This is a genomic window from Embleya sp. NPDC055664 (genome assembly GCF_053618075.1).
On the sequence record NZ_JBSHGZ010000020.1, the window covers coordinates 45697 to 103367 of the forward strand.

General features: G+C 71.3%; 50 protein-coding genes (1 of these 50 running past the window's edge). 16 read left to right on the forward strand and 34 right to left on the reverse strand.

All coding sequences use genetic code 11. The annotated features are described in order from the left end of the window. Positions 1-139 precede the first annotated feature (139 nt). Positions 140-1390 carry a threonine--tRNA ligase gene (gene thrS, locus ACWGR4_RS28075; RefSeq protein WP_452131131.1) on the reverse strand — a complete coding sequence of 417 codons (1251 nt, stop codon included), beginning with the start codon at positions 1388-1390 and terminating at the stop codon, positions 140-142. Between the two features lie 170 nt (positions 1391-1560). On the opposite strand from thrS, the gene ACWGR4_RS28080 reads away from it, so the two are divergent. Together ACWGR4_RS28080 and ACWGR4_RS28085 are read left to right on the forward strand one after the other, a co-directional pair. Beyond that, positions 1561-2151 (forward strand): HAD family hydrolase, encoded by a 591-nt coding sequence (locus ACWGR4_RS28080; RefSeq protein WP_452131100.1) that lies wholly within the window; start codon positions 1561-1563, stop codon positions 2149-2151. Between the two features lie 166 nt (positions 2152-2317). Next, positions 2318-4258, forward strand: coding sequence for a LamG-like jellyroll fold domain-containing protein (locus ACWGR4_RS28085; RefSeq protein WP_452131101.1), 1941 nt, complete (start codon positions 2318-2320; stop codon positions 4256-4258). 18 nt (positions 4259-4276) lie between these two features. On the opposite strand, the gene ACWGR4_RS28090 is transcribed toward ACWGR4_RS28085, so the two are convergent. Continuing rightward, positions 4277-4666, reverse strand: a complete 390-nt coding sequence (locus ACWGR4_RS28090) for a DUF1801 domain-containing protein (RefSeq protein ID WP_452131102.1) — start codon at positions 4664-4666, stop codon at positions 4277-4279. Positions 4667-5286: 620 nt separating this feature from the next. Here ACWGR4_RS28090 and ACWGR4_RS28095 point away from each other — a divergent pair. Next, positions 5287-6981: a helix-turn-helix domain-containing protein gene (locus ACWGR4_RS28095; RefSeq protein ID WP_452131103.1), complete on the forward strand. Its 1695-nt coding sequence runs from the start codon at positions 5287-5289 to the stop codon at positions 6979-6981. Between the two features lie 14 nt (positions 6982-6995). Here the strand turns inward: ACWGR4_RS28095 and ACWGR4_RS28100 are convergent, their stop codons facing one another. The 19 genes from ACWGR4_RS28100 to ACWGR4_RS28190 form a co-directional block, all read right to left on the reverse strand. After that, positions 6996-7916 carry a hypothetical protein gene (locus ACWGR4_RS28100; RefSeq protein ID WP_452131104.1) on the reverse strand — a complete coding sequence of 307 codons (921 nt, stop codon included), beginning with the start codon at positions 7914-7916 and terminating at the stop codon, positions 6996-6998. Next, positions 7909-9510: a hypothetical protein gene (locus ACWGR4_RS28105; RefSeq protein WP_452131105.1), complete on the reverse strand. Its 1602-nt coding sequence runs from the start codon at positions 9508-9510 to the stop codon at positions 7909-7911. Before ACWGR4_RS28105 ends, ACWGR4_RS28100 begins: the two co-directional genes overlap by 8 nt. Further along, the gene (locus tag ACWGR4_RS28110; RefSeq protein WP_452131106.1) at positions 9507-11783 is read right to left on the reverse strand and encodes a transglutaminase family protein; all 2277 of its coding nucleotides are present in this window, start codon (positions 11781-11783) and stop codon (positions 9507-9509) included. Before ACWGR4_RS28110 ends, ACWGR4_RS28105 begins: the two co-directional genes overlap by 4 nt. Further along, positions 11780-12961, reverse strand: coding sequence for a DUF58 domain-containing protein (locus ACWGR4_RS28115; protein ID WP_452131132.1), 1182 nt, complete (start codon positions 12959-12961; stop codon positions 11780-11782). The genes ACWGR4_RS28110 and ACWGR4_RS28115 overlap by 4 nt, the downstream gene beginning before the upstream one ends. Continuing rightward, positions 12961-13995: an AAA family ATPase gene (locus ACWGR4_RS28120; protein ID WP_380012111.1), complete on the reverse strand. Its 1035-nt coding sequence runs from the start codon at positions 13993-13995 to the stop codon at positions 12961-12963. Before ACWGR4_RS28120 ends, ACWGR4_RS28115 begins: the two co-directional genes overlap by 1 nt. Positions 13996-14080: 85 nt before the next feature. Continuing rightward, positions 14081-16723 carry a fibronectin type III domain-containing protein gene (locus tag ACWGR4_RS28125; RefSeq protein ID WP_452131107.1) on the reverse strand — a complete coding sequence of 881 codons (2643 nt, stop codon included), beginning with the start codon at positions 16721-16723 and terminating at the stop codon, positions 14081-14083. A 159-nt stretch (positions 16724-16882) separates the two neighbouring features. After that, a complete protein-coding gene (locus tag ACWGR4_RS28130) occupies positions 16883-18358 on the reverse strand; it encodes a hypothetical protein (protein WP_452134257.1) in 1476 nt (491 codons plus the stop codon). Between the two features lie 234 nt (positions 18359-18592). After that, positions 18593-19255 (reverse strand): hypothetical protein, encoded by a 663-nt coding sequence (locus tag ACWGR4_RS28135; RefSeq protein WP_452131109.1) that lies wholly within the window; start codon positions 19253-19255, stop codon positions 18593-18595. Position 19256: 1 nt separating this feature from the next. Further along, a complete protein-coding gene (locus ACWGR4_RS28140; RefSeq protein ID WP_452131110.1) occupies positions 19257-20420 on the reverse strand; it encodes an NlpC/P60 family protein in 1164 nt (387 codons plus the stop codon). A 44-nt stretch (positions 20421-20464) separates the two neighbouring features. Continuing rightward, the gene (locus tag ACWGR4_RS28145) at positions 20465-20644 is read right to left on the reverse strand and encodes a hypothetical protein (protein ID WP_452131111.1); all 180 of its coding nucleotides are present in this window, start codon (positions 20642-20644) and stop codon (positions 20465-20467) included. 22 nt (positions 20645-20666) lie between these two features. Beyond that, on the reverse strand, positions 20667-21206 hold the full coding sequence (locus ACWGR4_RS28150; protein ID WP_452131112.1) for a DUF4913 domain-containing protein: 540 nt from the start codon (positions 21204-21206) through the stop codon (positions 20667-20669). Then, positions 21203-22957, reverse strand: coding sequence for a type IV secretory system conjugative DNA transfer family protein (locus ACWGR4_RS28155; protein WP_452131113.1), 1755 nt, complete (start codon positions 22955-22957; stop codon positions 21203-21205). The genes ACWGR4_RS28150 and ACWGR4_RS28155 overlap by 4 nt, the downstream gene beginning before the upstream one ends. A 49-nt stretch (positions 22958-23006) precedes the next feature. Next, positions 23007-23894, reverse strand: a complete 888-nt coding sequence (locus ACWGR4_RS28160) for a hypothetical protein (RefSeq protein WP_452131114.1) — start codon at positions 23892-23894, stop codon at positions 23007-23009. A 1-nt stretch (position 23895) separates the two neighbouring features. Next, complete coding sequence (locus tag ACWGR4_RS28165) at positions 23896-25476, reverse strand: ATP/GTP-binding protein (RefSeq protein WP_452131115.1); 1581 nt, start codon at positions 25474-25476, stop codon at positions 23896-23898. 52 nt (positions 25477-25528) lie between these two features. Beyond that, positions 25529-27028: an SCO6880 family protein gene (locus ACWGR4_RS28170; RefSeq protein ID WP_452131116.1), complete on the reverse strand. Its 1500-nt coding sequence runs from the start codon at positions 27026-27028 to the stop codon at positions 25529-25531. Continuing rightward, a complete protein-coding gene (locus tag ACWGR4_RS28175; protein WP_452131117.1) occupies positions 27028-28623 on the reverse strand; it encodes a hypothetical protein in 1596 nt (531 codons plus the stop codon). The genes ACWGR4_RS28170 and ACWGR4_RS28175 overlap by 1 nt, the downstream gene beginning before the upstream one ends. A gap of 115 nt (positions 28624-28738) precedes the next feature. Beyond that, positions 28739-29542 (reverse strand): hypothetical protein, encoded by an 804-nt coding sequence (locus tag ACWGR4_RS28180; RefSeq protein WP_452131118.1) that lies wholly within the window; start codon positions 29540-29542, stop codon positions 28739-28741. A 57-nt stretch (positions 29543-29599) separates the two neighbouring features. Continuing rightward, positions 29600-29929 carry a hypothetical protein gene (locus tag ACWGR4_RS28185; RefSeq protein ID WP_452131119.1) on the reverse strand — a complete coding sequence of 110 codons (330 nt, stop codon included), beginning with the start codon at positions 29927-29929 and terminating at the stop codon, positions 29600-29602. Positions 29930-29935: 6 nt separating this feature from the next. Further along, positions 29936-30556, reverse strand: coding sequence for a DUF6668 family protein (locus ACWGR4_RS28190; protein ID WP_452131120.1), 621 nt, complete (start codon positions 30554-30556; stop codon positions 29936-29938). A gap of 453 nt (positions 30557-31009) precedes the next feature. On the opposite strand from ACWGR4_RS28190, the gene ACWGR4_RS28195 reads away from it, so the two are divergent. Further along, a complete protein-coding gene (locus ACWGR4_RS28195; protein ID WP_452131121.1) occupies positions 31010-32299 on the forward strand; it encodes a hypothetical protein in 1290 nt (429 codons plus the stop codon). A 229-nt stretch (positions 32300-32528) separates the two neighbouring features. Further along, entirely contained in the window at positions 32529-33485 is a 957-nt protein-coding gene (locus ACWGR4_RS28200; RefSeq protein WP_452131122.1) for a hypothetical protein, read from the forward strand. A 35-nt stretch (positions 33486-33520) separates the two neighbouring features. Here the strand turns inward: ACWGR4_RS28200 and ACWGR4_RS28205 are convergent, their stop codons facing one another. Genes ACWGR4_RS28205 through ACWGR4_RS28220 form a run of 4 tightly spaced genes read right to left on the reverse strand, consistent with a single transcriptional unit; the run spans position 33521 to position 36654 of the window. Then, on the reverse strand, positions 33521-34381 hold the full coding sequence (locus ACWGR4_RS28205; RefSeq protein ID WP_452131123.1) for a class I SAM-dependent methyltransferase: 861 nt from the start codon (positions 34379-34381) through the stop codon (positions 33521-33523). A 32-nt stretch (positions 34382-34413) separates the two neighbouring features. Beyond that, complete coding sequence (locus tag ACWGR4_RS28210; protein WP_380012162.1) at positions 34414-34758, reverse strand: VOC family protein; 345 nt, start codon at positions 34756-34758, stop codon at positions 34414-34416. Between the two features lies 1 nt (position 34759). After that, complete coding sequence (locus tag ACWGR4_RS28215; RefSeq protein WP_380012165.1) at positions 34760-34939, reverse strand: ribbon-helix-helix protein, CopG family; 180 nt, start codon at positions 34937-34939, stop codon at positions 34760-34762. 26 nt (positions 34940-34965) lie between these two features. Continuing rightward, a complete protein-coding gene (locus ACWGR4_RS28220; protein ID WP_452131124.1) occupies positions 34966-36654 on the reverse strand; it encodes a CocE/NonD family hydrolase in 1689 nt (562 codons plus the stop codon). 120 nt (positions 36655-36774) lie between these two features. Here ACWGR4_RS28220 and ACWGR4_RS28225 point away from each other — a divergent pair, with 120 nt between their 5' ends. Further along, a complete protein-coding gene (locus tag ACWGR4_RS28225) occupies positions 36775-37524 on the forward strand; it encodes a TetR/AcrR family transcriptional regulator C-terminal domain-containing protein (RefSeq protein WP_452131125.1) in 750 nt (249 codons plus the stop codon). Positions 37525-37534: 10 nt separating this feature from the next. Here the strand turns inward: ACWGR4_RS28225 and ACWGR4_RS28230 are convergent, their stop codons facing one another. Continuing rightward, positions 37535-38509 carry an EamA family transporter gene (locus ACWGR4_RS28230; RefSeq protein ID WP_452131126.1) on the reverse strand — a complete coding sequence of 325 codons (975 nt, stop codon included), beginning with the start codon at positions 38507-38509 and terminating at the stop codon, positions 37535-37537. Between the two features lie 106 nt (positions 38510-38615). On the opposite strand from ACWGR4_RS28230, the gene ACWGR4_RS28235 reads away from it, so the two are divergent. Then, on the forward strand, positions 38616-39512 hold the full coding sequence (locus ACWGR4_RS28235) for a LysR family transcriptional regulator (RefSeq protein WP_452131127.1): 897 nt from the start codon (positions 38616-38618) through the stop codon (positions 39510-39512). 53 nt (positions 39513-39565) lie between these two features. On the opposite strand, the gene ACWGR4_RS28240 is transcribed toward ACWGR4_RS28235, so the two are convergent. Continuing rightward, positions 39566-40471: a LysR family transcriptional regulator gene (locus ACWGR4_RS28240; protein ID WP_452131128.1), complete on the reverse strand. Its 906-nt coding sequence runs from the start codon at positions 40469-40471 to the stop codon at positions 39566-39568. Positions 40472-40543: 72 nt separating this feature from the next. Between ACWGR4_RS28240 and ACWGR4_RS28245 the strand changes: the two genes are divergently transcribed. Continuing rightward, positions 40544-41470: a 4-hydroxy-tetrahydrodipicolinate synthase family protein gene (locus tag ACWGR4_RS28245; RefSeq protein ID WP_452131129.1), complete on the forward strand. Its 927-nt coding sequence runs from the start codon at positions 40544-40546 to the stop codon at positions 41468-41470. Positions 41471-41480: 10 nt separating this feature from the next. Here ACWGR4_RS28245 and ACWGR4_RS28250 read toward each other — a convergent pair whose 3' ends face one another. Further along, positions 41481-42947 (reverse strand): serine hydrolase domain-containing protein, encoded by a 1467-nt coding sequence (locus ACWGR4_RS28250; RefSeq protein WP_452134258.1) that lies wholly within the window; start codon positions 42945-42947, stop codon positions 41481-41483. Positions 42948-43199: 252 nt separating this feature from the next. Here ACWGR4_RS28250 and ACWGR4_RS28255 point away from each other — a divergent pair, with 252 nt between their 5' ends. Together ACWGR4_RS28255 and ACWGR4_RS28260 are read left to right on the forward strand one after the other, a co-directional pair. Beyond that, positions 43200-44045 carry a M55 family metallopeptidase gene (locus ACWGR4_RS28255; RefSeq protein ID WP_380012189.1) on the forward strand — a complete coding sequence of 282 codons (846 nt, stop codon included), beginning with the start codon at positions 43200-43202 and terminating at the stop codon, positions 44043-44045. A 232-nt stretch (positions 44046-44277) separates the two neighbouring features. Continuing rightward, positions 44278-45837 (forward strand): carboxylesterase/lipase family protein, encoded by a 1560-nt coding sequence (locus ACWGR4_RS28260; RefSeq protein ID WP_452134136.1) that lies wholly within the window; start codon positions 44278-44280, stop codon positions 45835-45837. 93 nt (positions 45838-45930) lie between these two features. Here the strand turns inward: ACWGR4_RS28260 and ACWGR4_RS28265 are convergent, their stop codons facing one another. After that, the gene (locus tag ACWGR4_RS28265; RefSeq protein WP_452130900.1) at positions 45931-46770 is read right to left on the reverse strand and encodes a hypothetical protein; all 840 of its coding nucleotides are present in this window, start codon (positions 46768-46770) and stop codon (positions 45931-45933) included. A 319-nt stretch (positions 46771-47089) separates the two neighbouring features. Then, positions 47090-47593, reverse strand: coding sequence for a thiol peroxidase (gene tpx, locus ACWGR4_RS28270; RefSeq protein ID WP_380012198.1), 504 nt, complete (start codon positions 47591-47593; stop codon positions 47090-47092). 404 nt (positions 47594-47997) lie between these two features. On the opposite strand from tpx, the gene ACWGR4_RS28275 reads away from it, so the two are divergent. Beyond that, positions 47998-49221 (forward strand): serine hydrolase domain-containing protein, encoded by a 1224-nt coding sequence (locus tag ACWGR4_RS28275; protein WP_452130899.1) that lies wholly within the window; start codon positions 47998-48000, stop codon positions 49219-49221. A gap of 263 nt (positions 49222-49484) precedes the next feature. Here the strand turns inward: ACWGR4_RS28275 and ACWGR4_RS28280 are convergent, their stop codons facing one another. Both ACWGR4_RS28280 and ACWGR4_RS28285 read right to left on the reverse strand, forming a co-directional pair. Further along, the gene (locus ACWGR4_RS28280) at positions 49485-50090 is read right to left on the reverse strand and encodes a hypothetical protein (protein WP_452130898.1); all 606 of its coding nucleotides are present in this window, start codon (positions 50088-50090) and stop codon (positions 49485-49487) included. Positions 50091-50276: 186 nt separating this feature from the next. After that, positions 50277-51203 (reverse strand): LysR family transcriptional regulator, encoded by a 927-nt coding sequence (locus tag ACWGR4_RS28285; protein ID WP_452130897.1) that lies wholly within the window; start codon positions 51201-51203, stop codon positions 50277-50279. Positions 51204-51324: 121 nt separating this feature from the next. On the opposite strand from ACWGR4_RS28285, the gene ACWGR4_RS28290 reads away from it, so the two are divergent. The 4 genes from ACWGR4_RS28290 to ACWGR4_RS28305 all read left to right on the forward strand — a co-directional run bounded on the left by ACWGR4_RS28290 (position 51325) and on the right by ACWGR4_RS28305 (position 54678). Next, a complete protein-coding gene (locus tag ACWGR4_RS28290) occupies positions 51325-52086 on the forward strand; it encodes an SDR family oxidoreductase (protein ID WP_452130896.1) in 762 nt (253 codons plus the stop codon). 76 nt (positions 52087-52162) lie between these two features. Continuing rightward, entirely contained in the window at positions 52163-53020 is an 858-nt protein-coding gene (locus ACWGR4_RS28295; RefSeq protein ID WP_452130895.1) for a phosphotransferase family protein, read from the forward strand. A gap of 60 nt (positions 53021-53080) precedes the next feature. Then, positions 53081-53305: a hypothetical protein gene (locus ACWGR4_RS28300; RefSeq protein WP_452130894.1), complete on the forward strand. Its 225-nt coding sequence runs from the start codon at positions 53081-53083 to the stop codon at positions 53303-53305. A gap of 173 nt (positions 53306-53478) precedes the next feature. Continuing rightward, the gene (locus tag ACWGR4_RS28305) at positions 53479-54678 is read left to right on the forward strand and encodes a cytochrome P450 (RefSeq protein WP_452130893.1); all 1200 of its coding nucleotides are present in this window, start codon (positions 53479-53481) and stop codon (positions 54676-54678) included. Here ACWGR4_RS28305 and ACWGR4_RS28310 read toward each other — a convergent pair. Then, positions 54668-55867: an MFS transporter gene (locus ACWGR4_RS28310; RefSeq protein ID WP_452130892.1), complete on the reverse strand. Its 1200-nt coding sequence runs from the start codon at positions 55865-55867 to the stop codon at positions 54668-54670. The two genes, ACWGR4_RS28305 and ACWGR4_RS28310, sit on opposite strands and share 11 nt — an antisense overlap. A gap of 152 nt (positions 55868-56019) precedes the next feature. Between ACWGR4_RS28310 and ACWGR4_RS28315 the strand changes: the two genes are divergently transcribed. After that, positions 56020-57006: an ArsR family transcriptional regulator gene (locus ACWGR4_RS28315; RefSeq protein WP_452130891.1), complete on the forward strand. Its 987-nt coding sequence runs from the start codon at positions 56020-56022 to the stop codon at positions 57004-57006. 30 nt (positions 57007-57036) lie between these two features. Here the strand turns inward: ACWGR4_RS28315 and ACWGR4_RS28320 are convergent, their stop codons facing one another. After that, positions 57037-57671, reverse strand: partial view of a pyridoxal phosphate-dependent aminotransferase gene (locus ACWGR4_RS28320; RefSeq protein WP_452130890.1) — the 3' portion only. Its footprint extends 625 nt past the window's final position; only the last 635 of its 1260 coding nucleotides appear in the window; its start codon lies off the right edge, out of view; it ends in the stop codon at positions 57037-57039.

Consider the following 57671-nt stretch of genomic DNA (forward strand, 5'->3'; position numbering starts at 1 on the left):
GGGTGGCCGCGGGGGGGGGGGGTGTATCCACCCCCCCCCCCCCCCCCGGGGGCGCGTCCGGGGCCGGGGGGCGGGGGGGGGGGGGCCCGGGGGGGGGGGGGGGCCCCCGCCGCCCCCCCCCCCCCGACTCGCGTCGGTCCTACACCTCGGCGTGCTTGTCCTCCCACAGTTCGCCCGCGTGCGCCGCGACGAGGGCGGCGATCCGGGCGAGTACGTCGTCCGCCGGTCGCGCGTCGAGCCGGCGGCCGTCGCGCAGGCGCAGCGCGACGTGGTCGGCGGCGGCCTCGCGGGCGCCGATCACGGCCTGGTACGGGACCAGTCGCGCCTCCCGGATCCGGGCGCCGAGGCTGCCTCGTTCCGGGCCCGCGACCTCGGCCCGCAGTCCGAGGTCGGCGCAGCGGCGGGCCACATCCTCGGCGCCCGGCCACTCGGCCTCGGTGATCGGCAGGACCACCACCTGGGTCGGCGCGAGCCAGGCGGGGAACGCCCCGCCGTGCTGCTCGATCAGGTGTGCCACGGCTCGTTCCACGCTGCCGATGATGCTGCGGTGGATCATCACCGGCCGATGCCGGGCCCCGTCGGCGCCGATGTAGTGCAGGTCGAACCGCTCGGGCTGATGGAAGTCGACCTGGACGGTGGACAGGGTGGACTCCCGGCCGGCCGTGTCGGTGACCTGGATGTCGATCTTGGGACCGTAGAACGCGGCCTCCCCCTCCGCCGCCTCGTACGGCAGGCCGGAGCGGTCGAGCACGTCCCGCAACAACGCGGTGGCCCGACTCCACTTCTCCGGCGCGGCGACGTACTTCCCACCCGGACCCGGGAGGGAGAGCCGGTAGCGGCTCGCCTCGATGCCGAGCGCCCCGTACGCCCGGCGGATCATCTCCAGCGCCGCCCGCGCCTCGTCGGCGACCTGATCGAGGGCGCAGAAGATGTGCGCGTCGTTGAGCTGGATCGCCCGCACCCGGGTCAGCCCGCCCAAGACGCCGGACAACTCGGAGCGATACATCCCGCCCAACTCGGCCATCCGCAACGGAAGTTCGCGGTAGCTGTGGGCGCGGGAGCGATAGATGACCGCATGGTGCGGACACAGGCTCGGCCGCAGCACCACCTGCTCGCCGCCGAGGTCCATCGGCGGGAACATGTCCTCGCTGTAGTGCGACCAGTGGCCCGAGATCTCGTACAACTCCCGCTTGCCGAGCACCGGCGAGTAGACGTGCCGGTAGCCTGCCCGGCGCTCCGCGCCCCGGATGTACTCCTCGAGGGTGTGCCGCACGGTGGCGCCGTCGGGCAGCCAGTAGGGCAGTCCCGCGCCGATCAGCGGGTCGGTGTCGAACAGGTCCAACTCGCGGCCGAGCCTGCGGTGGTCGTACATGGGGGTCTCCTCGCTGATGTGGGGCGAGTGACCACAAGCCGAAGCCCCGGGGCACTCGCCCCGGGGCTTCTTGACCAAGACATCCGTCAGCGCGCCGGGACACTCTCCGGCGTCGTCGTCATCATGGCAGCGCGCTTCATGCGGGCAACCGTAGCAGAGGGGCGATCGGCCGGGTATACGGTGAGTCGATGATCATTTCCCTGCCGCCCGGTGAGTTTCGCGCGTACCTGTTCGACTGCGACGGAACCATCGCCGACTCCATGCCGCTGCACTATCTGGCCTGGAAGCAGGCCCTCGACGAGTGGGACTGCGCGTTCCCCGAGGACCTGTTCTATGCCTGGGGCGGCCGAACGGTGACGGACATCATCGCCTCGCTCAACGCGGACCAGGGTCTGGCCATGCCGGTCGAGGCGGTCGCCCGCCGGCGCGAACTGCTCTTTCGGGAGTATCTGCCGCAGCTGACCCCCGTACCGGGGATACTCGCGCACATCGACGACGCGTGCGGGCGGATACCGACCGCCGTGGTCTCCGGCAGCACCCGCGACTCGGTCACCTCGTCGCTGGACACCCTGGGCCTGCTCGACCGGTTCGACGTGCTGGTGTGCGCCGAGGACTACACGCGGGCCAAGCCCGACCCCGAGGGGTTCCTCCGCGCCGCCGCGCACCTGGGCGTCGCCCCGGCGGACTGCCTGGTCTTCGAGGACACCGAGATGGGGATCCAGGCGGCCACCGCCGCGGGCATGGCGTCGGTGCGGGTGCCGCAGAGCCGTCGGGGGTGAATCCGCTCCCGGGTGAGGGCGCGGACACGGCGGGTGGAGCATTGCCGCGTGCCGGCGGCGAATTCACCCGGTCGTCGGCCGTTGTTGGCGGTGTGGATGATCTTCGTGGGTTTTCCAACCAATACCGTGCGCATGCCCCAACCCCGCCTGCGCCCGGAGAAGCACCATGTGCGAGCAGCACGACGACGATTGCCCCCAGCCCGTCACGCCCCTGTCCGGGCCCGCCCGGCGGGCGTTCCTGCGCTCCGCGGCGCTGGCCGGAGCCGGTGCCGCCGCGGTGGGGGCGGTCGGCATCTCCCCGGCCGCCGCGGCCGGGGCGGACGGCGGCGCCGAGGGCGCGGCGGCCGACGCGCCGGTGGACGCCCAGGGCATGCCGGCATGGCGTCCGGACCGCGACAGTCGGCGATTCACGCTGGTGGTGATGCCGGACACGCAGTACATGTTCGACGAGCCGAGCATCACCACCGCGCCGATCGAGGCGTCCTTCCGGTACATCCTGGAGCACGCGCGCGAGGACAACATCGTCTTCATGGCGCACCTGGGCGACCTCACCCAGAACGGCCGCAAGCCCGAATTCGACGGCATCGGCCGGGCGTTCGAGGTGCTCGACCGCAAGGGCGTGGCCTACAGCGTGCTGGCGGGCAACCACGACATCGATTCCAACACCGACGACCGGCGCGGTCGGTCCGCGTACCTGGACACGTTCGGCCCGCAACGCTTCCGCGGCAAACGCTCGTTCGGCGGGGCCACCCCGGACGGCTACAACACCTACCACCTGTTCCAGGCCGGGGGACGGGAATGGCTCGTCCTCGCCCTGGACTGGCGGCCCTCGCCCGCGAGCATCGCGTGGGCGCGCAAGGTGATGGCGGACCACCCGCATTCGCCGGTGATCCTGACCAGCCACGAACTGGTCTCCGCCGACGTCCCGGGCCGGGAGGCGGAATTCTCCGACCACGGCCGCCGGTTGTGGGACGAGCTGATCAAGGGCAACGACCAGATCTTCCTCACCCTCAACGGCCACTACTGGCCGGCCGGCCGCAGCACGCGTCGCAACGACGCCGGCAACGAGGTACACCTGCACATCACCAACTACCAGAACCGCTACTTCGGCGGCGCCGCGATGATCCGGCTTTACCACTTCGACCTGGACCGCGACACCATCGACGTGGAGACGCTGTCCCCGTGGATCCTCGGTCGCAACAGCCGCGACCTCAACGAACTCGAGCGCCGCGAGATGGAGTTGACCGGACCCGACGACTACTTCTCGGTGCCGGTCGACTTCGACAAGCGCTTCGCGCGCTTCGCGCCGATCCCCCAGCGCCCGGCCCGTCCGGCCGCCCGCATGGTGGTGCCCGGCACGGTCGCCTACTGGCGCTTCGACGGTTCGCACCGGGACGGCGCGCCCGTGCCCGGCGGGCAGCGCGTCAAGGACCTGTCGGGGCGCGGCAACGACCTGACCCTGATTCCGGCGCCGGGCGCCGCGGCCGGGTCGGTGAGCTGGTCCGGGCAGTACCACCCGGACCAGCCCGGACACGGCAGCGTCCGGCTCGCGGGCGGCAAGTCCCCGCTGCGCGGCGGCCACTTCCAGACCGCGAACGACGCGCCGCTGAACCGGGCGACGTTCCGCTCCGGATACACCGTCGAGGCGTTCTTCAAGCTGCCGGCCGACTGGGACGGCGGCAAGGACGCGTGGTCGGCGCTGCTGAGCCGCTGGGGGATGAGCGGTGAGGCGCGCAAGCCGCAGGGCGACCCGCAGGAGCCGGTGGTCACGCTGAGCCTGTCGGGCGGACGCGAACTCCAGTGGTGCGTCTACCCGCTCGACGGCGACGGCTCGGCCACCAACTGGGGCCACGAACTGGCCCTGGACACCTGGTGGCACGTCGCCGTCGTGAACGACTCCCGGCAGAGCACGATGTACATCGACGGCTGCCCCGTGGTGCGCAACCCGACGGCCCGCGCGAACGGCCTGACCACGCTCAACCTCCCCTGGATGCTGGGCGGCTACGCGTACGACGGCAAGCTCGACCAGACCGTCAACGCCTGGATGGGCGACGTCCGCATCGTCGATCGCGCGCTGCGCCCGGACGCCTTCATGATCGGTCGCTAGCCGGCTCGGTTGCGGCGGTCATTGCTTGAGCTTGCGCCAACCGCCCGCGCGGTTGTTGGCGATGATCTGCTCGAACATCGCCTTGAGGGCGGGGCCGTTGATGGTCTCGCCCTCGCGGACGGCCACCGTGCGGGCGGTCTTGTTGTCGTGGCCGCCGGTGATGATCCCCTCGGGGTCGGGGACGATGGCGCCGTCGTACAGGAACACGTTGACGTGGTCCTTGGCCGCGAGCAGTGCGCAGATGTTGCCCTGGAGGACGAAGTAGGGCCGGACGGTGCGCTTGATGGTCTCTACCACCTCGTCGTCGGCGGCGTGCACCAGGTCCCGGACCTCGCGACAAATGGCCTGTTGCCATTCGGGCAGCGCCTCGATGTAGGTGTCGACCCGCGGGTCGGTGACGTACGTCATGGCCCGTAACGGTAGCCGAAGCACCGCGCCCACGCATTCGCGACCGGCGCTCGGCCCTGGAATTCCACGCCGCATCCGACGCGGTACCGTGTGTGATTGGGAATTCTCCACGGCAGGCGCCGGCACGCCGTCCTCGCCGGTGCGAGACATTTCGAAATAGTCACGTTATATTTGCTGTGGGCAAATCCCGCGCGCCCGAGCCGAACGAATGGCGGGCCGGATTCGATGCCCGGGTGACGATGCCCCGGAAACCCGTCGTCCGAAGCGATGTTACCCAAAGGTATACCGAACTCTGGTAACCCGCTCGGCCTTATCGAGATTTCCCCTCCGGTCAAAAATCCTGGGCAATGCGCTTTACACGGCGCGGAGGCCCGCAGGGCCGCGAAAACGCAATGATCCCGGCCGGGCCGGCAGGCGTGACGGGTAGACGGGGACCGCGGCGGAACACGCTTCGGGTGCGTTCACGGCGCACTGTCCCGTACTTCCCGGCGAACCACCCGACCCACGTCCACACCGCGACGGGCCGGATGAACGGGGGCCGGTATGAGCGAGCAGGACAGGATTCTCCCGCGGGAGGCTTCGACGGGTACGCCCGCCGACACGCGGTGCGGGCGGCGGTCATGAGCGCGACGTACGCGGAGACGAGCCGCGTCGAACACGCGCGTGCGACCGGTCACCCCGGATTCGACGAGAGCCGTTTCGAGCACCCCGGCCCGCTCGCCGGGGCGCGCACCGACGCGTACGCGAACCCGTTCCACCCGGACGCCGACGACGAGCACGCGAGCGATCGGCGTGTGCGCGACCTGCTCACCGCGCAGCGCCTGGCGGCCGGCCCGAACGGCACCCGCGACCTGCTGCGCTGGCTCGCCCACCGCACCGGCACCCACATGCGCATCGTGGACCACGAAGGGGCCGTCCACCACGAGGCGTTCGGGCAAGCCGCGCATCCCGCCGGCCGCGACGCCGGATCACGAGCCGGCACCGGGCCCGCGATCCCGCTGGGGGTCGGCGGCGAGCGCGACGCATTCCAGGGCACACTGCAACTCGTCGACCCGGGCCGGGTCGGGCAACGGACGCAGGTCCTGCTCGCCGACACCGTGCCCGTGCTCGGCTGGGCCTGGAACGCGGAGCGCGCGACGGCCGAGCGTCGTCGGAGCGCCGAGGCGGACGCGCGCAGTCGCCAGGCGGTGCTGCGACTGCTGAGCACCGGTCACACCTCGACGGCCCGGGACGTCGCGCTGGCCATGGGTTCCCCGCTGCCCGACGTGATGGCCGTGCTCGTGGTCCGGTTCCCGGAAGAGCGCCGTCGCGGCATCGAACGTGCGGCGCACCGCCTGTCCGGCGACGGCGTGCGATGGGCGCCGGACCTGACGCACGCCGACCGCCTGGTGTTCCTGGTGCCCGCGTACGGATCGCCGGCCGGGTCCCGCGAGCGTGGCGCCGCCGCGGCGGAACGACCCGAGGCGGCCCACCGGGTGGCCGGTCGGTTGAGCCGGGAGTTCGTCGACGTCCTGGTCGGGGTCAGCGACGCGGTCGCCCTCGAACACACCTCGGTGGCCTACGAGCAGGCCGCGCGCGCGGTGTCGCGGGCGCCGGCGGGAGTGGATCGAGTGGTCGGGTTCGAGGAACACGCGACGCCGGACGAGTTGATCGGCCTCGACGGGGTGGCCTGGGCCCGGCGGCGACTCGCGCCGCTGCGGGCGTATCGACCCGCCCGACGCGCCGACCCGGGCGCCGACGAACTGGCCACCACCCTGGAGACCTGGCTGCGCCTGGGTGGCCGTGCCTCACGCCGACTGCACCTGCACCGCAACACGTTGATCGCACGGTTGAAGACCGTGGCCGCGCTCCTGGACACGAACCTGGACTCGTTGGCCGTTCGGGCCGAACTGTCCCTGGCATTGCGGATCCTGGCGCTGCGCGGTGCGAGCGACCGGGACGGCGGCGTCGGAACCGGCGCGGAGGAGAGCGGGACGGTCACCGAAGCGGTGACGGTCGAGCATCTGCTGGCGTTGCCTCGGGTCCGGGCCTGGGCCGAGGATCTGGTCCGCCCGCTCGGTTCGGACGCGGGCTCCCACGATCTGCGAACCCTGCGGACCTGGCTCGACCTCGACGCCCGGATCGAGCCGACCGCCGCGGCGCTGGCGATCTCCGGGCCGGGCGTGCGCAAGCGCCTGGTCCGGATCGAGGAACGCCTGGGCGCGGGCCTGATCGGTTGCCCCGCCACCCAGATCGACCTGTGGCTCGCCCTGCGGGCGGTGGCGCACGCGGCGACCACCGCCCACCCCGACCACGACCCCGCGACGCGTTCCTGAGCCGACGCGGGCCGTCAGGCCCGCGTCACCCGGTCGAGAGCCGCCCGCGACCGACACCAGCGGGCGTTCTCGGCCAACCGCTCCCGCCAGCCGCCGGGATCCACCAGGCTCGGGTCGAACAGGGCGATGGCCTCGTCGTAGAGCCGGGCCGCCAAGTCGGCTTGGTCGGCCAACAGAGCCAGGTAGGCGTGCAGTTCCCGGGTGGCCACGGCCGCGCCGATGTCCCCCGAGGCCGCGGCCGCCCTCGCCATGGTCTTGGCGACGATCAGGGCCCGGTCCGGCTCGCCCTGGTCGAGCGCCCGGGCGATCACCCCGAGAGCGCGTTGCTGCTCGGGCGTCGGCGTGGGCATGTACGACGACTCCCCCGCGTCCCGACGACCGCCCTCGTCCGGCCATGCCTCCTGGGCCTCTTTCGCGGCCGGGACCGGCGGCACGTCGCCATGTCCCACCGGCGCCGGCGGCGGGGTGGACACCGCGGGTGTCGGCGCCGGCGGCGGGTCCACCGGCGACCGCGACGGCTCCGCGCCGCCGGACAGGCCCGGGAACGCGGGTGGTTCGTACTCCGGTGCCCGCGGTGGGGCGGGCCGGACCCCGGGAGCCGAAGCCGCCCCCGCGCGCGGCGCCGTACCGGTTCGTCCGCGTCGCAGGCCCAACCCGCGGCGAGCCGGTTTGACGGGCACCGGTTCCCCGGCCTGGACGACATTCCCTGCCGAGTCGACGATCAACGGGAAGGTCGTGCCGTCCGGCTCGACGGCCTGGACCCGCACCGCGCGACCGAGTACTCCGGCGGTTTCCGCGGCGACCGCCAACGCCACATCCCTCGGGTTGCGGCCGGGGTCCACCGGGACCGGGACCCCGCCGATCTCCACGGTGTCGTTCGGGCCCAATTCGATCAGGATCACGGGCCATGCGGGGACTGCGGTGTGCTCACCCATGGGAGCCTCCCGATTGGTTCGGTGTGGCGGAGCCTCCGGTCGTCGGGCCGCCGGACCTCGTCGGCGCCGGTCGGGGGCAGACCGGGTCCGAGCGGGACATCATCATGCTCGGTTCGCCGCTGACGAGTGTGGTGACCACGACGCACGAGTTCACGCCGACCTCGGGGCCGGCCAACACCGCGGTCAACTCCCCGGCGCGCGGCACCTCGGTCTTTTGCACGGCACCGTCACGGCTTTGCGCGACGACGAGATACCCGACGATGAGATCGGTGCGCTCCGGGACCTTCCAGGAGACCAACAGGCGCCCCTCGAACGACTTGACGGACACGGCCTGGGGTCGGTACGGCGCGGCCGCGTCCGGCGCCATCATGGTGGCCGGTGCCGGCGGTGCGGTCGGCGCCGCCGCGACAGGCTTCTCCTGCCGGGCCGCCAGGACGATGATGCCGACCGAGGCGATCACGAGCACGACCAGGCCCGCGAGCACGAACACGACCCAGCGCGGACGGCGCTTGGGCGCGGGAAACCACTCGTGGGGCTCGGTCGAAGCCTGTTGGAAGTCCCATCCGAACGCCTCGGTCGATTCCGGTTCCGGCTCCGGTCCCGGCTCCGCTCCCGGCCCCGGATCCGGCTCCGGCTCCGAAATCGGGAGCGTGAGCGGCGACTTGACGTCGGATCGAGATCCGGGCCCGCCGTCGTCGCTCGGCTCCGGAGTCGTCGACCAGGCTCCGGCGGGCATCGGTCGGTGCTCGGCGGCGGGATCCAACGCCCGCGACAACGGCGCGTACGTCTCGCCCGTGTCCGCGGCGGACCACTGCGACTGCGGTACGTCACCCGCCGATTCCGGTGCGCTCGCCGGAGGTGCGGTCGGCCGCGGGGGAGGAGCGGGGATCGGCTCGGCGACGTCTGCGACGGGCTTCGCCGGCGGGAACCACGCGGGGCCCGCCTCGACTTCGTGGGTCGGCGCGGCGAACTCCCGTGATTCCGCAGCGACATCGCCGGCGACCGGGGCCACCTGCTCGGGTACCGCCTCGCCGCCGCCGACCTCCGGCACCGCCCGCTCTCGCGCCGCGTCGACGCCGTGGGAGGCGGGCACGGGCTCGGGTTCGGACGCGGGCTGTTCGGGCGTCGTCTCGTCGTTGTCGGGTGCGGGCGCCGCCTGTTCCGGCGCCGCCGGGGTGTCCTCGGGCGCCGGCACGGCCTGTTCCCGCGCCGCCGGGGTCTCCTCGGGCGCAGGCACGGGCTGTTCGGGCGTCGTCTCGTCGTTGTCGGGCACCGGCGCCGCCTGTTCCCGCGCCGCCGGGGCGTCGCCCGGCGCAGGTGCCACCGGTGACGCTCCCGACTCGACCGCGCCGATCGCCGCGATGAACTGCGTGCGCCCCGCGTCGGGCACCACGGCCGGCGGCACGAAGACTCCCGTCGGACCCGATTCGACCTCCGCGGGCACCTCCTCCTGCGGCGGTGCGGACGCCTGGTCGCGGACCAGGCCCCACCACCTCGGCTCGTGCAGGGTCGGCCCGCCGCTCGACGGGTCACTCCCGGTCGGGTCCGCGGGGTCCGAGGCGCCGAGTCGGTCGATGGTCACGTCAGAACTCACTCTCGTCCTTTGTCGGGCGATCGAAATACCAGTGCCACCGAACGCGGGCGCATCCTGCGGTAGGCCCGGACGTGCGGGCGAGGCCGGCCGTCGATCCGGCGCACGGCGCCCGCCACGATCGCCCGATCCCGCCACGCGGCATCCGCGTCCGCCTGTTCGATCCTGCGATCCCCATAGGCGATGTCGTTGACCAGGGAGGCCAGTTCGGGCAATCGGGCGCCCGCCTCCGGGGGCAGGCGGCTCGCGCCGTAGTCGGCGATCTCGCCGACCGTGAGCGACCCGCTCGTACGCAACCCCGCCCCCACCAGGTCGTCGTTGATCTGTCGCCAGGCACCGATGACCTGCTCACGAGGCTCGCCCCGGCGACGTCGGCGCCGGGCCAGCACGGGGCCGAGTCCGGCCGCGGCCAGATACCCGACGACGCCCGTACCCACGCCCGCCGCGACGAACAGCCACCACCGGGTCCCGGCCCGATGCGCGGTGCTGCGGGGCGCGGTGTCGGGCGCGGGGCCCGAGCGCGCCTGCCCGGCGATCTCCCGGTCCTTCTCCGCACGGGTGACCGGTTTGGCCGGCGCACTGGTCGCGGGCGCCTTCTGCTCGGGAGCCTGCTTGCGAGTGCCCGAGTCGGTGGCCTGTCCGGGCGTGGGGAAGAACGGCACCCAGCCGACCCCCTCGAATTCGACCTCCGGCCACGCGACGATGTCACCGCTGCGCACCTCCCGGACACCGTTCGCGCCCTCGCGTCCGGCCGAGAAGCCCACGACCACCCGGCTGGGCAGATTGAGCGTGCGTGCCATCACCGCGAAGGCGGTGGCGAATTGCTCCGACGTACCCTCCTTGGTGGTCTCCAGGAAGAACTGGAGGTTGCGATACGAGTGGCCGGGCACCGCGGAGATGTCGTAACGGTGATTGGCGCGCAGCCACTGGGCCAGGCGCAGTGCCTGCTGGTAGGGGAAGGTGCTGCCCGAGGTGGCGACGGTGGCCTTGGCCCGCAACGATTCCAGGGCCGGGATCGGCCGTCCCATCGCATCGCTCTCGGGCAGGGCCGTGTTCGCGGGATCCTGTGCCGCGGGCAGGAACTGGAGGCGATCCGGATCCAGTGCGGGGACGCGCGCATCGATCCGGTAGCGCGTGCCCGAGCGCAGGCCCGAGCCGCTCGCGATCACCCCGCTGTCCGGATCGACCCGCAACTCCAGCCCCGGTGCGTCCACTTCGGTGGGCCGATCGGTGCCCGGCAGCCAGATGTCGCCGAGGTCGCGCACGGTCACGGTGTTGACCACCGTGGACAGCACGGGTGGTCGCCCGTCGGGCGACTCGGGGACGCGGCCGGCGGTGACGCGCAGATTCCGCACCGGATACCAACTCGACCCGTCGTAACGATCGAGCACCGTCAGCCGCCAGTAACGATCGGGCGCACTGGGCCCGTCGACGCTGAACATCGGCTGGTCGGGGGACATCAGCCACGCGGAGATGCGATCGAGCGGGCTGATGCCCGTCAGCCGCTCCGGCTGCGGCAGCGCGACCAGGTCGCGCAGATCGGGCGGGCGCCTGGTGCGGGTGCCGGGCAGGTCGGGGCCGAGCAGGGCCGCGACACACGACAGGGCGATCACGATCGGTACACCGACCAGAGCCGTGCCCAGTGGTGGCAGCCGTTCCGGCGCCCGGATCAACAGCAGCAGTCCGATCGCGCCGATCATGGCGACCACGACCGGAAGATTGGAACCGGGGCCGCCGACGCCCAGGATGACGGGAACGATCAGCGCGAGCAGCGCGGGTAGCGCGGGCAGCGACACGGTGGCCGTACGCAGCGCGAGTTCGGCGCCCGCGAGGGCCGCGACCCAAACGCATGCGGAGACCAGGACGAGCAGTTCCCCGTCGGCGGGCGCGGGCAGCACGGTGGTCAGGATCGACTTGGGCGCGTCGACGACGGCAGTGGCGATGTCGCGCATGCCCGCGGGAGTGGGAATCACGTGCCCCACCGCGAGGTCGCGAAAGAGCGACGCGGAGACGACCAGCATCCAAGCCAGCGCGGACAACACGAGCGAGGGCCACAACGGCCGGGTCGCCCGGGCCTTCTCCGCGTCCGTCACGAATCGTTTGGGGCCGCCGGAGCAGGCCAGGACCACGAGGGGCGGCACGATCGCGGACAGGGTCGCCGTGAGCAACACCTCGCTCGTGCCGAACACCCGGCGGAACGCGAACCCCACACACAGCGCGGCGGACGTGGTCGCGACCAGCGACCACCCGCGACGACGAATACCCGGCCCGCTCATCGCACCGCCTCGCGGTGCCACGCGCGCGCGAGTTCCTCGAGGTCGGTGACCAGCAGCCTGGTCACCTGCGCGGGCAGCGGCAGCGCGGCCGGTGTCGGGCCGCCGGGGGCGGCCACCCGGATCACCACGGCCCGGTCGAAACGACGCGTCACCCGCCCCAGGCCCTCCAGTTCGGCGGCCGAGTCGACGCCGGTGACCACCACGAGCGTGTCGCTGTCGCGACCGCGCTCCAGGATCTCGAACGTGTCGCGCAGGGAGTGTGCGGCGTCGGCTTCGACCAACGCGAACAGATCAAGGAGGCGTCCGGAACCGGCTTGGCGATCCTGCGCGCCCGTGAGCGGCCCGGCGCCGGTGAACACGTGCAGGGGAAAGTTCTTTCCGGCCACCGCGGCGGCCACCGACGCGGCCACCTCGACCGCGACCTCGAACGTCTCCGCCGACGTCGACCACGGCGGCCGGCCGGCGTACGACCCGATGCGGGTGTCCAATACGACCGTGGTCGCCGGCAGGCTCACGTCGATCATGCGCCGCACCATCATGACCCCGGTACGCGCCGTCGAACGCCAGTGCACGCGCCGCAGATCGTCGCCGAGGGTGTACTCGCGCAACGAGTGGAAGGTCAGCGTGCCGTCCTCGGCCGTGTCGGACGTGGGTCCTTCCAGGTGATGGGTGCGGCCGGCCGGCAACACCGGCAGCGCGACGGTGCGCGGTCGCACCAACAGGGTCTCCACCGCGCCGTGTTCGCGCGCGCGTCGGCTCAGGCCGAGCGGATCGCCGCGCACCAACGACATGGGGCCGACCGAGACCCGGCCGCGGACATGGGTGGGCAGCGGGTAGCGGGCGCCGACCTCGGCCCCCGGGGGCACCGCCGGCAGCGTGGCCGGATACACCGGCTCACCCGCGACATGGTCCTCCGCACGCAGCCCGCGCAGCGGCCGGGTACCGGTGTTGACCAGTACGACGACCGCGTGGGCGGCGTCGCCGCGCGCGACCTTGGTGGGCACGACGGTACGCCGGGCCCGTACCGACGGACGCGGTGCCGTCCACGCCAGCGCGAGGGCGACCGCGGCCAACGCGGCGACCCCCAACACCCGGGCCTCGCCGTACCCGAGCCCCCACCCCGCCCCGCACAGGACCGCGCCGACCGCCAGCATTCCGCGACCGCCGGTGGAGAGCATCAAGCGTGACCCTTCGCAGCGGTCGGCTGCGGCGCCGGCACCCGGTCGAGGATCTCGTCGAGCACGTCGGCGGCCGTGACACCGCCGAGTTCGGCGTCCGGGGCGAGCAGCAGGCGGTGGGTCAGGATCGGTCGGGCCAGCGCTTTGACGTCCTCGGGAAGGATGTGGTTGCGCTCCTGCGACGCGGCCCGCACCCGCGCGGCCCGGACCAGGGCGACGCTGCCGCGCGGACCGGCGCCGAGCCGGGTGTGCGCGTTCTCGCGCGTGGCCCGGGCCAGCCGCACGGCGTAGTCGACGACCGGCTGCGCCGCGCCGACCCGGTGCCGGGCCACCTGGACGAACTCCTGGATGTGTCGCGCCGTCGCGATCACGGGCAGGCCCTCGATGGTCGCCCCGCCACCCGCGCCGGAGGCGACCGCGATCTCCGAGGCGAGGTCGGGATAGCCGACGGTGACGCGCATGAGGAAGCGGTCGAGCTGGGCTTCGGGCAACGGATAGGTCCCGGACATGTCCACCGGGTTCTGCGTCGCGATGACGATGAACGGGCGCGGGACCTCGTGGGTGGTCCCGTCGACGGTGATCCGGCCCTCCTCCATCACCTCGAGCATCGCCGACTGGGTCTTGGGCGAGGCGCGGTTGATCTCGTCGCCGATCACCACGTGGGCGAAGACCGGTCCGGGAAGGAATTCGAAGGTGTTCGTGGTCTGGCGGAACATCGACACACCGGTGATGTCGGACGGCAACAGGTCCGGGGTGAACTGGATGCGATGCCAGGACGCGTCGATGGACGCGGAGATCGCCCGGGCCAGCGTGGTCTTGCCGGTGCCGGGCACGTCCTCGACGAGCAGGTGGCCCTCGGCGAACAGGGCGATCAGGGCGAGGTCCACGACATCGCGCTTGCCGACGACGACACGTTCGATGTTGTCTCCGAGCGCGCGAAAGCACTCTCGGAACAGCCGCAGGGCGTCGCCGGCGTGGAACTGGGGGGCCTCGGCAGGCTGGTTGCCGTTCGCCGGGGTGGCGAGCTGGGTCACGGTGCTCCAGTTGGGTGGAACGGCGGGCGACGGGCGTAAGAGCCCGCCGCCCGCGAGTGATCACACGATGGGTGAAGCCGGGGTGTTACTCGCACTCCCAGAGCGGAGGCGAGAACTTGCCGTTGTCTGAATTGGGGGTTCGCACGTACAGGTCGCTGACGTAGCCCGAGATGGACTTGTAGTCGACCCGGTCCCACACGGCGCTGTGCACGTTGGTGGCCGTGCGGGTCACGTTCTGGCCCATGGTCTGGCAATGCACCGTGATGCTGCCGGTGTAGTTGGGGCCGATCTCACCCCTGCGGGTGGCGGCGTCGATGCGTGGCCCGGCGTGAATGCCGATGCCGATCGAGTTGTTCCGGTTGGGACCGACGTTGTAAGTCCGCGCCGGCGGCGTCAGGTCGATCGTCGTGGTGGCGGAGCCGCTGCCGGCCGCGTTCTTCGCGGTGATCGTGACGGCGTACTTTTGGCTGTTCTTGAGGCCCTTGGCGACGTAGGAGGTCCCGGAGACGGCGTACGTGTTCGCGCCGATCTTCACCTGGTAGGTGGTCTGGGGGTCGGTGCCCTTGGCGAGCGTCCACTTCAGCGTCGCGCCGTGCCCGCCGGTTGCCACGGCGACGCTCACGTTCTCCGGCTTGGGCGGCTTGACACACGGCTGAATGGGTTGGGACCAACCGGAGTTCATCGTCTTTTGGCCGGCGAACTCGGCAGTGACGAAGAACTTGTACTCCTTGCCGCACTCGCCTCCGGAGACGGTGAACTTCATCGTGCCGCCGGGAGCGACGGCGTCGGGGGTGACGCTGAGACCGGCGGTCACGTTGCCCAGCGTGTACCGGGTGGGCTTGGCGCCTTCCGAGGGACTGAAGGTCAGGGTGATCTTGCCCTGGCTCGACGTGGCCTTGGGGGTGCCGGGCGCCTTCATCTCGGGCGGCGTGGTCGGCGGGGTGGTGGAGGGCGGGGTCGTGCCGGTCGGACTCGTGCCACCGGTCGCACTCGTGGTGGCGGTCGGCTGGGTCGTGCCCGGTGCGGACGAGGACGCGGACGCGGAGGCCGTACCCGGGGCGGTGGGCGTCCCGGCCGTCTTCGTCGGCTGCGGCTTGGGAGTCTCGACCGGGTCGGCCGGCGTGGTCTTGCTCGGCAGCGGCACCGGCAGCTGCGGAGTGTCGTCCGTGGGCGGCTTGGGATCGGGCTTGGGCTTCGGGTCGTGCGTGGGCTTCGTGTCGTGCGTGGGCGGCGGCGGGAAGGGATCGTCGCTGGGCACGTCCTGTGGCGGCGCCTCGCCGCCGCCCGGCAACTGCTGGTCCTCGGCGGGCGGTTGTGAGGACGGCGGAGTCGAGGGCGGAGCGGAGGTGGCGCCGGCGCCCGGCGGCTTGGTCATGGTGGGAGTGGCCTGGTCGCCCGGGACACCGTCGGCGCCGGGTTCGCCGTCCTTGCCGATCCGATGGATGCGTCCCTGGACGTCGACGACCGCCGCCTCGGCACTGTTTTGGTCGTTGACCCAGAGGAGGCCGTTGCTGACGTACGTCTCCAGCGTGCCCTTGGCGCCGGTGACCTTGATCGGCTCCTCGAACCTGGCCTGGACCGTGTTGTAGACGAGCAGCGCGCCCGTGTCGAAGTCCGGCACGTAGACCTTGGCGCCGAGCACCGACGGGCTTCCGTAGGTGTGTTTCTGCGTCTGTATCGGAGCCGCCTGGATGGAACCGCTGTTGACGTCGAGAAGGGCCAACGAGCCGGTGTCGGAGGCCAGGAAGGGCACGACCGCGCCCTCACTGATGCCGGGCACCAGGAACCTGTCGGGCGCTCCCTTGGTCAGGTCGGTCGGCAGCTTGAAGGTGCTCGCGACGCTCGTCTGGGTGAGCGTCATGGCCTTGCCGGCGGTCACGTCGGTGACCACCACCCGGTCGGCGCCGGACTTGCGCCCGCCCTCGTTGCCCGGCGGCGCGGCCTTGACGAGGGTCAACAGCAGCGGATGTCCGGGCTCGGCGACCTTGATCGGCGCGCCTCGGTCGGAGCCTCGGATCGGCACCACCTCACCGGTGGCCGACAGCGGTACCCACAGCGTGCCGTCGGAGTCCGCCTGACTCTTGCCCAGCGGGATGCGCCCTCCCTGGGCGTCCTCGAACACGATCGGCGGTCCGATCGTGGCGAACGAGCCGAGTGCGTTGGCGGCGTCGGTGGTCGGCCGCGGGTCGATGCGCTGCACCTCCCCCTTGCCGGGGCTGATCCGCCACGCGTTCCCGCCCCCGGTGGCGATGTCCTGGTTGGGGGTTCCGTCCGGCGAGGTCTGGGCGACGGTGAGTTGGCGGGGGTCGATCTGGTTGAGCTGCCCGGTCTTCTTGTTCAGCACCAGGACGGTCTTGCCGTCCGTACTCACCTGCAAGGTGGTGGGGTCCTGGCCGCCGGGCAGGGTGATCCGGGCGTCGACCCGTCCGGTCAGGCCGTTCACGTGCACGACGAGGTTCTTGGAGCCGCTGGGCAGCCACGCGCCCACGTCCGAGAGGTCGGAGTCGGCTCCGGCCGCGCCGATACCGACCACGACCGAGGCGGCGATGACCGAGACGGCCGCGCCGATCGCCACGATCGCGGTCGGACGGTTGCGGTCCAGGCGCAGGCGGGACAGCCCGGGGATGCGGGACAGGCGGCTTTCACGCGGCGGGGGGGACTGCGGCTCGGGATCGGGTTCCCGAGCCGACGACGGGGTCGGCGAGTCGGGCGCGGGGCGCTGGGACATGGGGCTTCTCCCTGGAACACGGACCGGTCCACGATCCTTGGGTATCGAGTACACGGCCGGGGTCGGCCGACGTGGACGTCGACGTTTGCTTCGGATGCTGTGACGGAAGTGCCGGCCGGCCCCTGGCGGGACCGGCCACTGGAGCGGTGAGCGACGGACTCACTTCGCGGGCGGGGCGCTCGCGGGCGAGGCCTTGGCCGCCGGATACATCGCAATCGCGGCCGATGACGTGGTGTCCTCCTCGCGTTGGACGGAGAGCGTGAACAACCCCGTGCCCGACGCCGTGAGCAGGTCCGGGACGGCGGTTTGCGCGGGAAGCGGATCGATCCGGCGCGTGGCCAGATCCACGACCGCCGGCTCCTTGGCGGGTTCCGCCTCGTCCTCGGCGCGCGGGGCCTGTCCGTCCGCGAGCAACGAGCCGAACGCGATGCCGTCGTCACCGACCGCGCCGAGCGCGACGCCCCGGCGGTCGTGGTCGCCGGCCAGGCACGAGAGAGTGCGTGCGGACAGGTCGAGTGCCAGCGAACCCGCGACGACGTAGCGCCCGTTGGGGGCGGCGGCGAAGGACGATCGCAGCTTTTGTGGGTCGAGGTCGCCCCCGCCCGGTGCGGGGCACGGGCCGACGAACAGGAGCGCGCCCGACCCGGGATCGTGCGCGGCGTACAGGGTCGGCTTGCCGGCCTCGCCGGCCCAGGCGATCACCATCGCGCCCGGCAGGGTGCCGAGGAGCGTTCCGCGCGTGCGTCCCTCGGGACCGATCTCGGAACTGCTCCAGCCGCCGACGAGACCGAATCGGCTCAGCGGCCGAGCCGGTATCTCCGCGGTCAGTACGCCCCCGGCGACGGTGGACACGGGCACGTCCCGCACGGTGCAGCCGTCGCCGTCGGCCTCGTCGCACACGGTCGATCGACGCCGGTTCCCCGCGGGAACGGTGCTGCTCGCACCCGTCGTCGGATTCCACAGGGTGGCGGGACCCGCCTCGATGATGCCTTCCGAAGCGTCCTCCACCCGGTTGCCCTGGAAGAGCACGCCGCCGTCGCCGATCGAGACGGTGACGGCGCCGAAGTCGCCGGGGGTCTCGCGTTCGAGATGTTGGGTCGACGAAACGGCGTTGCCCGACGAGGAGACCGGGAACGTGTCCACCACGGTGAGTCGGCGCGAGCGTACGAGACCTTCGCCGGGAACCACGCCGAAGCGCACCAGGACCGCGACCTCGCCCACCGCGGTGTTCACCACCCGAAGCAGCGGAGCCCGTCCGACCTGCAACCTCTTCAAGGGGGCGGACGACCAGACCACGGTGCCCTTGTCCGCGCCGCGGGCGATCACGACGGTCCCGTTCGGCTTCCCGCCGGCGGTTGTCGTGGGGGCGGGTGCCTGGCTCGCCGAGGATTCCGGCCGGGCCGGGAACTCGTCGCTCCCGGCGAACACGTCGAGCAGGTAACCGGTCCGGGGCGCGACCGTATAGACGCGGTTGGTCTCCTCGTTGCGCCAACCCTTTTTGCCGTCGAAGGTCGGCGGCACCGACAAGGTGGCCGCGCCGACCGCCGCCGGAGCCACGGGGTTGTGTACCTCGGGTTTTGGTTGCTCACCGCCGAACGACGTGCAGCCGGTTGCCGCGCCCAGGGTCACAAGCATCGCGGCGAGCGTCGACAGCGCCCGGCGGCGTCTGCGGACACGCCGAGAGGCCAAGGTGTACTCCTGCGCTGTGCTCGATGTCCGAGATCGGCGTCTGGACGCCGTCGAATTCCCTGATGACGCTAGGCCGTCGCCAGGGGGCCGACAACCATTCCAACCCTCGACTGGGCAAGCCGATACCGTCATCGGGCGACGGCTGTGCACTGCCTCACCGGGATCGTCGGTTTCGACCGGTCAGTCGACGGCTCGTACCGATGAGACCTTCCACGGCTGTGCGGCCGAAGCGCGCTCCAGCGAGACGAAGACGGTCATGGTGGTGGCCGAACCCTTCCAGCCGTCCCGCCCGTTGGGCGTGATGGTCAGGGTGAACGCGTGGAAGGCCGTGGTCTCGGTGTCGCCCGGCTTGCCCAGGTCGTCGGCCGACGCGGTCGTCACCGTGGTGACGGACTTGTGCTCGGCCCAGGCGAGCCACACTCCGCCGGGGCCCGCCACCTGCGGACTCAGCCGCAGGCTCTCCGCGTACTTCGGGGTCAGGAACGGCGCGGCACGTTGCGCGGCGTCCCACTGCGTCGCGTCGAGTTCGGTGTCCACCGTCCACATCGTGACCACGGCGGCCTGTGCCACGGCGATCGCGCTCGTGCCGTCGACCCCGGCCGGTGCCGGCAGCGACGCGGAGGGCGTGCCGGTACGACCCACGAGCGCCGGCAACGGAGAGGTGGAGACGGAGGGTTGCGGGTAGGTCGCGGGCGCGCTCGCCGTCCCGCCGGGTCCTCGGGTGGGAGCCGAGGGCCGCCCCGAGGAGTGGGCGTCCTCCCGGTCCCCGCCTCCACCGAGGCCGCATCCGGCGAGCGTGGCGGCCAGCGTCAGCGTCGTCAGCAACGCGGCGGGTCCGCGCATCTCAGGCCTGCGCCGTGGTGGCGACGGAATAGCGCTGGACCGTCCAGGTGTCGGACCTGGAGAATTGGGAGAAGGGGTCCTCCCTGATGATGGTGCCGGTTTTGTACGCATTGATCGTCGTCGAGTTCCCGACGTACAGGGCGGTGTGGTGGGTGGCAGAGGTGCCGACACCGCCGCCCGAACTGGTGAAGAAGATGACGTCCCCCGGTTGCATCTTGGCTTCCTCGGACTTGCTCGGAGGGCCGACCGAGGAGAGGATCCGCTGCCCCACGCCGGACTGGGGACCCGTGGTACGCGGCAGCTTCAACGCCCCGCCGGACGCCTGGTAGAAGACGAATCGCACGAAGCCGGAGCAGTCGAATCCCACGATCCCGGCGCCCTGCGCGAATCCCTCGCTGGGGCCGGTGAAGGTGCCGCCTCCCCAGGAATACGGATACTTGCCGATCGTCTGCCTCGCGACATTGACGGCGCGTCCCGCGAGCGTCTTGTTGTCGCCCGTGTACACGGCGTTCTTCACCTGCGGCGCCGAGTACTTGCTCATGATGTTCTTGATCCCGGGGACGTATCCCTGGGTCTCGTTCCACGGCGGAATTCCCCGGTAGTAACAGACGGCACCGGGGCCCGCGTTGTAGGACGCGAGCATCAGATCGAACACATCGCCGCGCGTTTCACCGGCCTTCGGCCCCGCGTTGGTGTAGACCCTGCCGTGCATGGTCATCGTGCACGTCTTGTACTGCCCCGCCTGGATCTTCCGGACCTCGCCCGCGAGATAGCAGTCGTAGCGCTCCTGAGCCATGATGTTGGCCCGGGGATCCGTCTGGGGATAGCCGCCACCCCAGGTCGCCCACGTCGAGGGGATGAACTGGCTCAGCCCGACGGCGCCCGCCGGACTCACGATGTTCGGCCGCCAACTGCTTTCCTGATCGATCTGCGCGGCGACGACCGTGGGAGTCACCTCGGGGCACACGTTTCCGGTCTGCGCGACGAACGATCTGAACGCGGCCGGAACGGCGTTGACGTTGAAGGCCATGTTCAGGAAACCCTTGGCCATGTTGAGCGGGTTCGTGACGGCGGCGATGAGAGTCGCCATCAGGACGACGAAGGCCACGAAGCTCCCCGAGAAAAGGCCCAGGATCAGCCCGGTCTTCCTCTTCTTCTTGCTCATCGCCCTTTCCCCGCCCCTTGTGTGTTGTTCGACGAACGGCCCGGCTATTTCCCGGTCGCGATTCCCTTGGTCAACTTGGCGGCCGTGGACAGGCCCGGGACGTAGTCACCGAGGCGCAACGCCGAACCCACCACGTCCATCGTCTGCTCCGCCCTGCCCATCGTTTCGCCGATGACGTTGTAGACGGATTTCAGGATGTCTTCGACGCCGGTCTCGTCGGCCATGACGGCCCTCCTCTCTCGTGGCTCAGAAGCCGATGTTCTTGTTCAGGACCTTGTCCTTGGGATATCCGGTCCGCAGTTCCCGCGGCTCCTCGTGCTCGTCGCGACGCTGCATGTCCTCGAAGAGCGATTCCTCGACCCGGAATCCGGGGTGGTCGAGCAATCCGGGCGGAACGGGCGTCAGGGGCAGGGCCGGCAACGGGCTGCTGCTGTGGCCGTCCCTGGGATCGCACACGGCGAACGGCCCGATGTCGGGATCCATGAGCACACGAAGGTGCGGGTCGGCATGGTGGGTCCACCAGATCGAGCTGCCCAACGCCGCGTCCCGGCGCAGGTATTCGAAGGCCCGCCACAGGCTCGTCAGTCGGGCGACGGCCTCCGGATGAGCCCACCAACTGGGGCACCACACGGCCAGCGACCGGTTGAGCCGGCGTCGGAGCAGCGGCGCCAGATACTCGGTGACGAACACCTCCACCGAGGAGAAGAACATCTTCTCGGGCTGCGCCGCCGCCTCGTTCGCGTCGTCTCGGCCCACGGGCGGTTCGGATTCGCCGGGATCGTTCATGAAACCTTCTTGAGGGCCACGGGCGAGTTCTGGGCACCCGGATCGAATTCGGCTATCGACGCGCGAATCTCGTCGGCGTATGGGGTCTCCCACCACGGGACCGTGCGGATCAACGCCGGTTTCGCTCCGCTGAACTGCACGAAGGCGCGACCGCGAGGCATGGACGCCAGGTCGGGCACATCGAGTACGGGCTCGGTGCGGGAGCCCTTGGTGACGTTGCTTTCGAAGAAATCGGTCGACTTGCGGGAGTAACTCCTGGTGCCCGGCTCGAAGATGCCGGAGGCGGCCGAGAGGTCGCCGAGGAACTTGGTGTCCAGGACGCCGCCCCCGTAGACGCGCACGTTGGCCGCGCCCCATAGTTTCGCCATTCCGACGTCGCCCCACGCCGCGGCGCCCTGTGCCCAGGACTGGAGCATGGTCATCATCACGATGCCGCGCGAACCGAAGTGCGAGTACTTGTCCGGCAACGCCTTCCACGGGCAGACGTTCGCGGCCTCGTCGAGCACGAAGAGCATCGGGATCGGCAACCGGCCGCCCGGACAGTCGCGTCCGGTGTTCTCGGCCTCCTCGGCGATGGCCGCGGTGAAGGCCATCACCAGCGGAGCGGCCATCTTGTTCGTCTCTTCCGAGAGCATGTAGAGCGTGTCCCCGCCGCGCACGAACGCCTTGTAGTCGAACGCCGGCCGGTTGGGGTTGTCGCCCGGCTCGATCCACGCGGTCACCGTCGGTGCGACGAGGAAGGACATGATCTGGGCCGCCGTGCCATAGACACCGGCCCGCTGGCGATCCGGCGCGGTGATCACCGAATCCACCGCGTCCGCCGAGGCGGGGTGTCCGCCGTCGCGCAGGATGCGTTCGGGAGTGTCGTCGGTGGGGCGGGTGAGCCAGGTGAACACCTGGGTGATGGTCTTGCCGCTGATCGACGCCGCGAGCAGCAGGTGCGCGATCAGGTCCTCCGCCGCGGGCTCGAAGTAGGCGTCGCTGCGTGCGTGTCCGGGTCGGTTGATGCCCGAGAAGCGGCTCGCCATCTTGACCGCGAGCGTGATGCTGCCTCCCACGTAGGACAGCGGATCCCAGTACCACGTGGGTTTGGCGCCGGCCTGGTTCTGCGGGTCGAACACCCAGACCTTGCCGCGCCGGGCCCGCGAAGCCCGGGTCGCGTCGACGATGTCGCGCTTGTTCGAGGTGACGACCACCGCACCGGGCGCCGCGACGATGTTGGGAATCGCCCGCGACGTGGTCTTTCCGGTACGCGGCCCCCAGATGTCCACGTGCATGTCCTCCCACGAACCCCAGACATCGAGGCCCTGGCGCACGGTCTTGCCGATGTACAGGCCGGGCACCTCGGCCTGGGACACGCCGAACTGGTCCGCCTTGCGCCGCACACCCTTGGTCGTGGACGCGCCGAGTTCGCGCGGGGTGGCCAGGTAGGGAATGGCCCGATCGATGACGAGCAGGCCACGGCGATAGACCACCACGAGATAGGTCGCGCCGGCGGTCACGGCGGCCATGAGCAGGCACAGGACGACGGTGATCACGGTGGCACCGGTGCCCGGCCAGGTGTACTTGTCCAGCACCAGGCCCAGCAGGATGATCGGCGGGGGCGGCGGCGCGAGGTCGGTCTCGGCCCTGGTGAGCGTGGCGCCCACCCACATCGCCCCGGTGACCGCCATGAGCACGCCCATGACGGCGAGGATCATGTACATGTCGCTGTAGGGATTGGGGCCGCGCTTGTTATTGGTGGCGCTCACGTCACGAGGCTCCTCTCGATGATCGGCGATGCCCGCCGTGGGGGAAACGTCATGCGATGATCACGAATTGAACGATCGAGGAGGCGCTGCCGACGATCAGGGTTCCGACGAATACGTAGATGGTTCCGTGGGCCATCTCCGTGCCGGAGCGGCGGGCGCCGACGAATTGGAAGAGCAGCCAGAAAGAGCTGAAGAAGCAGCCCACCAGACAGGCCCAACTGACCCACCCCGCACCCTCCATCAGCGGTCCCGAGACCTCGGGGGGAGCCGAGTAGTCGGAGGCGTCGTAGGCGTTCTTGTCACCTCGGCCCGGGGGTTTGTAGCCGTCCGTGAACCAGGGATTGTCCTGCAGGCAATACGACTGTTTCTCGACCTCGAGGATCGGCTTGCCGGTGGCCGGGTTCTTCCACAGGCACGGATGAGTGTTGAGATCCTGGTACTTGGACTGTCTGATGTCGGCGCAACCCGCCCGGTTGTCCTTCGGGATCGCGTCGCACGGATTCTCCTCGATCCGTCCGGGATCGGGGTGCCCGTTCTTCTTGTGTTTGCCCTCCAGGAGCCAGTGGTCCAGAAAACTGGCGTCTCCCGCCTTGCACCACGGAGGCTTGAGGTTGTGCAGGGCGTTGAAGGGATCGCCGTCCGGAATGTTTTGATAGTGGACGTCGCTACTGCTCCCGTTGCAGCCGTCGGCGTCATTGGACATGTCGAAGGCGATCTGCCCCGGGCAATAGATGCGGAACAAGACCCCCTGGAGATCCTTGGGGACCTGTAGGCAGATCGTCGGACTGCCGGGGGTGTTCGGATAGTCGGTGGCCCGGGCGGGCGGACCGCTCCACACGAGCACCGAGGCCACCGCGAGGAGGACCAGGACCAACCGGCCCACGACCGCGCCGAGCCTCGCCCCGGCATCGGGGCCACGCAGCTTTCGACCGGCCATGTCACGTGGTCCATTTGCGGTTGGTGTCGTTGATCCGCAACTCGGAGGGTGTGAGCTCGACCTGGACCGGGATTCCGGGCCGGCCGCCCACCTTGATCATGAATTTCCCTCGCCCGGGAGGGGCCGAGTCGGTTCCCAGCTCGCTGTCCCAGGAGGGAGGGGTGGACCAGTCGGTGATGATCTGCTGCTCCGACTCGGTCATGCTCACGACCTCGGTCAACTGCGGCATCTCCGCGGCCGGCAGCCCACCGCAGATCACCATGCCGGCGCGCTCGACGAAGCCCTTGGCCTTCATCCGGTCCTCTTCGGCGGGCAGCGCCAACAGGTCGGACATGGTGTGCGTGATCATCGCCATGCCGACACCGCGCTGGCGGTTGAGGCGGGTCAGCGCGTCGACCCGGTCCACCAGACCCCGTCCGGCGCGCAGCACACGCCACAGTTCGTCGAGGATGACGAAGTAGTGCCGCTGCGGCTCCAGTCCGGCGTCGGCCAGGGCCTGAGCCACCGAGATCGCGCCGAAGCCGTAGCTCCAGCAGGCGAGCAGGGCGGCGGCCTGGAGTTGACCTTCGGAGTCGTCGATGCTGCTGACGTCGAAGCAGACCGGACGGTCGTGGTGCATGGCCTCGGTGGTGGGGTGCGCAAACAACTCGCCCAGCCGGCCGCCGCCGAGGAGACCGACCAGCGACGCCTCCAGGTCCTCGGTGATGTCCCGATAGCGGGCGATGTCGCCGCGGTCGAGTGCCACCGCGCGGACGGCCTCGGGTGCGTCCTGCAACAGCCGCACGAGATCCTTCATCACCGGTATGCCGTCGTGGCGGTCGTTGAGGACCGTCAACGCGGTGTTGAGGATGCTCTCCTCACGGTCGGTCGGCGGTCGTCCGCGCAACACGGTGACCAGGGACGCCACAGCGTTCAACCGCCGGCCGTGCGCCTCCGCAAGCAGCGCCTGCCGGGCCTTGAGCGGCAGACGCGCGGCGGCGTCGGTCACTTCCCCGGGGTCGAGCACGTTGAGATAGCCGCGTCCGCGTCCCAGCGAGATGACCTGTCCGTCCAGGGCCTGGATCAGGTCCACGTAGTCCGGCTTGAGATCGCCGAACACGACCGGATTGACGCCGTACCCGGCCAGCCCCAGGGCTTGTCGACGCACGATCGTGGACTTGCCGAGACCGGGCTTGCCCAGCACGAACTCACTGGGGTTGAGCAGGAGGTTGGCTCGGGTGAACCAACTGATCGGGTCACAACACACCGTCGCGCCACCGGCCAGGGACCGGCCCAGGGGCACCCCGACACCGGGCGTGCCCGAACCGGCCCCGAACGGCCACAGACCGCAGACCTGCACGGTCGTACCCCGCCATTCCGGCGGGGTCTCGACATACCCGGGCGTGCCCTGTCCCCAGCCGCGGTAGCCGCGCGGTCCGGGGCGGCGGATCATCGGCCGCGGCTCCGCGTCGGCGCTCGTGTTCGCCTGCTTTTTCGGCTTCCGCCCCCAGCGCCCCCGGGGTTCGGCGGGCGCCGACGACGACGGAGCCGACACCGACTGGTCGAAGGTGGGGCCACCACCGAGCGAGGTGTCACTCGTCAACGGGCTCAACTCCCTTGGTTCTCGAACTGCGTGTGCCGGGGACCGGGCCTGCTCACATCGCTTCGCGCAGGGTCTGCGGAATCTTGAGGTGATTGGGCAGGACCAGACCCAGGGGGAGCGCGGCCGCGAACGCGGACGCCTGGGAGCCGTAGACCCGGCGGACCAGAATCCGGGACGAGGCGGTGAGGTTGTCCACCGCGGACGCCGCGAGCTGGATGTCCGCGGCCTCGTTGACGGTCGCGGTGATCAGCATCGCGAACCGGACCAGGCCCGCACCGGTCGCCTCCTCGCGAGCGGCCTGTTCGGCCGCCTGCACCGCGATCGAGTCACGGGCGTTGCCGAGCTTGGACTGCTTGGCCTTGAACATGGCGTCCTTGCGGTCGCGTTCGACCAACCGGGCCGAGGTCGCGGGGTCGTGCGGCCGATACAACAGCGTCACACGCTTGCGCATGATGTCCGGATGCGGTGACACCAGGCGGGTCAGGACACTGGAGTACACCTCGCCACGAGGCGCCTCCGACATCGCCCAGGTGACCGAGAAGGCGCTGTCGTGCCGGTAGTGGCCCCAGCTTTCCTCGGTGGCCGTCGGACCGGCGTCGTCCCAGCGCAGATCGCTCTTCGGGTCGGAACGAGCCTGGTCGATGAACGTGGCGACGCTCGGGTCGTAGGCGACCCGGACGAGTTCGGTCAGCTCCCGACCGGTCATCGGCCGGGCCGGGCCGGCCCCGGTCATCTGCAGGCTGCTGCACAGGCCGGGCAGGCGCATGCCCAGGTCGACCGCCATGTCCTCGGCGGAGCGCTTGGCGCGGGCGCCGCGCGCGGCCCCGGAGTAGGTCAGTGCGACGCGGGTCGACATCTGCGCCGATCCCGTTCCATAGGCCTCACGGACCTCTTCCAACACCTGCTTGGCGAGCGAGGGCGCACCGTCGCTCATGTTGAACTCGATTTCCTTGCGCAGCCGTTCGCCCGTGTCCGGGGCCGCCTCGATGGTGACCGAGGCCGCGACCAGGCCGGGCTCATGGCCGATCTGCGACAACCAGTGGCCCCAGTACGCGACCCAGATGTCCACCTGCTCGGGGTCCACGAGGGAGGCGCCGTCGGCACTGCACGTGAGCACGACGGTGTGGTGGTTGGTCGCGGGGATCGTGACGATCGCGAACGGCCGGCCGTAGGCGTCGTGCGCGTCGTAGAGCTTGGATCCGGCGGCCAGCCCGGGAAGCTTGCAGGTACCGAGAAGGATCCGGCCGAGCGGCCCCGAGCGGTACAGGTGGGCTCCCTGCGTCTTGCCGGCGCTCCAGGAGACCCGGGCCACGGCCCACTGGAGGCCGTTGCGCCCGTGTTTGTCCCGCAAGACCATCGGCACCAGCGACAGGGCGATGAGCACGCCCACGATGATCGCGCCGACGAAGGAGACCATCATGACGAGGATGACCAGCAGCAGACCGGCGATGCCGGCCGCGGTCCCGATGAAGCCCAGGCGACCGAGGCCGGGGGAGATCGGCCGTTGCCAGTTCCCGTAGGTACGGACGTCCTGGTTGGTGATGTTGCTCATCAGTTGCCCCCTTGGGATCGGTGCCGCACCAGGTTCGATGCCGCTCCGACGCTTCTCGCGCCCACCGTGAGGACGGCACCGGCCGCGCCGATGTTGGCCGCGTTGGAGCCGGCCGCCGGGCCGGTCATGGCGAAGACGACCCGGACGGTCGCCGGACCGACCAGCGTGACGAGGGCGAGTACGAACAGGCCCCGGAATTGATCGTTGTAGTCCAGCGCCTCATAGCCCGGCGGTGCCCAGAGTCGGGCGCCGGCGACGAAGATGATCACGGAGGCGGGCTTGACGAAGATGAAGGCCACCAGGTACGAGATGTGCCGCCGGAACAGGTTCAGGCCGGCCGCTGTCGAGGTGGCCGCCGCGGTCAGCGGCAGGGTCCCGGTCAGCACGATCACGAAGAACAATCGGGCCGTCATGTAGAAGTACTGGACCATGTTGGACGCGATGATGATCAACGCGGCCAGGAGGAAGAGCACGAACGAGTCGAAGCCCTCCAGGCTTTGGGCGAACCGGTCCGCGGCTCCCTGAAGCGCCTTCTGCGAGGTGGTCGTGCCGTCGGCCTCCGGACTGAGTCCGCGCACGATGATCCAGTCCGTGAACGCCTGGCAGGCTCTGACCGCCACGTTCACCAGGAAGATCGCACTGCCGGTGACCATGACGAGGGTGAGCGTGCCCTTGATGACGTCCTTCACCGAACTCACGTCGCGGGTGTACGCGAGCTTGAATCCGGCGAAGATGACGCACGCGAGCGCCAGGAAGTACGTGAACGGATTCGTGTGTCGAGTCAGGAAGTCGGTGGTGTTCCGGCTGCACGGAACCGGTTTCGTGCGGTCGGTCTGCTTCTCGCTGGTCGGGTCGCAGTCGGTGTGATCGTCGCTGATCAGCGGATCCGGCGCGGTCACCCACCACAGGAGGGTCAACCGGACGGCGACCTTGCTCTGCTCACGAATGAACGTGATGGGCTTGGAGAGGAAGTTGTCGTCCTCGGTCTTGCGTTGCGAGTTCTGGGTGACGACGTTCGCGTCGGGACAGGTCGACACCTTGGACCCCGCGTCGCAGGTCGGAAGGTCACCCGCCGCGGGCTTGGCGTACTCGCGCCAGACATCGTGTTCCTGGATGCACAGCGCCCGAGACTTCTCCGGCGCGCGCGAGCACGGATGCTTCTTCGCCGTCAGATCCGCGCGGACGTCGACGCAGACGACATTGTGTTTTTCGCCGCCGCCGCCCCAACTGCCGTCCATGATGGCGCACGGACTCAGTGCCTTCTCCGCGCCCTCCAACATGAACGACTCGTTCTGCTCCCGAGTCAAGGTGCTGGGTACGTTCTGGGGCCCGGCCGCGGCCAAGGCCTTGCCGGTCAGGTTGAGCTTGTCGGAGCGCCACTTCGACAACGCGAAGTCCATGGTGTTGCGATCGCCACCCAGGAGCTGGAAGACGCTCCATTGGCCGTGCTCGTCCTCGGGCTTGGTCTTGTCGTCGCTCGGACAGTAGAACGACCAGGCGGACCCCGCCGCGTTCTCCGGGAACCACACACACGTCTTGTCGTACTTATCCACCGCGCTGCTGGGATGCTCGCTCTGCAGAGCGAAGAAGGACATGAGCAGACCGGCCACGATGGCCACGCGGACCGCGAGGAACCGACCGCGTCGTGTTTTGTGGGCAGCGCGTGGGGAGTTGCCCCGCGCGCGCCGTCGTATGTGCCGAATCACGTGGCTACGAGCCCCCCCAGGGAACGAATCCCTCAAGTGAGATCAGATCCCGGCCGGTGGGCGAATCGCCGCCGTCGGGCTGAAGCTCCAGCTTCCAGTCGCCGTCCTTCCAGACGACCGTGTGCACGAACGCCTGAAGTGATCCGTCGGGACGGCGACGGGCGATTTCCACGGACGCGGACAGGGAGCTGTAATTGACGAACTTGAATCCCGCGATCTGCGACATGCTGCCGGGTTCGGGCATACGGGGGCTGCCGTAGACCAGTTCCTTCTCGATCCGGGGAAGCGAGTAGGCGTCCGCCCCCGGTCCCGGCAGCACCTGTTGGGTGACCACGGTGAGCCAGTTCTCGGCCAATGCGTAGCGGGTGCTGATCTGTGCGATGGCCACCAGGGCGCCGGTGGGCGTCTGGGCATAACAATGCGCCACGTCGCCCTGGGTGATCATCGGCCCCGCGATCGACGACGCGGGGACGGAGACGGTACGAAACGACTGCCAGGTGATATTGGCCGGCGCCTGCACCGGACGCGAAACCTCGGCGGCCGGAATGAACGGGCAACCCTTCGGTGCGGGCGTGCCGCCTTCCCGCACCGGTCCGAGGGTCACCGGGGCGACTCCGGGCACGGCGGGGGGCTGCGATGCGGTTGCCCGAGGCTTTCCATCGTTTCCCGCGACGGCGAGATAGACGGCACTGAGGATGACGAACAGAATGACAAGCGCGGATGCGATGAAGCCGGGCTGGGCGAAGCGACTTCCCTCATCGTCGTCGTATCCACTCGATGCCGACTTTTCCTTTCTCAACCAGGCCATGCGCTTTACTCCGGATCGGGCCGCGAATCACTGTGCGAAGGTCTTCGATTCCGTGGCTCAGGTGATGTAGTTGAAGATGGTGGCCAGACTTCCGGAGACGATCACCGTGAGCATTGCCATGCCGAGCCCGACGAAGGACGCCTGTCCGCCGTCCTTGTGCGCCTTCCAAATCATGCCGGTGCACACCAGGGCGACCAGGAACGAGAAAGCGAGAATGCCGTACGAGACCAGGCCCGCGACCTTGGCGATGCCGTCCGTGAGCTTGCCGGGGGGCGAATAGTTCTTCGGCGTCGGCATGTTCTTGCCCGGCGGGTCCGGCGGTGGGGTCTTGTCCATCACCCAGACGTGCAGATCATGAACCGAATTCAGCAGGGTGGATTTCACCACGTGGCCTCATTTTCTCGCAACGACGTGACTTAAATCGCCGGCCAACCTGGCCAGTGATTTCGGGAGTTGGGCGACCGGAGGGGTCTCGCCGAATCTCCAGGGTTCTATCCACGGGATGGCCCAGGTGCGGGGAAAGGCCCCCGCGACGAGCTTCACCAGGTCACGCAATGGCTTCGGCAGTGTGCCGGGTGCGTCGGCGACCGCCACGAGTCCCAGCAACCGCACCTGCGGCACCGCCCCCGAAGCCCACTGGCGGGCGGCGGTCTGGGCCGCGCGCAGACCCGGGACATTGGTCCGCGCGACGAGGAGGACCGACGCGAAGGTGCCGTCCACGGGGACCGGCCAGTGCCGATGCGCGTCGCGACCGGCGGGGAAGGTGGCGTCGAGCATGCCGACGCCCGCGCCGCCGTGACAGCCCAGCCACCACCACGGCGCCTGCTCGTTCGGGTGCAGGTGCCGGATCGGCAAACCGCCGTCCTGCGGGGGGAGCACCGCTCCGGGATGGGGTCGGGTCGGCATCATCGTCGCCGGCGGCGGGGAGGGCCGCGGGTCGTCGATCTCGGGCGTTTCGGTGCCGGCGGCGACGGTGGCGGTAATCCACGGATTGGTTACCGTCGGTTTGCTCATCGCACCTCCAGCCTCGAACTCTTCGGATCGGCTTGCCGTCGAATGCCGATCCCACACGACTCGAACGTGCCTGCCGTCCCGGACGGCCGCACGCAGATGTACGCCACTGCACCTTGGATGGGTGATATCTCCGGCGGGTCGGTTTTTCGCCCCTGTCCGCATCCGAGGACCGGCTCGGTCGGGCCGAATTCTCTCGGCAAGAGTACAAGAGCGCGAGCGGAGGCTGATTCGATTTCTCGGTTACAGATTGCACTGGCAAAGCGAGGAATCGGCGAATTCGAGTTTCGATGTGCACAGTGAATCTCCACGACTGCGGGAAAATGGGATAAGGCCGGTTCCGGCTGCGCAACCCCAAAATCGTCCGAAAACGGGCAAAAAGGCATCTTGCACTCATCCGGGTTCCTGCTTGCGAATGGCTTGTTGGCGACCGCGATTGGATCTACATTCCCGGGCATGAGACCGAGAGCACTCACGGCCTGTTCGGCCGCCGTCGCGCTCGCGGTGGCGCCGGCGATCGCGCCGGAAGGTTCACGACTGGGACCGACGGCGCACGGCGCCGGGCACAGCACACTGCGTGGCTACGAACCGACCGGGATCGCGGTCGCCGGTGGACCGGATCCGGCCCGCGCCGCGGCCCTGGCTCCCGGAAACTACCTGGACGAGTTGACGGACAAGGAGGTCGGGTACTACTCCGTGGACGTGCCCGCCGGCTACACCGCCTATGTCTCGGGCACCACCGTCAGCAAGGTCAAGGGCATCGAGGCCCTGGACGTGAAGCAACTGGGCGAGCGCGGCAACAGCTTCTGCAAGACGGACACCGGGCTCGATCAAAACCTGGCCAAGGTCGTCACGGCATCCGTACGGTGGACGGCGTCCGGCGAGGGCGGCAACGGCTGCGCGCGACCCGGGCGCCAGGTCTTCTCGGTGACCCGCCGCGGAACCGGACCCCCGGTGCCGCTCGAACTCCAGGTCATGCTCGAACCCCAGGTCCTGGACCAGGGCCCGCCCGAGGGGAACATCGCGCAGTACACCGAACCCGGCGGCCCCGATCGACCCGTGGGCGGCGGTGGTTCGTTCGCTTCGGCGGCGATCCTGCCCGGCTCCGGCCACTACACCGACACCGTCACCCCGGGCGAATGGGTCTTCTACCGGGTCCGTCTCGACTGGGGCCAGAGCCTCTCCTTCCAGACCCGGGTCGGCGGCGGGAGGAAGATCGTCGGAGTGCAGACCCACTTCTACAATCCGGTCCGCGAGCAGTTGGCCCAGGATGCGTCGGGTGTCCAAGACACCGAGCACATCTTCAGCAAGGGAGTCGCCCCCTTCGCCACCCGTCCGGTGCGCTTCCTCAATCGCAGCGACCGGCAACAAGAGGTCGCCGACATGCTCCCCGGCTGGTACTACATCGCCGTGGCCGCCCAGGGCGAAGGGGAGTCGCGGTCGTTGGCGGTCGACGTGTCGGTGGCCGGCACCAAGGAATCCGGGCCGGCGTACGCGCAAAGCGCGCAGCCCCTCGATTCCGCGCGCGAGCCGAAGCCGCCGGCGAGCGGGACACCGTCCACGAAGAGCCCGGCCTCGAAGAGCCCGAGTGGCCCCGAACGCGACCTTGGGCACTCGTCCGCGCAAAACGACGAATCCGGGGCCTTCGGCGGCCCGCTGCTCTGGGCGGGACTGCCCGCCGCGCTCCTGCTCGGGGCCGGCCTGACGGTGCTGTTCCTGCGCCGACGGGGGGCGCGCCGAACCTGAACCCCGGGACGCGGATGTCGTCGGTCGCAACCACCGCCCCGACGCCGGGTGTTCCCGGTCGCGCCGTCGCACGGGCGGGGTCCGGGAGCGCCGGCACGTGTGTTCCCGTGCCCCGGGGGTGGACGTTCCTCGATTCCCGCCCGCTCCTCCTGACCGAGGGTCGGGATGACGCATAGGATCCTTGCCCATGTCAGCTTGGGGTCGTTTCACGTCGCCGCGATCGGCGCCGGTGCCTGTGTTCGTGTCGGACGCCGCGCTCGACGACGCCGAGGTCCGCGCGGTCGCGCAGGGCCTTGCGCGCAACGGCGATTTCACGCCGGCCGCCGCGTTATTGGAGCGGGTGGGGCGGGACTGGGCACGGCGGGTGGTCGCCGTGACCGCGTTGGGCGAGGCGGCCGCGCTGCACCCCGAATGGGTGTGGAAGTGGCGCGCGGAGCGCCCCGAATCGGCGGACCCGCTGGTGGTGATGGCCGCTGCCATGGTGCGGGCGGCCTGGAACGCGCGCGCCGCGAAGCAGGCGAGCCTCACCGGCGGGCGGCAATTCGCCGACTTCCGGGAGTTGTTGGCCGACGCCGACCGCGCCTGTCTGCTCGCGACCGAGGCCGCCGGCGAGGATCCCACCCCGTGGGTCTCGTGGTTGTGGGTCTGCCGCGGACTCGGCGTCGCGCGCGATGTGTTCGACACCCGATGGGCGGCGTTGCGCGAGCGCGATCCACACCACCGCGCCGGGCACGACGCGGCATTGCAGTACCTGTGCGAGAAATGGTGCGGATCGCACGACGAGATGTACACGTTCGCCCGCGCGGCCGCGGCCGCGGCGCCCGACGGTTCGCCCCTGGTGATCCTCGTGGTGGAGGCGCACATCGAGTACGCGCTGCACACGCACGGCAGCGGGGACGCCGCCGCGGACGACACGGCCTTCTGGCTCGCCGAGTCCCGGCAGCGCGACCTGGACACCGCGCTGGACCGCTACCCGGTCGACGGCTCGCCGCGCCCGCCGAGCGCGCTGTCCGATCACAGCGCGCTCGGCTACGCGTTGGCCAAGTCGCAGCGCTGGTCCGAACTCGCGATGCGGTTCGACGCCACCGACCACCACGGTTTCCATCTCCCGTGGAGCTACGGCGGCGGCCGAACCTTCTTCGAGCGTTCGCACACCGAGGCCACCCGAGGCTGCCCGCGCCGCTGAGCGGACCGTCCGCATTCGCGAACGCGGGCGCCCGGTCAGGTGGTCGCCACGAGCAATTCTTCGCCGCTGGAGGTCCGCAGTCCGTCCGGGCGGTGCGCGAAGTAGCGCTCGTTGAGCTCGGCCGCCGACACGTGTCGGGCGGTGGCGAAACCGACCTCGCGGGCCGACTCCGGGAGTTCCTCCGGTGGGTAGAAGCTGACGAACGGCGTCCCGGCAGCTTTTGCCCCCTCGATCGCGATCCGGAACGCGGCGCGATGTTCGTCGGAGTCGAGGAGCTCCGGCGGCAATTGGAACGTCATGGCCAGCGTGGAGCCGGGGGCCAGCGTCGCGAGTCGGCGCAGCGTGTCGGCGTTGGCCTGCTTGGTCAGGTACAGGGCGACGCCCGTCGAGGCCACCACGGTCGGCCGGGTCGGATCGAATCCGGCGGCGGTCAACTCGTCCCACCACGAGGCGCCCGACTCGAAGTCGACCGGCACCAGGTGCAGTCGGTCCGGGACGCCGTAGCCGAGTTCGTCCAGTCGCCGGCGCTTCCACGCCTGGGGACCGGGTTGGTCGACCTCGAACACCCGCAGCCGGGCCGCGACTTCCGGTCGGCGCTGGACGAAGGTGTCCAATCCGGCGCCGAGGACGAGATATTGCTCTGCTCCGCGCTCGACCTGTTCGATCACCAGGTCGTCGATGAAGCGGGCCCGGGCCACGATCGCGGCCCGGAACCAGCGGGTCAGGTCCGGATCCATGTCCGGCCGGTTGCGCCAGTCCGGGTCGGGATCGGCGATGCGCAGGCCGATGTCGTCCTCGAAGACGTGCGGCGCCGGATCCAGGCGCAGGTGCAGGGCCCGCCACAGGGCCACCCGCAACGCCGTGTCGTCCGGCGTCGCGATGCGTTCGTCGGCCATGGGTCACTCCGTTCGGTCGACGTCGGGGGTGTTCACTGTCGGGCCGGCGCCGACAGGGTCCACTCCCGCCCGTCGGGGTCGCGGACGGTCATCTCCCTGGTCCCGTAATGGGTGTCCTCGAACGGGGTGACCACCTCGACCCCGTCGGCGGGCCGGAACGTGTCCTCGTCGGGCACCCGCAGGACCAGCCGCATCCCGGGCTCGCGGGTCTCGGGCACCTCGGCGATGAATACGAACGGCCCGTCGCCGTTGCGCAGTCGGCCGGAGTTGTGCCCGGTCGAGAACTCCAACTCGTAGCCCAGTCCCTGGAAGAACTTGGCGGCCTTGCCCCAGTTGTGCGTCTCCAGGAACACGGCCTCGATGCCCTCGGTCGTCATGTCAGCTCTCCTTTTCGGACGATGGCTCTCGTTCACCCGGGGTGTCGTCGAGGTAGGCGCGCAACGCGGCGGCGACCAGCGCCGACAGCGACAGCTCCGACTCGATGGCACGGTGTTTGACCTGCTTGATCAGTGAGATCGGCAGATACACGTTGAACTGCTTCACATCCTCGTCACCCACGAGAGAAATGCTAGCACGCTAGCAATCTATCCGTCGGCTCGGCTTCGGGTCGGTACGACGGGCAGGACGAGGGCCGATCCCGGATGGAATTCCACACTCGTGGGCACGATCTCCCGTGCGGTGTGGGCGGGTTCCCCCGATCCGGTGTTGCGGGCGAAGCGCGGGTGGGCGCCGCCGCTCAGCTGGAGGCGGATGCGATGGCCCGGCCCGAAGCGGTACGCGGTGGCGCTCATCGCGACGGTGACCCGCGCCGGGGCGGAGCCGTTCGGGGTCAGCCGGAGGATGCCGTCGCACACGTTCGTGGACCGCCCGCGTTCGTCCACGTCGCACAGGCGGGCGAAGACGTCGATGTGGTCGGTGCCGGTGGCCGCGTACAGGTCCGCCGACACCGGACCGCAGACCTCCAGCGGTTCGGTCAACGGCGGTGTGGTGAACGTCAGCACATCGTCGCGGGCCTCCAACGCGGTGTTGTCCCGGGGTCCGGCCTTGGGCGAGAGGGTCGCGCCGCCGACGGAGGGCGTCGGGTCGGCGGGGTCGTAGCGCAGCACCGCGGGCGCCGTGGCCGCGGCGGCCTCGCGACTCAGCGTGCCGTCGGCCGCGATGTACCGGCGCTGCGCCGCCGCCTCGGCCGGCGGCCAGGCCGGCAGGTCGCGCCACTCGTCGGCGCCGCCGACGTGTATCCGCACCGGGGCCTCGCGCAGCGCCGACCGATCGCCGTCCAGATGCGCCCGCAGCCAGGCCAGGCTGTCCCCGAAGACCGACGGCCACCCCTGTTGCAACATCGAGGTGTGCGTCCACGGCCCGACGAGCAGCCCCGTCTCGCACCCGGCCCGCCGCAGTCGGCGGTGCTGCTCCAGGTTCTGCTCGAACATGACGTCGTGCCGGCCGGCGATCAGCAGCGTCGGTACGGACAGCCTCTCGGCGGCGCGGCCCGCGTCCGCGCCGGTCCAGTGCGGGTCGGCGGGGTCGGGGTGGGCGAGCGCGTCCTCCAGGAACGGCACCCGCTCGCCGAGCCCGAGGGCGCAGGCGTCCGGCAGGGGGAGTGTGCGGGCGACTCGGCGCTGTGTGCGGTGCAGCCGGAGGGCGGCCTTGGCGAAGTGCCGGTTGCCCCGGTGCTGGTGCACGAAGCCCGCGGTGCTCGCGAGCGCGTTCTCCAGGTGGAAGACGCCGCCGGCGTAAAAGTACGCGTGCGGATCATGCAGACCGGCGTGGATCACCATCGCACGCAGCTCCGGCGGCGGGTCCAGCGCCGTCGCCCACTGCGTGTAGCCGAGGTGGCTCGGCCCGATCGTGCCCAACACGCCTGTGAACCAAGGCTGTTCACGCAGCCACGCGACGGTCGCCGACCCGTCGGCGGCCTCGTTGTGCCACAGCGCGAAGGTGCCGTCGGATCCGCCGGTGCCTCGGCAGCTCTGCAGGACCACGTGGAATCCGTGCTCGGCGAAGGCGAGACCGTACATCGGCGCCCACGGGAACCCGCGCCCGTACGCCGAGCGCAGCAGCAGGGTGGGGAAGTCGCCGGGAGTGGCCGGGAAGTAGTGGTCGGCCACCAGCACACCGCCGTCGGCGGCGGGGATGCGCAGGCCCCCCTCGTACCGGACCCGGTGTGGGGCGGCGGGCATGCCGCGCATCGTGCGCCGCATCGCCCGCACCAGGCGTGGGGGCTTTCGCGGTGGGCGGTCGGAGGACGTCGGGTGGGCGGTGGTGCTCGTCATGGTGCTCTCGCCTTCCGCACGGGCCGGCCCGTGGTCGGGGATCCTATTTCCCGTACTAAGTACGAGAATAACGCATGCTTGGATGGACACCCCTGGCACCCACCTGCGAAAGGAGCCGTCGTGGCCGGTCCGGAGGCCGATCGCAGCGGCGGCGTGGACCCCGAGGCGTTGTGGCTGGAGCGGCCGCAACCGCGTCGGGGCCGCCCGCCGGCGCACAGCCGCGCCGAGGTCACCGCCGCGGCCGTCGCGATCGCCGACGCCGACGGCCTCGCCGCGGTGACCATGCGCGGCGTCGCGGCGCGCGTCGGCGTCGGGGTGATGTCGCTGTACTCCTACGTGCCCAACAAGGAGACCCTGCTGGAGCTGATGATCGACCGGGTGGCCGGCGACCAGCCCACCCCGCCCGCGCCGACGGGGGCCTGGATCGCGGATCTGCGCGTCATGGCGCATGCCCAACGCGATCTGATGCTTCGTCATCCATGGTTGCCGGCGGCCCTGCAGGAGCAGCAGACGCTCGGCCCCAACACGCTCGCCTTCACGGAACACGCGCTCGCCGTGCTCGAACCGGCCGGGTTCGACGGGCAGGGCGCGCTCGAAGTGTTCAGCCTGGTGACGGGGTTCGTGGCGAGCCACGTCGGCTACGAGGTCGCCCGGGATCGTGCCGCGGTGCGCGCCGGGCGGACCACTCGCGAACTGGCCGAGGCCCAGGGCCGCTACCTGCGCGCGGTCGTCACGAGCCCGGACCATCCGCGCCTGGCCCGGATCCTGGCGGAACCGGCCCGGTCCGCCGATCCGGACGCGACGTTCGACCGACTCCTGGGACACCTCCTGGACGGACTGGCCGCGACGCGCGCCGCGCGCGAGGGGTAGCGGGCCGCCGCTATCCGGCCACGCGCGCCTGCGGGTCGGGAAGCGGGTCGGGAAGCGGGTCGCTCGGGCGGGCGGGTTCCGGAGCGGCGGTTCGGGCGCCGGTGCGGGTGGCGCCGATGCCGGCGAGAACCACGAAGATCACGCCGGCCGCCGGGACCGCACCGGGTATCTGGTCGAGGACCACCAGGCCCATCAGGAGCGCGATCGCCGGTTCCAGGCTCATCAGCGTGCCGAACGCGGAAGTGGTCAGCCGACGCAGCGCGAGGAATTCGAGGCTGAACGGCAGTACGGCGCTGAGCGCGGCCAACCCCAGCATGATCAGCACCAGGTGCCAGGTCACCCGACCCAGGTCGGTCGGTGCGGCGGCGAGGAGGGCGACGAGTCCGGCCACGGGCATCGAGACGGCCAGTCCGCTCAGGCCGGTGACCCGGTCGCCGACGTGTTGGGTCAGCAGGATGTACGCCGCCCAGCAGGCCGCGGCGGCCAGCGCGAAGGCCAGGCCGAGCGGATCGATGCCGGCGTGCCAGGGTTCGGTGAGCAGCACGACGCCGACTCCGGCCAGGGCGGTCCAGCGCCGCCGCCCGCCGCCCGCGCCGTACAGGGACACGGCCAGCGGGCCGAGGAATTCCAGCGCGCTCGCGGTGCCGAGCGGCAGGCGCGCGACGGCGAGCATGAAGAACACCATCAGGCACCCGCTCACCACGCCGAGCATGGTGCACGCCCACAGGTCCCGACCGCCGAAGTCGCGCCTCCGCGGCCGGACCAGGACCAGCAGCAGCACCCCGGCCCACGCGAGTCGCAGGGCGACCGTGCCGAGCGCGCCGAGGTCGTCGATCAGCGGCACGGAAAGGGCCAGTCCGAGCTGCACGGTGGACATCGCGGCGACGGCCATCAACGCCCCGGTTGCGGTGTCGGGCAGCCGCGGCCGACCGCCGGCGGGACGCCCGATCTCGGGGGGTCGGGTGCGGGGATCCGGAATGCTCATGTGACAAGTAGAGGGCTCGCTCATCGTTCGTGTCCACGTGCCGATCCAAAAGATATCGTTCACGAATCGTGGACGATTCGCGGCGGAGAACCCGGGAGAACAACGTATGGAGACCCGACGCCTACAGGTGCTCGTGGAACTGGCCCGACTCGGGTCGATGCGCGCGGTCGCGGACGTATCGAACACGACCACCTCGACCGTCTCGCAGCAGATCGCGGCGTTGTCCCGGGACATGGGCGCCGCGCTGATCGAGCCGCAGGGGCGCCGGGTCCGGCTCACCCCGGCCGGGCGCCGACTGGCCGAGCACGCGGTGACCATCCTCGCCGCCGTCGAGGCGGCGCACCACGACCTGTCACCCGGCGCAGAGCCCAACGGCACACTGCGGATCGCCGGGTACGCCACCGCGATCCGGGCCCATCTGCTGCCGGTGGTCGCGGAGTTGGCGGTGAGTCATCCGCGCGTGCGCGTGCTCATCCGTGAGCACGAACCGGCCGAGGCGCTGGCATTGCTGGCCGAGGATGCCACCGACCTGGCACTGGCCTACGACTACAACCTGGCGCCGGCCGCCGAGGACCCGACGGTGCGTGCCACGCCGCTGTGGACCGCGCGCTGGGGGCTGGGCGTCCCCGCCGACGCCGACCCGCGCGAGGGCACGACGCTCGATGTCTTCGACCGCTTCGACACCCACGACTGGATCGTCAACTCCCGCAACACCGCCGACGAGACGGTGATCCGTACGCTCGCCTCGATGGTGGGCTTCACCCCTCGGGTGACGCACCAGGCCGACAGCCTCGACCTGGTCCAGGGCATGATCGCGGCCGGCCTCGGCGTGGGCCTGCTGCCCCTGGACACGACCGTGGCCCCCGGCGTACGACTGATCCCCCTCACCGCCCCGACCGTCGAGATGCGCGCCCGAGCGGTGGCCCGCCAAGGCCGCCTGAACTGGCCCCCGCTGGCCCTGATGACAACCCTGCTACGCCGACGCGCCGGCTTCCGGGACTGACCGGGGCGATCACCGCCGCGACATGCCGGCCCGGCGCGGGCTCACGGTGGTGATCATGTGGGGGTCGGTTCGGTGGGGATTGAGGATTGCAGGGCCCTTGTGATGGCTTGGATTGCCGGGTGGTGGGTGGCGCCTTCTCGGTGGGCGATTTTGGTGCGGCGGTGGAGGGGGAGGCGGGTGAGGGATACGGCGGGGGTGGGGGTGGGGATGCCCAGGTGGGGGACGACGGCTACGCCCTGGGCGGCGGCGACCAGGGACAGCACTGTGGTGAAGTCGTCGACCTGGTGGCGGACATGCGGGGTGAAGCCGGCGGCCTGGCAGGCGCGGATGGTCATGGCGTGGCACAACGTGCCCGGAGTGGCGGTGATCCAGGGGGAGTTCCGGCAGCCGGGGAGCACCGCGTCGGTGGGGGTGCCCGCGGGCGGTGGGAATCGGCCGGCCAGGTACATCGGTTCCGTGCACAACGGGCTTGTGGCGATGCCCGGTTCGGCGACCGTCGGGACGAAGTCGTATTCGTGGATCAGCGCGACGTCCAGGTCGCCCGCGCGCAACGCGTCCGCGACCCGGGCCGGGTCGATCTCCACCACCATCGGCTCCAGGCCCGGATGGCGGTCCACGAGCGAGGTCAGGGCCGGGAGGATCATCGCCCGGGTCGCGGTCGGGAAGGCGCCGATCCGCAGGGGGCCGGCCAGGCCGCGGCGGGTGTCGGCCAGCTCCGCCGCAGCCTGCTCCAGGCGGGCCAGCACGGCCTCGGCGTGGCCGACCAGGGTATGCCCGGCCGGGGTGAGGGTGACCCGTCGCCCGGTGCGTTCGAGGAGCGGGACGCCCGCCTCGCGTTCGAGGGTGGCGAGTTGCTGGGACACCGCCGAGGGGGTGAACGCGAGGGCTTCGGCGACGGCGGCGATCGTGCCGCGCAGGGACAGTTCGCGCAGCAGGCGCAGGCGGCGGACGTCGAGCATCGGCTCAGCTTACGCTCAGCTTCACGAATGTGAACTGGACCTGCATAATCGATGCGGGTCACCCTCGTGTTCATGACTCGGCAAACGCATCAGACCCCGCAGGCTCGGCAACGGCATACACCCCTGACCGGAATCCTCGTCCCGCTCGTCACCCCCTTCGCCGCCGACGGCCGCGTCGCGGTGGACGCGCTCGCGGACCTGGCCCACTCCGTCCTGGACGCGGGCGCGACCGGCCTCGTCGCCCTGGGCACCACCGCGGAGGCCGCCACGCTCGACCCCGACGAGCGCACCACCGTGATCGACGTCTGCGCCCGCGTCTGCGCGGAGCGCGACGCGGTCCTGGTGATCGGCGCCGGCGGCAACGACACCCGGGCCAGTGACCGCGCGCTGGCCGACCTCGCGCACCGGCCGGGGGCCGCGGCGGCGCTGGTGCCGGTGCCGTACTTCAGCCGCCCCTCGCAGGCCGGCGTACTGGCGCACTTCACCCACCTGGCGAAGGCCGCTCCGCTGCCACTGATCGTGTATCACGTCCCGTACCGCACCGGCCGACCCCTCGACGCCGCCACGCTGCGCGCGCTGGGCCGGCTTCCCGGCGTGATCGGGGTCAAGCTCGCGCAGGGCGGCATCGACGGCGAGACGATGGACCTGCTCGGCGACCTCCCGGCCGACTTCGCGGTCCTGGTCGGCGACGACCCGTTCCTGTCGCCCCTGCTCGCGCTCGGCGCGTCCGGTGGCGTACTCGCCTCGGCGCACGTGGCCACGGGCCGCTTTGTCGAACTGACCGCCGCCTGGCGGCGCGGCGACCTCGACCGGGCCCGGCCGCTCGGGCACGCCCTGGCCCGACTGGCGGCCGCGCTCTTCCGCGAACCGAACCCCACCGTGATCAAGGGCGTGCTGCACGCCCAGGGCCGTATCCCGACCCCGAACGTGCGCCTGCCACTGCTGCCGGCCGGCCCCGAGGCGGTGGACGAGGCCCAAAAGGTCCTCGCCGACCTTTAGCCGGCCGCGGCTACTCGGCCCCGGCGTCCGGGATGCGGCGCATCGCCCGGCCCACGTGCAGGAATTCGGCCCGCTCGCCCTCGCCGAGGAAGAGGAACTGCTGGTGCCGTCCGCCCGCCGCCTCGGTGCTGATCAGCATGCGCTCGTTCGACGGCACCACCCGCATGGTCATCGTGTCGTTGCCCAACAGCGCGCCCAGCCGGCCGAGCAGTTGCGTGGTGACGACCAGCCCGTCCTCGGTTTCGGCGATGTCGAACCGCTGCGCGGGCGACGCGTAACTGCCGACCAGGTAGCTCGTGTCGACGGCCGGCGGCTCGGCGGGCGGGACCGCCGGGGCGGGCGGGCGCACGTCGGCGAGGGTTTCGAGGAGTTCGCAGATCAGGTCGTACACGCCGTACAGGGCACCGCCGTTGGTCAACAGGGCGATCGAGACGTCACGTTCCGGCACCACGCGCAACATCGCGCCCTGGCCGATCGTGCCGCCGTCGTGGCCGATGACCTCGCCGCCGGACCAGTCGTAGAGGATCCAGCCGAGGCCCCACAGCCGCGCGCCGAACGCGCCGTCGCCGCCGATCTCGATCTGCGGCTCGCGCATCGCCCGCGCCGACTCCTCGGACAACAGACGCTTTCCGTCGGGGAGTTGCCCGAGCCGGATGTGCGCGGCGGCGAATTCGAGCAGGTCCGTCGCGGTCATGGCGAGCGCCGAGCCGGAGGGCGCGCCGTTGCGGTCGGTGTGGTGCACCGGCGCCTTGACGTTGGTGCCGTCGGGACCGCCGATGTGTCCGATCGCGGTGCGCAGCAGGATCGACTCGGTCGCGTTGTTGGCCACATGCGTCAGACCGAGCGGGGCGACGATGCGATCGCGCAGCGCCTGCTCCCAGGTCACTCCCGTGCACACCTCGACGATGCGGCCGAGCAGGTCGAATCCGGCGTTGGAGTACGAGAACGTCTCGCCGGGCGGGAACAGTTGCTCGCCGACCGTGGCCAGACTGGCCACCAGGCGGGCGAGGGAGTCGTCGCCGTTGCCGTGGTCGTCGAACAGTTCGCCCTCGAAACCCGCGGTGTGGCACAGGAGGTGACGGGTCGTCATCCGTGCGGCGGCGTCCTCGTCGACGAGTCGCAGGTCGGGGATGTAGGTACGGACCGGGACGTCGAGGTCGATCAGGCCCTCGTCGACCAGTTGCATCACCAGGGTCGTGGTCCACACCTTGGTGATCGAGCCGATCTGGAAGACCGAGTCGGTGGTCGCCGGGTACTCCGTCTCGACGTCGAGCACGCCCACCGCGGTGGCGACGGTACGATCGCCGACCCGGACCGCGAGGCTCGCCCCGGGGATCCCCGACTTCTCGACCAGCTCCGCGAGGCGCGTCCGCAGGTCTTCGGCGGTCGGCAGGGGCGCGGTCGAACCCGCTGCGGCCGCGTGGTCCGAGCGGTCGGAAGCCGGCGTGGCGGCATCGGGCGGGGTGGGTCGTCCCATGGGTCGGGCACCTCCTCGAAGGGCGGCGGTCTGCCGCGGGGAGCGCTCACGCTAGGCAGCGTGCACAGCGGTCGAATCGTCCGGGAGGACAAAGAACCCCATCCGAACCTGTTCGAATCGCCGACGCCCGTCCGGGCCGGCGTGCGTGATGCTCACCGGACGGGCGACGGCCGACGGGCGGTACCCGACGGGCGGTACCCGTCGGACATCCGGCACCGGGCGGCGGGCAACGAGCGACGAACGGGAGACTCCGTGGACGTATACATCTCGATCGACATGGAAGGAGTGGCGGGCATCGCCACCCTCGACCAGATCGTGCGCGGCGGCGGTGGCTACACCAGGGCGCAGGAGATCATGACCGGCGAGGCCAACGCGGCCATCGAGGGTGCCTTCGCGGCGGGCGCGGACAGCGTCCTGATCAATGACAGCCACGGCACGATGGACAACCTGATCGTGCAGCATCTGGACCCGCGCGCCCGGGTGATCCTGGGGAGCCCGAAGGCCCAGTGCATGGCGCACGGCGTCGGCGCGAACCACGGTGTCGCGCTGTTCATCGGCTACCACGCGGCGGCCGGCGCGCCGGGTGTGCTCGCGCACACCTTCTCGTCGGACTTCACCTCGGTTCGGCTGAACGGGAAGCCCGTCACCGAGGCCGAGGTCAACGCGCTCCTCGCGGCCCGGCACGGCGTCCCGATCGGACTGGTCACCGGCGACAACGAGGTCTGCGCCGCCACCGCCGCGGTCTTCCCCGGCGTGATCACCGTCCCGGTCAAGACTGCCGAGGGCTTCACCGCCGCGAACAACCTGCACCCGACCGTCGCCCAGGACCTGATCCGGGCCGGCGCGGCGGCGGCCGTGGAGAAGGCCGCGGTCCTGGAGCCGCTGGCGCTGCCGGAGAAGTTCGTCTTCGAGGTCGGCTTCCAGATCCCGCTGGCCGCCGAGCTCGCGGCGGCGGTCCCGGGCGCGGAGCGGGTGGACCTGCTCACGGTGCGCTGCGAGGCGACCGGCCCGGACCAGTTGATGGACCTGGTCAACCTCTGGTACACGGTCGCCGCGCACTCGGCCCGATCGCGGCTGCCGATGCTGGAGCGGCGCTAGCCGAGAGGCGACCACGGCCGGCCGAAGCCGGGCGGCGGTGCGGGGCGAGGAGGGGGTGTCCCGTACCGCCGCCCGGCTTCGGCTTTTCGCGGGCCGGGCGGCTCGGGGGTAAATGGCCGGCGCGTGGGTCGGTGCGGCGGGATGATCCGGGGTGTCCGGGGCGACGCGGGCTTCTCCGCCGTGCTTCGGGCCGAAGCCGTGCGCACCCGACCCGCTCCGAAAGGCAGTCGTGATGATTCCTGGCGCATCCGAGCCGTCCGAGCCCTCCGAGTCCTCCGATGTCGAGCAGCCCGAAGTGCGGGCGGCGGTCGGGGCGGTGCGGGGCGGGCGGGAGGCGGGGGTCGCGGTGTTCCGGGGCATCCCGTTCGCCGAGCCGCCGGTGGGTGCGCTGCGGTTCGCTGCGCCCCGGCCGGTGCGCGGGTGGGACGGGGTGCGACCGGCCCTGGCATACGGGCCGCCGCCGCCTCAGGGCGGCGCGCTCGGGATGGCCGAGTCGGCGCGCGGCGCCGTGGGCGACGACTGGCTGACGGTCAACGTCTGGTCGCCCGACCCGGGTCCCGGTGCGGGGCTTGCGGTGATGGTGTGGATCCAGGGCGGCGCGTACACGGTCGGCATGTCCGGTCTGCCGGAGTACGACGGCGCGCGCCTGGCGCGGGACGGCGGCGTCGTGGTGGTGACGTTCAACTACCGCGTGGGGTTCGAGGGTTTCGGGCTGATCGAGGGAGCGCCTGCCAACCGGGGGCTGCTGGATCAGATCGCGGCGCTGACGTGGGTACGGGACAACATCCGGGCGTTCGGCGGGGATCCGGACCGGGTCACCGTCTTCGGCCAGTCGGCGGGCGGCGGGTCGGTCGCGGCGTTGTCGGCGATGCCGCGCGCGGCCGGGTTGTTCGGCCGGGCCGTGGCGCAGAGCGTGCAGGGTACGTTCTTCACGCCGGCGCTCGCCGCCGACATCGCGGCGAGTTGTGCCGCCGAGTTGGGGCTGCGCGCCACGACGGCCGAACTGTCCGAGGTGGAGCCGGAGTTATTGGCCGCGGCCGGGGACGCGGTGGCCGCCGGGATCACCCGCTGGGCCGGGCGGTGGGGGCGGGCCGCCCACGGGGCGACCCCGTTCGCGCCGGTCGTCGACGGCGATTCGCTCCCGGCCACACCGTGGCGGGCCCTGGCCGACGGCGTCGGGCGGGATATACCGCTCCTCGTCGGCCACACACGAGACGAACAGCGCCTGCTCACCGTGCTCGACGGGCTGCTCGGCGAGGTGACGGAGGATCAGGCCGCGACCGCCCTGGAGGTGTTCGGCCCGGAGCGCGACGCCGCGCGCCGGTACCGCGCCGGGTATCCGCACGCGAGTCCCGAGGAATTGTACGAACTGGTGCGCTCCGATCGGCTGTTCCGAATGCCCAGCCTGCACCTGGCCGAGGCGCGGATCGCCGGCGGCGGCCGGGCGCACGTGTACGAACTGACCTGGTCCGCACCGGGCATGGGTGGTGTCCTCGGCGCCTGTCACGGCCTGGACGTCCCGCTCGTGTTCGGCAACCTGGATCGGGGCCAACCCGCCCTGCTGTTCGGCGCCGGTCCGACCGAGGAGGCGGAGGCGCTGTCCGCCCACATGCGCGCCGCGTGGACGGCCTTCGCGAGGGACGGCGACCCGGGATGGCCCGCATACGAGCCGAAGTCGCGCGCGACCCGGGTCTTCGCCGCCGAGCAGACGGTCGCCGCCTACCCGGAGGAGGCGTCCCGGCGGATCTGGGCGGGAGAGCCCATGTCGGCGTTGTCGATGGTGGCGGGGTAGCACTCGCCGGTCGTGCGGATGCGATACCCACGACCGCCGGATGTGTGCCGTACCCCGCTCGGGACGGTTGCCGTCCCGAGCGGGGCGGGTCGGTTACGACGCGGCGCCGGCGGAGCGGCGGTCCAGGGAGTCGCCGACGAGGTGGTAGACGGCGTTCTGGGCGGCGATGTGGCGGTCCGCCTCGCCGGCTTCGCGCTGCTTGCCGTCCGCGCGGCCGGATATTTCGTAGATGTAGTAGCGGTACAGCGACTCGTTGACCCGGCTGAAGGTGGCGTCGGGCGTGAAGCTCTCGGCGCCGGACCCCGTCGGCGGCGTGACCGCCCGAAAGCCGTCGGGGTCGTCCACCGCGAGGGTGGCGGCGGCCACGGCGGTGGGCATCTGGAGCACGCCGACCGTGGTCTGGACGTTGTTCGCCTTGTCCACGTAGAGCGCGACGACGCCGCGTTCGCAGCCCAATCGCGCGATCTGCTCGGCGGCCTTGCCGAAGGCCACGGCGGTGCAGTCGTCCACGGTCTTCACGCACGTCCGGGTCAGCATGCCACCCGCGTACTTGTACGGCAGTTGCGCGAGGCCGAAGACCTCGTCGCCGGTGACGGGCCTGGGGTCGCGGGACGCGAAGCGCAGGTCCTCGCGGGTGAGGGTGCCGCGCGTGGGCTTGTCGGTCGCGGTGACCGGTACACACGGCCGCAGTGACGACTGGGACGCGGACGCCGTGGGGGTGGCGCCGCCGGCGGCGGGCGGCGTCGAACCGGGGGTCTGCGGACCGGCGCTCGGCGGCGGCGCGGCGGCGGCCTTCTTGTCGTCGCCTCCGCCGCACGCGGTCGACGACGCCAGGACGGCCACCGCACACGCGGTCACGGCGAGGGCGCGCCACGGCCGGCGGCGGCTGCGGGTGGCGGCGCGTGGCGTGTCCGGTGCGTCGTGTTCGAACATCGGGGACTCGTTTCGAATCACGGCCGACGCGCGGTACGACGTGGCACGGTACGGCACCGATGCTCTCCGGCGATCCGGGCGTCCGGCCTGAGGAACCCGCCGGATGGTGTCGTACCGGCTGACAATCGGTGAAAACCTAGCATCGGGTGCCGCGCCAAGATCAACCATTCGCGGCCGATGCGGGGATCTCCGCGTGAAATGGATGTTCCGACACCGGAGACCGGATCGGCCGAGGTCGTCGGCTCGATCCGGTCCTGCGTCGCGGCGGCGGGTGCCGATCGTACGGATGCGCCATGCGATCGGCCCGCCGCGACACGTCCTACTTCAGGGCGGTGAGCGCCTTCTCGTAGTCGGGCTCCTCGGCGATCTCGGCGACCAGTTCGGAGTGCACGACCACGTTGTTCTCGTCCAGTACGACGACGGCGCGCGTGGCGACGCCCGCCAGCGGGCCCTCGGTGAGCGCGACACCGTAGTTCTCCAGGAACTCGCGGCCCCGCATGGTGGACAGCGTCACCACGTTGTCCAGGCCCTCCGCACCGCAGAAACGGCCCTGGGCGAACGGCAGGTCGGCCGATATGCACAGGACGACGGCGTTCGTCAGGTCGGCGGCCGACGCATTGAACCGGCGCACCGACGCGGCGCAGGTGCCGGTGTCGATGCTCGGGAAGATGTTGAGCACCTTCCGCTTGCCGGCGTAGTTCTCCAGCGACACGTCGGACAGGTCCTTGGCCACCAGGGTGAAGTCGGGCGCGCTGTCGCCGGGCTGCGGGAGGCGACCGGCGACGGCGACCGGGTTGCCCTTGAAGTTGACCGTCTGTGACATGGAAACCTCCGAGTTGGTAGGGGATGCGAGCCGGTCGTGTCGGGCCGTGTGCCGACCGCGGGACGACCGCGACCGGCACGTGTCTCGGGTCCCGACACGGCCGCTCCCGGACCGAAGCCGAATCGGCGACGACGTCCGTGGAGCGGGACGCCCGACGGCCGGGAAGCGTGCGCCTCAGGCTATCGGGCGCCCGATCGGGGCCGAGGGGCGGCGCCGGTCGGCCACCGATGTCGGCGCCCCGGCGCGATGTCGGCCGTCCGGGGCGCGGCGCCGGCGGCCGTACGGGTGGAATCGCCGGGCGGTGTCGGTCGGCGCGCGGTCCGGTGCGCGCAAGGGTGATCACCTTGGCCGAGCGGGTCCCCTCCGCTGTCCGGTCCCCTCATCCCCGGAAGAGACATATCGCCATGCGCCGTGCCTCCGGCTGCCGCCTCGCCGCCGCCCTGTTCGCGCTTTCCGCCCTCGTTCCGCTCACCCTGGCCGGCCCCCTGGCGCAGGCCGCGCCACCGACGATCGTCGTCGCCGGCGATCCGCGCGTCGACGCCTCGGATCCCGGCGACCATGCGTCGCACGGCCTGGATCCCGCGATTGTGGCCCGTCTCGACGAGGTGATCGCGCAGACCCGTCGGGAGACCGGCGTGCCGGGGGTGACGGTCGGTCTGTGGTTTCCCGGTCGGGGCAGTTACGTGCGATCGACCGGGGTGGCCGACACCGCCACCGGTGCGCCGATGACGCCCGATCTCTACATGCGGATCGGCAGCGAGACCAAGACGTTCACCGTCACCGCCCTCCTGGAACTGGTCGACGAGGGGCGGCTCCGGCTGGACGACCCGATCTCCGCGTACATCGATGGGGTGCCCGACGGCGACCACATCACCATCCGCCAACTGGCGGAGATGCGCAGCGGCCTGTTCAGCTACACCGCCGATCCGGACTTCGTGCAGGCGTTCCTGAGTGACCCGAGCCGTCCGTTCACCCCGCAGGAGTTGTTGGACTACGCCTTCCGGCACCCGAACGTCTTCGCGCCGGGCAGCGCGTTCCAGTACTCCAACACCAACACCGTCCTGCTGGGCCTGGTCGTGGAGAAGCTGGGCCGGATGCCGCTGGCCGAGTTCATCCACCGGCGGGTCACCGGACCGGCGCACCTGCGGCACACCCTGTTCCCGCGCGGCGCCGAGTTCCCGGCGCCGCACGCGCACGGGTACACCAACCAGACATTGACCGGCGAGGTCGCCGACACGACGGACTGGAACCCGAGTTGGGGGTGGGCGGCCGGCGCGATGATCTCCGACCTGCACGACCTGCGTCGCTGGGCGAAGGTGGTGGCCACCGGGACGCTGCTCTCCCCGGCCGTGCAGGAGCAGCGGGAGAAGTTCGTGCCCGTGCCCGGCTTCGACGACGCCGGCTACGGGCTCGGCCTGTTCCGCGTCCGCGGCTGGGTCGGGCACAACGGCTCGCTGCCGGGCTACGAGAGCGTGACGATGTATCTGCCGGAGCAGGACGCCACGATGGTCATCCTGCTCAACACCGACATCCTGCACGACGGCAACGAGCCCAGCACGCTGTTCGCCAAGGCGATCACCTCCGTCATCACCCCGGAGAACGTGTACGACCTCCCGGCCGAGGGCTGACCCCCGGCGTACGCGGCAGCGCGGCACACCGCCCCGAGGGGCTCGTGCCGCGCTGCCGGCGCGTTTTCGGGTGGGGTGGGTCGGGGCGGATACCCGGACAGCCGGCCGCAGTTGCGGCGGCGGACCGGCGCCGCGGGTGCGTGCGGCGGGCCACCGCGGCCTCCCGAACTCCCGCCCGGCGCAGGCGGTACGGGCCGCCGATCGGGGCCGGCTTCCTGGCCGGTGGGGGCGCGCGGGCGGTGTCGTGGGCGCGGGTGGTCCGGTCAGCCGGCGGCGGTGAACAGGCCGCGGCCGGCCTTGCCGGCGCGGCCCGCCTTGACCAGGCCCTCGGCGGAGGTGCGGACGCTCTCCAGGCGGCTCTTCGTGGGCTCCTCGCCCAGGGCTTCGGTGAGTCGGCGGACGTTCATCGGCTGCTCGCTCGCGCTCAGCAGTGTGGCGATCTCGTCGCGCAGGTGGGTACGGACCCGACGTTCGGCGGCCGGCGCGGGGGCGGCGGCCTTCGGGGCGCGGGCGACCTTCCGGCGCGGGCCGGCCGGTGCCGGGGCGGCGGCCTTGGGGCGGGGCGCGGCCTTGCGACGGCGCGGCGCGGGGGTGGTGCGCTTGGTCTCGGCCGCGGGCTTGGCTGCGGCCTTGGCCGCGGGTTCCGGGTCCGCAGCGGTGGCGGGCGGCGCGGACTTCTGCTCCCTGCGGGGCTGCGGTACGGACGCGACGAGGGGGCGGATCACCGTCAGGTGTGCGACCGCGTTGCGGCGGGCCTCGAGTTGTCGCTCCACCTCGGCCAGTTCCGTTTCCAACTCCTCGCGACGCTGGGCCAGTTCATCGGCCTCCCGTTCCAGCGCCACGCGCAGTTCCTCCACCGACGACGCCATCAGGCGACTCCTTCGCTCGACGTGCCCGGTGTGCGGGAACACCCACACCCGGGATGCCGACATGATCGCGCGTCGGAGTGCGTCGTGTGTGGGAAAGCCCGGTTTCCCCTACGAATGATGCTTTCGTGCTGTTGGATCGAGGAGGCCGAACGTCGGTCGGCGGGGTCGGTCGGCGGTCGTCGGGCGTCAGGCCCCGTCCGGGTCGGGGCCGAGTCGGGCGCGTACGTGCGCCGGCAGCACGCGGGCGTGCTCGGTGAGCGTGTCGAGAAACGCGGTGGTCAACGGATCCGGCCGGGGGCGGGTGTACGCGGCGAGCGCACGGCGCACGGGTGGGTCGGGGCGCAGCAGTCGGCCGGGGAAGTGCGGCGGGATGACGTTCGCGGGCACCAGGGTGGGACCGAGACCGGCCGCGGCGAGCAGGGGCGCGGCGGCGGTCTGTTCGGTACGTACGGCGGTGTTCGGCCGGAACCCGGCGGCGGCGCAGGCACGATCCAGCACGTCGGCCAGGCCGTTTCCCGCGGCGTAGTGCACCCAACTGCGCTCGGCCAGCGTGTCGATCCGGACCCGCGTCGCGCCGTCGGCGGCGGCCGGATCGTCGGCCGGGACCACCACGACGAACTCCTCGACGCCCAGGTCGCGCAGCGGTCCCTCCCAGCGCGGTGGGGGCGGGCCGACGGCGAGGTCGGCGCGTCCGGCGGTCATCGTCTCGTGCAGTTCGCCGGCGTGCCGGTGGTCCACCAGGCTCACCCGGATCTCGGGGTGGGTGCGGCGCCACCGGTGCAGGACGGGTGGGAGCACGCCGAGGCTGACCGAGTACACCGAGGCGAGGTGTAGTTCGCCGGTCTCCAGACCGGCCACGCGGCGGGCGGCCGAGCGGGCCCGGGCGGCGTCGGCGAGCGCGGCACGGGCGTGGGGCAACATCGCGCGGCCCATCGGGGTGGGCCGGACCGCGCGGGGGAGCCGTTCCAGGAGCGGGCCCCCGCTGTCCCGCTCCAGGGCCTGGACCTGGTGCGAGAGCGCGGGTTGGGAGACGTGCAGCAGCTCGGCGGCGCGGGTGAAGGACCCGGCGTCGACGACGGTCACCAGGTATTCCAACTGCCGCAACGTTGCCATAGACGCAGTTTATGGCAGAGATAGAAAGTATGCCTTGGACGTATGGGTGTGATGTGCCGCAGAGTCGAGATACACGGCCGTATGCACCCGAAATACGGCATGAGCAACGAAGGTGCCACCCATGTCTGTCACGCCCGACCTCTCCCGGACCGCCGCGCACATCCCCGCCCCGAGCCTCGAAGGGCGGCGGATCGTCGTCGTCGGGGCCGGATCCGGCATGGGCCGGGCCCTGGCCGCGCAGGTGTCGGCCGCCGGGGCCGAAACAATCCTCGCCGGTCCGGACCCGGCCCGGCTGCGGGAGACGGCGGACACACTGCCCGGGTCGGCCACGGTCCTGGCTCTCGACCTCGCCGACGAGGACTCGATCGACGCGTTCGCCGCCGAGGTCGGGAGCTTCGACGACCTGGTCTCGACCGCGGCGATGCCCGCGAACGGTCCGGTCGCCGACCTCGAACTCGCTTCCGTGGAGCGCGCGTTCGCGGCCAAGGTGATCGGGCCGATGTTGCTCGCCAAGCACCTGGCCGGCCGGATGCGCGAGGGTGGCTCGTTCACCTTCTTCTCCGGTGTGGCCGCGTGGCGGCCCGCGCCCGGGCGGGTGGTGATGGCCACCACCAACGGCGCACTGGCCTTCCTGGTCCAGGCGCTCGCGGTGGAACTCGCCCCGCTGCGGGTCAACGCCGTCTCGCCCGGCATCGTCGACTCCGGCGCCTGGGACGGCATGGGCGCCGACAAGGAGGCGTTCCTGCGTCAGGTCGCCGAGCGCAACCCGGCCCGCCGGGTCGGCACGCCCGACGACGTGGTGCGGGCAGTCCTGTTCGCGCTCACCAGCCCGTACGTGACCGGCACGGTTCTGCATGTCGACGGGGGCGGGCGCCTCGCCTGACCTGCGGGCTGCGGGCTGCGGGCGGGCCGCGTCGGGCCCACGTGGCAGACGCGCCCGTCCGGCAGGATTGGGCCGGATGACGACCAACGGCCCGTGGAGCACCCACGCCCTCGAATTCCGACCCGACACGGTGGTCAAGACGTTTCGCGCCGGAGCGCACGACAACCACCGGCGGGAATGGACCGCGCTGACCCTGCTGCACCGCTTCGCGCCCGACCTGGCACCGCGCCCGGTGAGCCGGGATCCTCGACCGTCGTGCCCGGTCGTGGTGATGTCCCGGCTGCCGGGGGTCGCGCTGCGCGGCACGAGCGTGCGGGACGAGCGTGTCGACGCGTTGGCCACGACGTTGAACACGCTGTACGCGGCCGTGCCGGACGAGGTCGTCCGCGAACTCGCGGTCCGGCCGGGGCAGCAGGCCCCGATCATCGCCCGGATCGACGAGTGGGCGGGGTGGCGGCTCGACACCACACCCCCGGTCGGCCGGGCCCTCACGGCGGGCGTGCACTGGCTGAATCGAGGTGGTGGTCGCCGGGCCCTCGGTCGCGGGCATGTGCCTGCCGTCTTCGGTCCCGGGGACGGAAATCTCGCCAACTACCTGGAGGATTCCGGGGCCTGCCCGGACGACGGAATGCGCGGGACGCAGGCGCGGATCCGGGTCGTGGACTTCGAGGAGTCCGGGCGCAGCGATCGGGCCTTCGAACTCGCGGAGATCACCGAACACGTATCGAGCTGGGTGGACTCGTCCCTGGACGTGCGCCGACTGCTCGAACGGATCGACCTCACCCCGGCGGAGGCCGCGCGCGTGCCGGACTGCCGACGCCTGCTCGCCCTCGTCTGGTTGTTCCTGCTGTCGATGGAGGATCCGGAACACCCCAGGAATCCGCCGGGGACCGCCGAGCGACAGGCGGCCCGCCTCACCGAACTCCTCGGGTGAGCACGGGCGTCGAGGTGTCACCGACCTTCGTCACGCGGGGGAGGGTGTCGTTCGGGCGATGTGCGCGGCCGCGTTCGGGTCCAGGGCGCCGCCGCGTTCGTACGCCTGGCCGAGGGTGACACCGAGGCCATCCACCCGCCCCTGGTCGACCGCCGCCGCACCGGCGCCCCACTCAACCCGATTCGCGACGCGTACCTGATGTACACGGGCGAGGAGGAAGGCTACATCGACTACCCCACTCTGGCGCCCGATCGGGACCGGGTGCTCGCGTCCGGCTCCCACTGAACCCACCCCACGTCGCCCCGACTCGGCGCGTAGCCGGTCCCGAGTCGGGGAAACATCGGGACGCCCTCGCCCGGTGCCCCGAGCAGACCGTCCCCGACCCGGTCGCTACGCGCCCCGGCGAGGGTACGCACCAAGTCACCGTCACCGTCCGACGATCGCCTGCGAGGTGCCCCGTGTCCGGGACCAGTGCAATCCCCCTGCCCAGCGTCCGCCCCGAGGGACGCCCCTTCGACCCACCCGACGCCTTCCACCGACTGCGTGCCGAAGAGCCGCTGCGCAAAGTGTCGTTACCCGACGGCAGCGCACTGTGGTTGGTCAGCCGGGACCGGGACGTGCGCCGCGTCCTGGTCGACCGTCGGTTCGGTACCGCCCGCACGCCCGACCTGCTGCGTCCGGCCGGCCCGGACCTCGAGGCCCGACGGGTGGGAAACCTGCTGCGCCTCGACCCGCCCGAACACACCCGGGTCCGCCGACTGCTCGTCGACGCGTTCACCCCGAGCCGAATACGCGGGATGCGCGCGGACCTCGAACGCACCGTGTCCGACGCCCTGGACGCCCTGGAACGTATGCGACCTCCGGTGGACCTCGTCGCCCACTTCACGCTCCCCGTCCCGTCCCTGGCGATCTGCGCATTGCTCGGCGTGCCCTACGCCGACCGGGAGGGGTTCCAACGTCGCACCACCACCCTGCTCGACTTCGCCCGCCCCACCGAGCAGGTGGCCGCGGCGGCGGCCGAGGCGCACGCGTACATGGCCGACCTCGTCGCCCGGGAGCGCAAGCGGCCGGGCGACGGACTGCTCGGCAGCCTCGTCCGGGACCACGCCGACACCCTCACCGACGCCGAACTCATCGGCCTGGCCAACCACTTGCTGGAGGCCGGACACGAAACCGTGGCCGCGATGCTGGGCCTGGGCACCTTCCTGCTCCTGCACGAACCCGAGGCGGCCGACCGACTGCGCGACACCGAGGACCCGACCTCCATCGCGGACGCGATGGAGGAACTGCTGCGATATCTCAGCGTCATTCCCTACGGCCTGCCCCGAACGGCCCTGACGGACGTGGTGATCGGGGACCATACGATCGCCGCCGGCGACCACGTCGTGGTCTCGCTGGCATCCGCGAACCGGGACGAGGCCGTGCACGACCGACCGGACCGCTTCGACCCCGACCGCCGGCCCACCCCACACCTCGCCTTCGGACACGGCACCCACCACTGTCTGGGCGCCCAACTCGCCCGCATGCAACTGGGCATCGCCATCCCCGCGCTGCTGCGCCGATTTCCCACCCTGAGCTGCGCCGTACCGCCGGAGCGGGTGCGGCTGCGGGCCTCGTCGGCGGTGTACGGGGTCGCCGAGTTGCCGGTCACCTGGTGAGCGACCGGCGGTCGGCCGCGGCCGGGCGACGGCGGTACAGCGCCACGCAGTGGCGGGCCAGTGCGACGGCGGCGAGGAGCGCCACCAGGGCACACACCGCCCGCCAGCCGGCCCGGCCGTACACCCGGACGCCGAGCCAGGAACCGGCGCTGCCGCCGAGGTAGGCGCACGTCATGTAGGCCGTGTTGAGTCGGCTCCGGGCGTCGGGGCGCAGCGCGAACACCCGGGCCTGGTTGGCGACCATCCCGCACTGCATCGCCACGTCGAGCAGCAGCGTGCCGGCGACCAGGGCGGCCAGACCCCAGGCGCCGCCCCGGCCGCCCGGGACCAGGACGGCGGCGGAGACGAGCACGCCGAGCAGGCAGATCAGGGTGACCGGATCCGACCCGCGCCGATCCACCAGGCGCCCGGCGAGTGGGGTGCAGACCATGGTCGCCGCGCCGACCAGGGCGAGCAGCCCCACCGCTTGGGCGCCCAGGTGGTAGGCGGGACCGGTGAGCAGGAGCGTCAGGCAGGTCCACACGGCGGAGAACCCGGCGAAGACGGTCGCCTGGTACAGGCAGGAGCGGCGCAGTTCCGGCTCGGCCCGAAGCAGCCGCAGCGGCTCGGCGAGCAGTGCGGGGTACGCCTGGCGCGAGGTGGGTTCGGTCTCGGGCAGGGCCCGGGCGAGCGCGGCGGCGAGCAGCGCGACCACGGCCGCCGCCACCAGGTACGGGGTGCGCCAGCCCAGCCCCTCGCCGAGTGCGCCGCTGAACGTGCGGGCGAGCAGCATGCCGCCGATCGAGCCGCTGAGCAGGGTGCCCATCATCGTGGCGCGATGTTCGGCGGCGACCAGTCCGGCCGCCAGCGGGCCGACGATCTGCGCGGCCACGGTGGTGGCGCCGATCACGACCCCGGCGGCGACGAGCACACTCAGTCCGGGCGCGCAGCCCGCCAGCAGTAGTCCGGCGGCGGTGACGGAGAGCAGGGTGACCAGGAACGCGCGGTTCGGGAGGCGGTCGCCGAGCGGTACGAGCAGGAAGATCCCGAGCGTGTAGCCGATCTGCGTCGCGGTCACCACCAGGGCGCCGGCATCGGGCGATTCGTGCAGGCCGGCGGCGATCAGCGGGACGATCGCCTGCGGGAAGTAGATGTTGCCCACGCCGACCGCGCAGGTCAGCGCCAGGATCAGGACCAGCCGACGGGGCATTCCCGGCCCGTCGGGCCGCGCGGGAGCAGCGGGCTCCGGCGGGAGGCGGACTCCGCTCCGGGGCCCGTTCGAGGCATCGTTGCCCGTGTCTGTCATGCCCGGTAGTCCACGGCACCGCCGCGCCGGCGCCAATGGATGTAGCGTGGAGCTTGATGATCAGCTACGAACTCGGCGTCGAGGACCTGGCCGACACGCGGTTCGCCCTCTCCCCGCTGCACGAAACCGTATGCAGCCTGCGGGTGTTGCGTGAGCCGGGATTGTCCGCGTTGTTGCTGCCGTGGCGCAGGTCGGTGGTCGATCGACTGGACGGGCTCGACACCGACCTGCTGCTGTCCCTGGTCGCGGTCCGGCGCACCCTCCCCGACTACCTGACCCCGCGACCCGCCGCCTTCGCGCCGAGTTTCGCCGAGGAACTGGCCGCCGTCCGGAGCACCTCCCCGGACCTGGTCCGCCGCGACCTGATCGACACACACGCCCCGGACCCGGTCCCCGCCCCGCTGCGCGAGGTGGCCGGGGACGACCGAGCGGTTGCCGCGCTGCGCGATCGCATCTGCGAACTGCTGCGGCGCTACTGGGAGATCGCCATCCGGCCGACGTGGCCGCGGATGCGGCTCCTGCTCGAAGCCGACATGACCTACCGCGCCCGGCAACTGGCCCTGGGCGGCGCACGGTCGTTGTTCGCCGACATGCACCCGAACCTGCGCTGGGACAACGGCGTGTTGTACATCGACAAGATGATCGGCCGGCACCACGTGGCGGCGGCCGGTCGAGGACTGCTCCTCGTACCTTCGGTGTTCGCGCACAAACCCGCGCCGCCGCTCAGTGCGAAGGAGCCGCCGATGCTGATGTATCCCAGTCGCGGCGTGGCCACCTTGTGGATCCGGGAGCCCGTCCCCGACGCCGGCGCCCTGGTCTCCCTCGTCGGCGCCGCCAAGGCCGAACTGCTCGTCCTCCTGGCCGAGCCGATGGCCGGCGTCGAGATCGCCGATCGGCTGGACGTCACGCCGAGTGCGGTGTCCCAACACCTGCGCGTCCTGCACGCCACGGGCCTGGTGACCCGCAGCCGCGCCGGCCGCCGGGTGCTCTACCACCGGAGCACGCTGGGCGACCGGCTGACCGACGGGCGGCCGGCGGACTGACCCGGGGGAGCGGGCTCGGCCGCCGAGTGTTCAGCCGCCGAGTGCGCCGAAACCCGCCTCGATGGCGGCGAGTCCGGCGCGGACATGGGGCAGTTCGGTGGGGGCGGGATCCGCCAGCGCGGCCTCCTGCTCGGCGATCGTGTCGCCGTACAGCATGCTGGTGGCGGCCTTGAACCGCAGCGCGTCCGGGTCGTCGCCCAGGAGGTGGCCGGCCAACACCGCGATGCCGCACTCGTGCAGCAGTCGGCGCTGTAGGGACGCCGAGTCGGTGACGCCGAGCGCGCCGAGCGGACCGCGCAGCGGCTCGAAGTCCGGGTAGACGTAGAACGCGCCCGTCGGCGGCCGACACTCGGCGCCCGCCGCGACCGCGAGCATGTACACCGCCCGGGCCACGGCTCCGTGCAGCCGGGCACTCGCGGCCAGGCGCTCGCGGATCTCCGGAGGCTCCTCGTACACGTACCGCGCGACCTCCTGCATGGGGCGGGCCAGGGTCGACCACAACTCGCTGGCCACCGCGACCACTTCGGCCCGGATACCGGCACCTCGCACACCCGCCGGGAAACGCGCCGCGCCGATCCGCCAACCGCCCAGCGCCAGGCTCTTGGACAACCCCGTGGTCACCACGGTGCGTTCCGGGACCACCTCCGCCGGACCGAGCAGTTCGG

Coding starts and splice junctions, on each gene's coding strand:
- ACWGR4_RS28080 (WP_452131100.1), top strand. CDS start 1,561: ATGATCATTTCCCTGCCGCCCGGTGAGTTTCGCGCGTACCTGTTCGAC.
- ACWGR4_RS28085 (WP_452131101.1), top strand. CDS start 2,318: ATGTGCGAGCAGCACGACGACGATTGCCCCCAGCCCGTCACGCCCCTG.
- ACWGR4_RS28090 (WP_452131102.1), bottom strand. CDS start 4,666: ATGACGTACGTCACCGACCCGCGGGTCGACACCTACATCGAGGCGCTG.
- ACWGR4_RS28095 (WP_452131103.1), top strand. CDS start 5,287: ATGAGCGCGACGTACGCGGAGACGAGCCGCGTCGAACACGCGCGTGCG.
- ACWGR4_RS28100 (WP_452131104.1), bottom strand. CDS start 7,916: ATGGGTGAGCACACCGCAGTCCCCGCATGGCCCGTGATCCTGATCGAA.
- ACWGR4_RS28110 (WP_452131106.1), bottom strand. CDS start 11,783: ATGAGCGGGCCGGGTATTCGTCGTCGCGGGTGGTCGCTGGTCGCGACC.
- ACWGR4_RS28115 (WP_452131132.1), bottom strand. CDS start 12,961: ATGCTCTCCACCGGCGGTCGCGGAATGCTGGCGGTCGGCGCGGTCCTG.
- ACWGR4_RS28125 (WP_452131107.1), bottom strand. CDS start 16,723: ATGTCCCAGCGCCCCGCGCCCGACTCGCCGACCCCGTCGTCGGCTCGG.
- ACWGR4_RS28130 (WP_452134257.1), bottom strand. CDS start 18,358: ATGCTTGTGACCCTGGGCGCGGCAACCGGCTGCACGTCGTTCGGCGGT.
- ACWGR4_RS28135 (WP_452131109.1), bottom strand. CDS start 19,255: ATGCGCGGACCCGCCGCGTTGCTGACGACGCTGACGCTGGCCGCCACG.
- ACWGR4_RS28140 (WP_452131110.1), bottom strand. CDS start 20,420: ATGAGCAAGAAGAAGAGGAAGACCGGGCTGATCCTGGGCCTTTTCTCG.
- ACWGR4_RS28145 (WP_452131111.1), bottom strand. CDS start 20,644: ATGGCCGACGAGACCGGCGTCGAAGACATCCTGAAATCCGTCTACAAC.
- ACWGR4_RS28150 (WP_452131112.1), bottom strand. CDS start 21,206: ATGAACGATCCCGGCGAATCCGAACCGCCCGTGGGCCGAGACGACGCG.
- ACWGR4_RS28160 (WP_452131114.1), bottom strand. CDS start 23,894: ATGGCCGGTCGAAAGCTGCGTGGCCCCGATGCCGGGGCGAGGCTCGGC.
- ACWGR4_RS28170 (WP_452131116.1), bottom strand. CDS start 27,028: ATGAGCAACATCACCAACCAGGACGTCCGTACCTACGGGAACTGGCAA.
- ACWGR4_RS28175 (WP_452131117.1), bottom strand. CDS start 28,623: ATGTCCTTCTTCGCTCTGCAGAGCGAGCATCCCAGCAGCGCGGTGGAT.
- ACWGR4_RS28180 (WP_452131118.1), bottom strand. CDS start 29,542: ATGGCCTGGTTGAGAAAGGAAAAGTCGGCATCGAGTGGATACGACGAC.
- ACWGR4_RS28190 (WP_452131120.1), bottom strand. CDS start 30,556: ATGAGCAAACCGACGGTAACCAATCCGTGGATTACCGCCACCGTCGCC.
- ACWGR4_RS28195 (WP_452131121.1), top strand. CDS start 31,010: ATGAGACCGAGAGCACTCACGGCCTGTTCGGCCGCCGTCGCGCTCGCG.
- ACWGR4_RS28205 (WP_452131123.1), bottom strand. CDS start 34,381: ATGGCCGACGAACGCATCGCGACGCCGGACGACACGGCGTTGCGGGTG.
- ACWGR4_RS28210 (WP_380012162.1), bottom strand. CDS start 34,758: ATGACGACCGAGGGCATCGAGGCCGTGTTCCTGGAGACGCACAACTGG.
- ACWGR4_RS28220 (WP_452131124.1), bottom strand. CDS start 36,654: ATGACGAGCACCACCGCCCACCCGACGTCCTCCGACCGCCCACCGCGA.
- ACWGR4_RS28230 (WP_452131126.1), bottom strand. CDS start 38,509: ATGAGCATTCCGGATCCCCGCACCCGACCCCCCGAGATCGGGCGTCCC.
- ACWGR4_RS28235 (WP_452131127.1), top strand. CDS start 38,616: ATGGAGACCCGACGCCTACAGGTGCTCGTGGAACTGGCCCGACTCGGG.
- ACWGR4_RS28240 (WP_452131128.1), bottom strand. CDS start 40,471: ATGCTCGACGTCCGCCGCCTGCGCCTGCTGCGCGAACTGTCCCTGCGC.
- ACWGR4_RS28245 (WP_452131129.1), top strand. CDS start 40,544: ATGACTCGGCAAACGCATCAGACCCCGCAGGCTCGGCAACGGCATACA.
- ACWGR4_RS28250 (WP_452134258.1), bottom strand. CDS start 42,947: ATGGGACGACCCACCCCGCCCGATGCCGCCACGCCGGCTTCCGACCGC.
- ACWGR4_RS28260 (WP_452134136.1), top strand. CDS start 44,278: ATGATTCCTGGCGCATCCGAGCCGTCCGAGCCCTCCGAGTCCTCCGAT.
- ACWGR4_RS28265 (WP_452130900.1), bottom strand. CDS start 46,770: ATGTTCGAACACGACGCACCGGACACGCCACGCGCCGCCACCCGCAGC.
- tpx (WP_380012198.1), bottom strand. CDS start 47,593: ATGTCACAGACGGTCAACTTCAAGGGCAACCCGGTCGCCGTCGCCGGT.
- ACWGR4_RS28275 (WP_452130899.1), top strand. CDS start 47,998: ATGCGCCGTGCCTCCGGCTGCCGCCTCGCCGCCGCCCTGTTCGCGCTT.
- ACWGR4_RS28280 (WP_452130898.1), bottom strand. CDS start 50,090: ATGGCGTCGTCGGTGGAGGAACTGCGCGTGGCGCTGGAACGGGAGGCC.
- ACWGR4_RS28285 (WP_452130897.1), bottom strand. CDS start 51,203: ATGGCAACGTTGCGGCAGTTGGAATACCTGGTGACCGTCGTCGACGCC.
- ACWGR4_RS28290 (WP_452130896.1), top strand. CDS start 51,325: ATGTCTGTCACGCCCGACCTCTCCCGGACCGCCGCGCACATCCCCGCC.
- ACWGR4_RS28295 (WP_452130895.1), top strand. CDS start 52,163: ATGACGACCAACGGCCCGTGGAGCACCCACGCCCTCGAATTCCGACCC.
- ACWGR4_RS28310 (WP_452130892.1), bottom strand. CDS start 55,867: ATGCCCCGTCGGCTGGTCCTGATCCTGGCGCTGACCTGCGCGGTCGGC.
- ACWGR4_RS28315 (WP_452130891.1), top strand. CDS start 56,020: ATGATCAGCTACGAACTCGGCGTCGAGGACCTGGCCGACACGCGGTTC.